At 62.7% G+C, this 55,719-nt stretch carries 52 protein-coding genes and 1 pseudogene (2 of these 53 cut by a window edge); 25 read left to right on the top strand and 28 right to left on the bottom strand.

The genetic code is table 11. The annotated features are described in order from the left end of the window. The 5 genes from PSH73_RS26125 to tssA form a co-directional block, all read right to left on the bottom strand. Positions 1-354, bottom strand: partial view of a type VI secretion system amidase effector protein Tae4 gene (locus PSH73_RS26125; protein ID WP_120734345.1) — the 5' portion only. 87 nt of this gene lie to the left of the window's left edge; 354 of the gene's 441 nt are visible here — the first part of the coding sequence; the start codon lies at positions 352-354; its stop codon lies off the left edge, out of view. Positions 355-435: 81 nt separating this feature from the next. Beyond that, positions 436-924 carry a type VI secretion system tube protein Hcp gene (locus PSH73_RS26120; RefSeq protein WP_029289879.1) on the bottom strand — a complete coding sequence of 163 codons (489 nt, stop codon included), beginning with the start codon at positions 922-924 and terminating at the stop codon, positions 436-438. Positions 925-1,071: 147 nt separating this feature from the next. Then, a complete protein-coding gene (tssC, locus tag PSH73_RS26115; RefSeq protein WP_057440528.1) occupies positions 1,072-2,568 on the bottom strand; it encodes a type VI secretion system contractile sheath large subunit in 1,497 nt (498 codons plus the stop codon). Positions 2,569-2,570: 2 nt separating this feature from the next. Further along, positions 2,571-3,077, bottom strand: a complete 507-nt coding sequence (tssB, locus tag PSH73_RS26110; protein WP_010168268.1) for a type VI secretion system contractile sheath small subunit — start codon at positions 3,075-3,077, stop codon at positions 2,571-2,573. A 54-nt stretch (positions 3,078-3,131) separates the two neighbouring features. Next, positions 3,132-4,151: a type VI secretion system protein TssA gene (gene tssA / locus PSH73_RS26105; protein WP_057961042.1), complete on the bottom strand. Its 1,020-nt coding sequence runs from the start codon at positions 4,149-4,151 to the stop codon at positions 3,132-3,134. Positions 4,152-4,553: 402 nt separating this feature from the next. Here tssA and tagH point away from each other — a divergent pair, with 402 nt between their 5' ends. The 13 genes from tagH (at position 4,554) to PSH73_RS26040 (ending at position 22,053) form a co-directional block, all read left to right on the top strand. Then, a complete protein-coding gene (gene tagH, locus PSH73_RS26100) occupies positions 4,554-5,894 on the top strand; it encodes a type VI secretion system-associated FHA domain protein TagH (RefSeq protein ID WP_128593296.1) in 1,341 nt (446 codons plus the stop codon). Positions 5,895-5,937: 43 nt separating this feature from the next. Next, positions 5,938-6,444 carry a type VI secretion system lipoprotein TssJ gene (tssJ, locus tag PSH73_RS26095; RefSeq protein ID WP_057961020.1) on the top strand — a complete coding sequence of 169 codons (507 nt, stop codon included), beginning with the start codon at positions 5,938-5,940 and terminating at the stop codon, positions 6,442-6,444. 18 nt (positions 6,445-6,462) lie between these two features. Then, complete coding sequence (tssK, locus tag PSH73_RS26090) at positions 6,463-7,797, top strand: type VI secretion system baseplate subunit TssK (protein WP_057961019.1); 1,335 nt, start codon at positions 6,463-6,465, stop codon at positions 7,795-7,797. Between the two features lie 6 nt (positions 7,798-7,803). Beyond that, complete coding sequence (locus PSH73_RS26085) at positions 7,804-9,093, top strand: DotU family type VI secretion system protein (RefSeq protein WP_032856783.1); 1,290 nt, start codon at positions 7,804-7,806, stop codon at positions 9,091-9,093. Further along, positions 9,090-12,590: a type VI secretion system membrane subunit TssM gene (gene tssM, locus PSH73_RS26080; protein ID WP_305461618.1), complete on the top strand. Its 3,501-nt coding sequence runs from the start codon at positions 9,090-9,092 to the stop codon at positions 12,588-12,590. Before PSH73_RS26085 ends, tssM begins: the two co-directional genes overlap by 4 nt. After that, positions 12,587-13,240, top strand: coding sequence for a type VI secretion system-associated protein TagF (gene tagF / locus PSH73_RS26075; protein WP_057961017.1), 654 nt, complete (start codon positions 12,587-12,589; stop codon positions 13,238-13,240). Before tssM ends, tagF begins: the two co-directional genes overlap by 4 nt. After that, the gene (locus PSH73_RS26070) at positions 13,241-13,960 is read left to right on the top strand and encodes a PP2C family serine/threonine-protein phosphatase (protein ID WP_057440523.1); all 720 of its coding nucleotides are present in this window, start codon (positions 13,241-13,243) and stop codon (positions 13,958-13,960) included. It begins immediately after the preceding gene. After that, positions 13,957-16,944 (top strand): serine/threonine-protein kinase, encoded by a 2,988-nt coding sequence (locus PSH73_RS26065; RefSeq protein WP_057961016.1) that lies wholly within the window; start codon positions 13,957-13,959, stop codon positions 16,942-16,944. Before PSH73_RS26070 ends, PSH73_RS26065 begins: the two co-directional genes overlap by 4 nt. After that, positions 16,944-17,648, top strand: coding sequence for an ABC transporter ATP-binding protein (locus PSH73_RS26060; protein WP_057961015.1), 705 nt, complete (start codon positions 16,944-16,946; stop codon positions 17,646-17,648). The genes PSH73_RS26065 and PSH73_RS26060 overlap by 1 nt, the downstream gene beginning before the upstream one ends. Then, positions 17,648-18,832, top strand: coding sequence for an ABC transporter permease (locus PSH73_RS26055; protein WP_305461617.1), 1,185 nt, complete (start codon positions 17,648-17,650; stop codon positions 18,830-18,832). Before PSH73_RS26060 ends, PSH73_RS26055 begins: the two co-directional genes overlap by 1 nt. Continuing rightward, complete coding sequence (locus PSH73_RS26050) at positions 18,825-20,537, top strand: SUMF1/EgtB/PvdO family nonheme iron enzyme (protein ID WP_128593298.1); 1,713 nt, start codon at positions 18,825-18,827, stop codon at positions 20,535-20,537. Before PSH73_RS26055 ends, PSH73_RS26050 begins: the two co-directional genes overlap by 8 nt. Before the next feature lie 83 nt (positions 20,538-20,620). Beyond that, entirely contained in the window at positions 20,621-21,550 is a 930-nt protein-coding gene (gene tagQ, locus PSH73_RS26045; RefSeq protein WP_169960060.1) for a type VI secretion system-associated lipoprotein TagQ, read from the top strand. A gap of 125 nt (positions 21,551-21,675) precedes the next feature. Continuing rightward, positions 21,676-22,053, top strand: coding sequence for a helicase (locus PSH73_RS26040; RefSeq protein ID WP_305461616.1), 378 nt, complete (start codon positions 21,676-21,678; stop codon positions 22,051-22,053). A gap of 122 nt (positions 22,054-22,175) precedes the next feature. Here the strand turns inward: PSH73_RS26040 and PSH73_RS26035 are convergent, their stop codons facing one another. The 6 genes from PSH73_RS26035 to exbB form a co-directional block, all read right to left on the bottom strand. Next, positions 22,176-23,576, bottom strand: coding sequence for an aminoacyl-tRNA deacylase and HDOD domain-containing protein (locus PSH73_RS26035; RefSeq protein ID WP_057440518.1), 1,401 nt, complete (start codon positions 23,574-23,576; stop codon positions 22,176-22,178). 101 nt (positions 23,577-23,677) lie between these two features. Beyond that, complete coding sequence (gene recG / locus PSH73_RS26030) at positions 23,678-25,753, bottom strand: ATP-dependent DNA helicase RecG (RefSeq protein WP_057961010.1); 2,076 nt, start codon at positions 25,751-25,753, stop codon at positions 23,678-23,680. Between the two features lie 8 nt (positions 25,754-25,761). Continuing rightward, positions 25,762-26,682 (bottom strand): hydrogen peroxide-inducible genes activator, encoded by a 921-nt coding sequence (locus PSH73_RS26025; protein ID WP_057961009.1) that lies wholly within the window; start codon positions 26,680-26,682, stop codon positions 25,762-25,764. 236 nt (positions 26,683-26,918) lie between these two features. Next, positions 26,919-27,665 (bottom strand): energy transducer TonB, encoded by a 747-nt coding sequence (locus PSH73_RS26020; protein WP_057440517.1) that lies wholly within the window; start codon positions 27,663-27,665, stop codon positions 26,919-26,921. Further along, positions 27,662-28,087, bottom strand: coding sequence for a TonB system transport protein ExbD (gene exbD, locus PSH73_RS26015; protein WP_057961008.1), 426 nt, complete (start codon positions 28,085-28,087; stop codon positions 27,662-27,664). Before exbD ends, PSH73_RS26020 begins: the two co-directional genes overlap by 4 nt. A gap of 6 nt (positions 28,088-28,093) precedes the next feature. Beyond that, on the bottom strand, positions 28,094-29,107 hold the full coding sequence (exbB, locus tag PSH73_RS26010) for a tonB-system energizer ExbB (protein WP_198817200.1): 1,014 nt from the start codon (positions 29,105-29,107) through the stop codon (positions 28,094-28,096). Positions 29,108-29,297: 190 nt separating this feature from the next. On the opposite strand from exbB, the gene PSH73_RS26005 reads away from it, so the two are divergent. Beyond that, on the top strand, positions 29,298-30,149 hold the full coding sequence (locus PSH73_RS26005; RefSeq protein WP_169989476.1) for an SDR family oxidoreductase: 852 nt from the start codon (positions 29,298-29,300) through the stop codon (positions 30,147-30,149). Between the two features lie 141 nt (positions 30,150-30,290). Here PSH73_RS26005 and PSH73_RS26000 read toward each other — a convergent pair whose 3' ends face one another. From PSH73_RS26000 to PSH73_RS25975, 6 genes are all read right to left on the bottom strand, one after another. Further along, positions 30,291-31,034: a hypothetical protein gene (locus tag PSH73_RS26000; protein WP_057961005.1), complete on the bottom strand. Its 744-nt coding sequence runs from the start codon at positions 31,032-31,034 to the stop codon at positions 30,291-30,293. Positions 31,035-31,089: 55 nt separating this feature from the next. After that, entirely contained in the window at positions 31,090-31,470 is a 381-nt protein-coding gene (locus PSH73_RS25995; protein WP_025130815.1) for a RidA family protein, read from the bottom strand. Between the two features lie 39 nt (positions 31,471-31,509). Further along, complete coding sequence (spoT, locus tag PSH73_RS25990; RefSeq protein WP_057961004.1) at positions 31,510-33,615, bottom strand: bifunctional GTP diphosphokinase/guanosine-3',5'-bis pyrophosphate 3'-pyrophosphohydrolase; 2,106 nt, start codon at positions 33,613-33,615, stop codon at positions 31,510-31,512. Between the two features lie 60 nt (positions 33,616-33,675). Next, entirely contained in the window at positions 33,676-33,939 is a 264-nt protein-coding gene (gene rpoZ / locus PSH73_RS25985) for a DNA-directed RNA polymerase subunit omega (protein ID WP_057440512.1), read from the bottom strand. 167 nt (positions 33,940-34,106) lie between these two features. Next, positions 34,107-34,727, bottom strand: coding sequence for a guanylate kinase (gene gmk / locus PSH73_RS25980; RefSeq protein WP_128593301.1), 621 nt, complete (start codon positions 34,725-34,727; stop codon positions 34,107-34,109). Between the two features lie 10 nt (positions 34,728-34,737). Further along, a complete protein-coding gene (locus PSH73_RS25975; RefSeq protein ID WP_057440510.1) occupies positions 34,738-35,601 on the bottom strand; it encodes a YicC/YloC family endoribonuclease in 864 nt (287 codons plus the stop codon). A 233-nt stretch (positions 35,602-35,834) separates the two neighbouring features. Here PSH73_RS25975 and rph point away from each other — a divergent pair, with 233 nt between their 5' ends. Together rph and PSH73_RS25965 are read left to right on the top strand one after the other, a co-directional pair. Further along, positions 35,835-36,557, top strand: coding sequence for a ribonuclease PH (gene rph / locus PSH73_RS25970; RefSeq protein ID WP_057961002.1), 723 nt, complete (start codon positions 35,835-35,837; stop codon positions 36,555-36,557). Between the two features lie 23 nt (positions 36,558-36,580). Beyond that, positions 36,581-36,949, top strand: a complete 369-nt coding sequence (locus tag PSH73_RS25965) for a DUF4870 domain-containing protein (protein ID WP_120734336.1) — start codon at positions 36,581-36,583, stop codon at positions 36,947-36,949. A 58-nt stretch (positions 36,950-37,007) separates the two neighbouring features. Here PSH73_RS25965 and PSH73_RS25960 read toward each other — a convergent pair whose 3' ends face one another. Beyond that, entirely contained in the window at positions 37,008-37,787 is a 780-nt protein-coding gene (locus tag PSH73_RS25960) for an exodeoxyribonuclease III (RefSeq protein ID WP_029289816.1), read from the bottom strand. Between the two features lie 82 nt (positions 37,788-37,869). On the opposite strand from PSH73_RS25960, the gene pyrE reads away from it, so the two are divergent. Further along, complete coding sequence (gene pyrE, locus PSH73_RS25955; protein ID WP_057444213.1) at positions 37,870-38,514, top strand: orotate phosphoribosyltransferase; 645 nt, start codon at positions 37,870-37,872, stop codon at positions 38,512-38,514. Positions 38,515-38,599: 85 nt separating this feature from the next. On the opposite strand, the gene argB is transcribed toward pyrE, so the two are convergent. The 4 genes and pseudogenes from argB to coaBC all read right to left on the bottom strand — a co-directional run bounded on the left by argB (position 38,600) and on the right by coaBC (position 42,751). Then, a complete protein-coding gene (argB, locus tag PSH73_RS25950; protein ID WP_029289812.1) occupies positions 38,600-39,505 on the bottom strand; it encodes an acetylglutamate kinase in 906 nt (301 codons plus the stop codon). A gap of 21 nt (positions 39,506-39,526) precedes the next feature. Beyond that, positions 39,527-40,933, bottom strand: a pseudogene (locus PSH73_RS25945) (phosphomannomutase/phosphoglucomutase); the annotation flags it as partial. A gap of 148 nt (positions 40,934-41,081) precedes the next feature. After that, complete coding sequence (gene dut / locus PSH73_RS25940) at positions 41,082-41,537, bottom strand: dUTP diphosphatase (RefSeq protein WP_057961001.1); 456 nt, start codon at positions 41,535-41,537, stop codon at positions 41,082-41,084. A gap of 5 nt (positions 41,538-41,542) precedes the next feature. Then, positions 41,543-42,751 (bottom strand): bifunctional phosphopantothenoylcysteine decarboxylase/phosphopantothenate--cysteine ligase CoaBC, encoded by a 1,209-nt coding sequence (coaBC, locus tag PSH73_RS25935; RefSeq protein ID WP_029289805.1) that lies wholly within the window; start codon positions 42,749-42,751, stop codon positions 41,543-41,545. 130 nt (positions 42,752-42,881) lie between these two features. On the opposite strand from coaBC, the gene radC reads away from it, so the two are divergent. After that, the gene (gene radC, locus PSH73_RS25930) at positions 42,882-43,556 is read left to right on the top strand and encodes a DNA repair protein RadC (protein ID WP_057960999.1); all 675 of its coding nucleotides are present in this window, start codon (positions 42,882-42,884) and stop codon (positions 43,554-43,556) included. 47 nt (positions 43,557-43,603) lie between these two features. Here the strand turns inward: radC and PSH73_RS25925 are convergent, their stop codons facing one another. Beyond that, positions 43,604-45,196, bottom strand: coding sequence for an ABC transporter substrate-binding protein (locus PSH73_RS25925; RefSeq protein ID WP_305461615.1), 1,593 nt, complete (start codon positions 45,194-45,196; stop codon positions 43,604-43,606). A 458-nt stretch (positions 45,197-45,654) separates the two neighbouring features. Between PSH73_RS25925 and rpmB the strand changes: the two genes are divergently transcribed. After that, entirely contained in the window at positions 45,655-45,888 is a 234-nt protein-coding gene (rpmB, locus tag PSH73_RS25920; RefSeq protein ID WP_007920377.1) for a 50S ribosomal protein L28, read from the top strand. An 11-nt stretch (positions 45,889-45,899) separates the two neighbouring features. Then, positions 45,900-46,055, top strand: a complete 156-nt coding sequence (gene rpmG / locus PSH73_RS25915; protein WP_003176906.1) for a 50S ribosomal protein L33 — start codon at positions 45,900-45,902, stop codon at positions 46,053-46,055. Between the two features lie 80 nt (positions 46,056-46,135). Here the strand turns inward: rpmG and PSH73_RS25910 are convergent, their stop codons facing one another. Further along, the gene (locus PSH73_RS25910) at positions 46,136-46,498 is read right to left on the bottom strand and encodes a cupin domain-containing protein (RefSeq protein ID WP_057440505.1); all 363 of its coding nucleotides are present in this window, start codon (positions 46,496-46,498) and stop codon (positions 46,136-46,138) included. Between the two features lie 227 nt (positions 46,499-46,725). On the opposite strand from PSH73_RS25910, the gene PSH73_RS25905 reads away from it, so the two are divergent. Together PSH73_RS25905 and PSH73_RS25900 are read left to right on the top strand one after the other, a co-directional pair. After that, positions 46,726-48,219: an aldehyde dehydrogenase gene (locus PSH73_RS25905; RefSeq protein WP_057440504.1), complete on the top strand. Its 1,494-nt coding sequence runs from the start codon at positions 46,726-46,728 to the stop codon at positions 48,217-48,219. Between the two features lie 166 nt (positions 48,220-48,385). After that, positions 48,386-49,528: an MFS transporter gene (locus PSH73_RS25900; protein ID WP_169989474.1), complete on the top strand. Its 1,143-nt coding sequence runs from the start codon at positions 48,386-48,388 to the stop codon at positions 49,526-49,528. A 35-nt stretch (positions 49,529-49,563) separates the two neighbouring features. Here the strand turns inward: PSH73_RS25900 and PSH73_RS25895 are convergent, their stop codons facing one another. Both PSH73_RS25895 and PSH73_RS25890 read right to left on the bottom strand, forming a co-directional pair. Further along, a complete protein-coding gene (locus PSH73_RS25895) occupies positions 49,564-51,129 on the bottom strand; it encodes a phospholipase D family protein (RefSeq protein WP_169960063.1) in 1,566 nt (521 codons plus the stop codon). 62 nt (positions 51,130-51,191) lie between these two features. Continuing rightward, positions 51,192-52,625, bottom strand: coding sequence for a PLP-dependent aminotransferase family protein (locus PSH73_RS25890; RefSeq protein ID WP_216312021.1), 1,434 nt, complete (start codon positions 52,623-52,625; stop codon positions 51,192-51,194). Between the two features lie 166 nt (positions 52,626-52,791). Here PSH73_RS25890 and PSH73_RS25885 point away from each other — a divergent pair, with 166 nt between their 5' ends. Beyond that, positions 52,792-53,025: a DUF1127 domain-containing protein gene (locus PSH73_RS25885; protein ID WP_115129276.1), complete on the top strand. Its 234-nt coding sequence runs from the start codon at positions 52,792-52,794 to the stop codon at positions 53,023-53,025. A 1-nt stretch (position 53,026) separates the two neighbouring features. Here the strand turns inward: PSH73_RS25885 and PSH73_RS25880 are convergent, their stop codons facing one another. Beyond that, a complete protein-coding gene (locus PSH73_RS25880) occupies positions 53,027-54,319 on the bottom strand; it encodes an FAD-binding oxidoreductase (protein ID WP_200659876.1) in 1,293 nt (430 codons plus the stop codon). 115 nt (positions 54,320-54,434) lie between these two features. On the opposite strand from PSH73_RS25880, the gene PSH73_RS25875 reads away from it, so the two are divergent. Then, the gene (locus PSH73_RS25875; RefSeq protein WP_029289779.1) at positions 54,435-54,788 is read left to right on the top strand and encodes a YkgJ family cysteine cluster protein; all 354 of its coding nucleotides are present in this window, start codon (positions 54,435-54,437) and stop codon (positions 54,786-54,788) included. A 64-nt stretch (positions 54,789-54,852) separates the two neighbouring features. Here PSH73_RS25875 and PSH73_RS25870 read toward each other — a convergent pair whose 3' ends face one another. Then, positions 54,853-55,341 (bottom strand): Lrp/AsnC ligand binding domain-containing protein, encoded by a 489-nt coding sequence (locus tag PSH73_RS25870; RefSeq protein WP_003206849.1) that lies wholly within the window; start codon positions 55,339-55,341, stop codon positions 54,853-54,855. 156 nt (positions 55,342-55,497) lie between these two features. Between PSH73_RS25870 and dadA the strand changes: the two genes are divergently transcribed. Beyond that, positions 55,498-55,719, top strand: partial view of a D-amino acid dehydrogenase gene (gene dadA / locus PSH73_RS25865; protein WP_029289774.1) — the beginning only. 1,080 nt of this gene lie beyond the right edge of the window; only the first 222 of its 1,302 coding nucleotides appear in the window; it begins with the start codon at positions 55,498-55,500; its stop codon lies off the right edge, out of view.

Genomic DNA, 55,719 nt, shown 5'->3' with positions numbered 1-55,719 from the left:
AATATGGTCGCCGGTACGTGCTTCCAGAGATTGTCCCATCCGGGCAAAACAATCTTTGAAGAAAATAATCCCGGTTTTTTGGTAAAGCGTACGACGGTCCTCGGCGCTGCCCGTAAGAATGGTTGGGCGACCGAGATGATGACGCCACAGCCAGTTAGCCAATGACTCCGCGCCTCGGGCGTGGTCATGCGCGCACTTGGGTTCGCTATAGGTCGATTTGTTTACCTTGATGGTTTTTTCGGCGTTAAGCGTGATGCTCATACGGATGGCGCATTGATTGTCCCAAGGGCCGTCGCAGGGTGTTGGCGTTGTGGGGTAGTTTGCCCACAAATTAATAAACGAAGGTTTGGCCATGACTCAGACACCGAAAAGAGGAAGGTCGAAATTCGAGCAAGCACCAAAATCCCCCGGCGTGTGGCGCCGGGGGGCTTCGTATCAACGCTTGGTGTTGGAACGGATATTCCAGCCGAACTTGATCGGGCCGCCGTCCTTGGTGCCGTCGGCTTTCTGCGGCTGGTAGTCGACCATCACCTGGGCAAAGTTCAGGGTGACGTTTTCGGTCAGGCGATCATCGCTGCCCGAACCGCCGGTGCTCAGGGAGGTGATCAGTACTTCTTCGAGGTTGATGATCATGTACTCGACCTGGCTTTCGCCGCCGGCCTTGCGCACGGTCAGCTTGACCTTGTCGATGTGCTTGCCGCTGGCGCAATGCATCATCAGGTTAGGCGAAGCCTTGTCCACGTACTTGGTCAGCGACAGGTCCTGGATATTCACCTTACCCGCACCGCCGCCACTGCCAACGTGCATGTTGCCGGACTGGGCCATGCCCCAGCTCCAGTTCAGCACGTCGATTTCGTCCTTGTGGGCCTTGTCCATGGACTCGCCCTTGATGTCGCCGATCTTGATGAAAATATCAACAGCCATGTTTTCTCCCTGTGTGGCACGGGCCACTTGATTTGGTGATCGTTCCCACGCTCTGCGTGGTAACGCATCCTGTGACGCTCTGCGTCACCGGGACGCCGAGCATCCCGGGCGGCATTCCCACGCGGAGCGTGGGAACGAGCGAATGACTTACGCGCTTTTTGCCGAAGGCAGTTTCGATACCAGGCGCAGCGACACGGTCAGCCCTTCGAGCTGGTAGTGCGGACGCAGGTAGAACTTGGAGTTGTAGTACCCCGGGTTGCCTTCGACGTCTTCCACGATCACTTCCGCCGCAGCCAATGGGTGCTGGGCCTTGGTGGTTTCGGTGGAGTGCGCCGGATCGCCGTCGACGTAGTTGAGGATCCAGTCCTGCAACCAGCGCTGCATCTCGTCCTTCTCTTTGAAGGAACCGATCTTGTCGCGCACGATGCACTTCAGGTAGTGGGCGAAACGGCAGGTGGCGAACAGGTACGGCAGGCGCGCGGCCAGGTTGGCGTTGGCGGTGGCGTCTGGGTCGTCGTATTCGGCCGGTTTCTGCAACGACTGGGCGCCGATGAACGCGGCGAAGTCGGTGTTTTTCTTGTGCAGCAGTGGCATGAAACCGTTCTTCGCCAGCTCTGCTTCACGGCGGTCGCTGATGGCGATTTCGGTCGGGCACTTCATGTCCACACCACCGTCATCGGTGGGGAAGGTGTGGGCCGGCAGGTTTTCCACTTCGCCGCCAGATTCCACGCCACGGATGCGCGAGCACCAGCCGTAGTGCTTGAACGAACGGTTGATGTTCACCGCCATCGCGTACGCGGCGTTGGCCCAGGTGTACTTCGAGCTGTCGGCGCCGTCGGTGTTTTCTTCGAAGGCGAAGGCTTCCACCGGGTCAGTCTTGGCGCCATACGGCAGGCGTGCCAGGAAACGCGGCATGGTCAGGCCGATGTAGCGCGAGTCTTCCGATTCGCGCAGCGAGCGCCAGCCGGCGTATTCCGGGGTGGTGAAGATCTTGGTCAGGTCACGCGGGTTCGACAGTTCCTGCCACGAGCCCATGCCCATCACGGTCGGCGATGCAGCTGCGATGAACGGTGAGTGCATTGCGGCGCAGACTTTCGACAGCTCGCCCAGCAGTTCCACGTCAGGTGGCGACTGGTCGAAGTAGTAATCGCCCACCAGGCAACCGTAAGGTTCGCCGCCGAACTGGCCGTATTCTTCTTCGTACATCTTCTTGAAGATCGGGCTCTGGTCCCACGCGGTGCCCTTGAATTTCTTCAGGGTCTTGTGCAGGTCAGTCTTGGAGATATTGAGCACGCGAATCTTCAGCTGCTCGTCGCTCTCGGTGTTGTTGACCAGGTAGTGCAGGCCACGCCAGGCGCTTTCCAGCTGCTGGAAATCCGGGTGATGAATCACCTGGTTGACCTGGGCGGTGAGCTTGGCGTCGATGGCGGCGATGATCGACTCGATCGACTTGATCGCGTCGTTGGAGACCAGGTCGGTTTGCGCCAGGGCCTGCTCGGCCAGGGTGCGCACGGCCGTCTCGACGGCTTCGCGGGCACGCTCGGTCTTGGGCTTGAATTCTTGCAGCAACAGCGAGGCGAACTCACTGGTTTCTTCGGTGGCGCCCAGGTTCTGTGCGCCTTCGCGGGCGGTATTCTCGCTCATGATTACTGGTCCCCAGCAGGTTTTGGCGCGCTCGCAAGGGCCTGCAGCAGTGCCGGGTCCTTGATCGCCTTCATGATGATTTCTTCAGCGCCAGTCTTGCCGTCCATGTAGGTCAGCAGGTTGGCCAGCTGGGTACGCGCTTCGAGCAGCTTGTTCAGCGAGTCGACCTTGCGCGCCACGGCAGCCGGGCTGAAGTCGTCCATGCTTTCAAAGGTGATGTCCAGGCTCAGGTTGCCTTCGCCGGTCAGCTCGTTGGGTACGTGGAAGGCTACGCGCGGCTGCATGGCCTTGAGGCGTGAGTCGAAGTTGTCGACGTCCACTTCAAGGAACTTGCGATCAGCGACCGGCGCCAGAGGCTCGGCGGGCTTGCCGGCGAGGTCGGCCATCACACCCATCACGAAGGGCAGTTGGACCTTTTTCTCGGCGCCGTAAAGCTCGACGTCGTACTCGATCTGCACTCGAGGCGCGCGGTTGCGCGCGATGAATTTCTGAGAACTTTGCTTCGCCACGTTGCTGCTCCTGGTCGCTTGAGCGACGGTGTTGTTACTGCTCAGTCGGGCGGCTTACTCGCCGTCCGGGCCGCGCAGGTTTTCAAATTGGGACATGCCGTCGGGAATCAGATTGCGCACGATGGTCGCGAAATCGGCGTGCACCAGATTTTTCGCCCGGTTCAACAGCACCGGCAACGGGCTGGAAGGCTCGTGCCGGGTGTAGTACGCAAGGATTCGGTCCAGGTCGCGCAGCACCTCATCGCGGCTGGCGATGTCGCCAGTATTGCGGGGTGCGGCAGGGGCGGCGGCGTGTTCGACCGAGGCGTGGCTGTCGTCACTGACAACTTCGGGTTCACGGCTGTCGCCGCTCTGCGCAGCGAACTGGCTGAAAATCTGCAGGGCCTGCTTGAGCAGGTGTTTCAGCGCGCCGAGGTCTACGCCCTGGGCGGAACCGACTTGCTCGCTGACGTGTTTTTCAATGGTTTCACAGGCCGCACGGGCCTCGACGAGGGCTGCGTGGGTGGCTTGCAGCTGCTCTGGATCACTGTCGAGGAAGGCTCCGGCCAGTTGCTCGGTACCAAGGGTTTCGCCGGGGAAACTTTGCAGGCCGCTGGCGTTCAGGGCGCCACGCAGGCTCACGGGGCCAAACGCCCGCGAGCGCGTGAGGACACTTTCGCGCAGCAGGCGGATGTTCGTGTCGCAGGTCATTCCCGCGAGGGCGTTGATGCGTACGGTGGGGTCGTTGTGGTCATCGGCATCCAGGCGTGGATGCAGATCGGCCCAGTACTGCTGGAGCAGTTCACTGATCAGGGTCAGGACGCTGGCCAGCCCGCCAACACCTTGCAGGGCGAGGGAGCTTTGCAGCAAAAAATGAGTGATGCGCAGGTCTTTGCTGCGCTGCAGCAAGTCCAGGCACTGTTGCTGGATGCTGCGCCAGTCTGGCGGCTCGGCGGGCAAAATGGCGTCGCCCATGCTGCGCTCAGGTTGACCCTGGGCAGCACGTTCCAAGTGCAGGAAATCCGCGTCATATTCCAAGTCTTCGCCACACGGCGAAGTCGCGGAAACAGCGGTGAGCAGCAGCGGCACATCCACCAAATTCGATCTCCATATCGGCCCTTTAGTCTTGGGCAATTCATGCGTTAGTTGCGCGGCTAGTTGCGCAATTTATCGGCATGTTTTCCTGGTCAGGTCAGCGCACTGATTTCAGTGTGCCACTACTCATCTTCAAGAAGTTGTGCATTTTTGGTGTAGTAGTTATGCGTTGTCAAGGTAAGCTATTCGTCCTGTGTGACAGATGTGCGGTGTTTAACAACCTGTGCGACCGATGAGTCAAAATAGGAATTCCCTGACGCTTTTTGTCACATTGACTGGTTAAAATCGGCGATCATGCTGATAAGCCAGCCTTTTTGGCGTGGTTTAAAGGATTTGCCAGGGCGCGCTTGGGAAGGTATTTCCCTTAGGCCGCCCGCGCGTGAGGTACAGCAAGGAGGCAAGATGTCACTGTGTTTGACTATTACTAGTTATCACAAGATCACCCCAGGTCAATGTCCGGAAAAGTCCATGGATAATGGAGTGATGGCAATTGGCCGCTCCAGTGAAAACGACTGGATATTGCCTGATCCAGAACGTTTGGTCTCCGCGCAACATTGCGTTATTCAATACAAAGATGGTCGTTACTATCTAACCGATAACAGTACTAATGGTGTGGAATTGGTTAACGCCGGCATTCGTTTGCGCCGGGGAAACAGTGAGCCATTACAAGACGGTGAATTGATCCGCATCGGCGACTACGAGATCCAGGCACGGATTGATTCCGGGGTGAAGGTGACCGACAGCCAGCCTTTCGGCACTGACGGCTCCAACAGTTTCGAAGCCCTCATGGGGCGCCAGGGTGCCGGTGTGGTCACGCCGCTGCCGACCCCGGTGATCGCCCCACAGTTCCAGGGTGCGTCGTCAATGGACACGCTACCGGACCTGTTTGATTTCCTCACGCCGACGGCCGTACCGCCGCCCACCCAGCCTGACCATGTACCGGCTGAGCAGCATGATTTCCGCCCGCCCGTGGCGGTTACCGTGCCCGCCCCCGAGCAGCCGTTGCACTCAGGGTCGGTGATTCCAGAAGACTGGGATCTGTTTGGCGAAACACCTACGCCGTCGATCAGCCCGCCACCACCTGTCATCGCGCCGCCTGAGCCGCCCCTCGCGCCCCCTGTGCTCGAGCCTGCGCGCCCTGTGGCAGACGCCAACCAGCCCGATTTGCTGCAAGCCTTCCTGCGTGGTGCCGGTCTCGATCAACTGCGCCTGGACAAGGCCCAGGCCGAGGCGCAGATGGAAAGCATCGGCCGCAGCTACCGGCTGATGGTCGAAGGCTTGATCGACGTACTGCGCGCACGCAGCAGCCTCAAGGGCGAGTTCCGCATGCAGCAGACGACGATCCAGCCGGTGGAAAACAATCCGTTGAAATTCGCCCCGAATGCCGACGAAGCGTTACTGCTGCTGCTACGCCACGGCAACCAAGCGTTTATGGCGCCGGACCTGGCCGTGCGCGACAGTTTCGACGACCTGCGCGCGCACCAACTGGCGGTGATGGCCGGTGTCGAAGCGGCCATCAAGCATCTGTTGACGCGCTTCGAGCCGGCCCAATTGGAAGAGCGCATGGGCAAGCCCGGCGGGCTGTCGAGCCTGTTCAACGGTTCGCGCCAGGCCCAGTACTGGCAACAGTTCACTGAGCTCTACAACAGTATTTCCCGTGAGGCCCAGGAGGATTTCCAGGACCTGTTCGGCCGTGAATTCAGCCGGGCCTATGAAGCACACAGCGCACGACAGCGGCGCTGAAACCGGAACAACGGACAGCCACATACGTCATTGAGGACGCAGGATGATTTTCAGGTTTTTACTCGCAGCCGCCAGCGTGTTGCTGCTGACGGCCTGTGCCAAGGATGCCGCGCCGCCCCAGGCGCCAGAGGCACAAATCGACACCACCCGTGTCGAGTTGCACTTCCATGCCATCGCTGGGCTCAACCCCGGCACCACGGGCCAGCCAGCCCCGGTACGGGTGCGGATTTTCGAGCTGAAAAACGCCGCTGCCTTCAGCCGTGCCGACTATTTCGCCCTGGCAGATCGCGCCCAGCCGACCCTCGGTTTGGACCTGCTGGACCAGGATGAAGTGGTGGTCCAGCCCGGCCAGCAATTGAGCATCCAGCGCGACCTCGATCCGGCCACCCGGCAGATCGGCCTGCTGGTGGGCTATCGCGAGCTGGACCGCGCGCAATGGCGCACGGTGCTCAGCGTGCCACCCCGCCAGGCCAGCGAATACCAGATCAGCCTTGATGTGCGCGCCGTACGTGCGCACCTCAGCGTTTCCCCATCCAGCCCTGCCCAATAAGAAGCAATCGGAGCCCCCATGTCCTGGAACAATCGCGTGGTCTGGTCGGAAGGCATGTTCATCGGAACGCAGCACTTCCAGCAGCATGACCGTTACCTGGAAAACCTGATTGATGCCCGCAGCCGCCCGCTGTCGGCCGGCGCCTGGGGGTTTTCCGAACTGCTGATCGACCAGGGCCTGCTGGCCCAGGGCAAGCTGGCCATTGTCTCGGCCCGTGGCCTGTTGCCCGATGGCACGCCGTTCAATATCCCCCAGGATGACCTGGCGCCGAGCCCGCTGAACATCGACGACAACCTGCGTGACGGCCTGGTGTACCTGGCCTTGCCCCTCAAGCGTGCCGGTGCCCGCGATACGGTCGACGAAGGCGAGCCCCTGGGCGCTGCGCGTTACCTGAGCCAGGTGCGCGAGGTGCGGGATGACAACGCACCCTTCGAGAACCGCGCACCGGTGGCCGTCGGCTCCCGTGCCTTGCGCTTGCTGACCGCCGCCGATGGCATCAGCGACTACGCCGCCATCGGCCTGGTGCGCATCAAGGAAAAACGCGCCGACCGCGCCCTGGTGCTGGATGACAGCTACATCCCGCCGGTGCTCGATGTGGCCGCGAGCAAGCCGCTGACGGCGTTTCGCAGCGAACTGCTGGGCCTGTTGCACCAGCGCGGCGAAGCCCTGGCCGGGCGGGTGGTGGCCTCGGGTGCCGGTGGCGCCTCGGAGATTGCCGACTTCATGCTGCTGCAACTGGTCAATCGCGCCCAGCCGCTGATCCAGCACCTGAGCCAGTCGAGCCCGCTGCACCCAGAGCGTTTGTTCAGTGAACTGGTAAGCCTGGCCGGCGAGTTCTCGACCTTCTCCACCTCGGGGCGGCGCCCCGAGGAATACCCGCGCTACCAGCATGACGACCTGGCCCTCAGCTTCGCCCCGGTGATGCAGGCCCTGCGCGAGGCGCTGTCGATGCTGATCGACAGCAAGGCCACGCCTATCCCGATTGTCGAAAAAGCCTATGGCGTGCATGTGGCGATGCTGGCGGACAAAACCCTGATTGACAGCGCCAGCTTCATCCTTGTGGTGCGTGCCGATGTCCCGGGCGAAACCCTGCGTGCGCGCTTCGGCCAGCAGAGCAAGGTCGGCTCGGTGGAGCACATCCGCGACCTGGTCAACCTGCAACTGCCGGGCATCGGCCTGCTGCCGTTGCCGGTGGCGCCACGGCAGATCCCTTACCACGCGGGCTCCACCTACTACGAGCTGGATCGCGGCAGTGAGCATTGGCAGCAACTGATTCACTCCGGCGGCTTCGCCTTCCATATCGCCGGGCAGTTCCCGGGCTTGAACCTGGCCTTCTGGGCGATCCGAGGATAATCCGCGATGCATCCCAATGATGACGACCGCACCCAGTTCATGCCGCGTCCGGGTGGCCGAGCGCCGGAGCCTGCCCGCGCAGAACCAGCGCCTTTGTCGATGCCGGCGGCGCCGATCCTCACCGGCAAAAGCCAGGGCCTCAACCCGCTGGAAAGCGCCGCCGGCCCCTTGCTGGCACTGCTGACGCGCCTGCGCAATACCATCGCTCATCCCGCACCCTCAAGCCTGCGCGCGCAGTTGCTGGCCTACCTGCGCCAGTTCGAAGAACGCGCCGAGGCGGCCGGTGTGGCCCGCAACGAAGTGCTGTTGGCTCGCTACGCGCTGTGCACCGCCCTCGATGAAGCGGTGCTGAGCACGCCCTGGGGCAGCGCCAGTGACTGGGGCAAGCAGAGCCTGCTGATCACCGTGCACAACGAAGCCTGGGGCGGCGAAAAGGTCTTCCAACTGCTGGACCACTGCCTGCAAAGCCCGCGCGAACGCCTGTATCTGCTGGAGCTGTTGTACCTGTGCATGTGCCTGGGTTTCGAAGGCCGCTACCGGGTAATGAACGACGGCCGCAGCCAGCTCGAAGCCCTGCGCGAACGCACGGCGGCGGCGATTCGCAGTGCCCGTGGCGAGCATGAGCGCGAGCTGTCGCCCCATTGGCGCGGCGTGACCGTGGCCCGCGATCGACTGGCGCAATTCATGCCGCCGTGGATCGCCGTGGCCATCGGCCTGGCTTTGCTGCTGGCGCTACTGTTTGGCTTGCGCCTGAAACTGGCGTCGGATGCAGAGCCGGTGTTCAAGAACATCCATGCATTGGGGGAAATCCCGGTGCAGGCCATCGACCGCCCGGTGGCGCAGCCGAAAATCATCGAGCGCCCACGCCTGGCGGGCTTTCTGGTGGAGGACATCAAGGCGGGCCGGGTCGCGGTGGAAGATGCCGTCGACCGCTCCGTGGTGACGATCCGTGGCGATGAACTGTTCGCCTCGGCCAGCTCCAGCATTGTCGATGACTACCAACCCCTGATGCTGCGCATCGCCGATGCCATCCGCAAGGTCAAGGGCCAGGTGCGGGTGACCGGGCACAGCGACAATCGGCCGATTGCCACCCTGCGCTTCCCGTCCAACTGGGCCTTGTCCGAGGCGCGGGCCAAGTCGGTGCTGGAAATCCTCGCGGCCAAGACCGGCCAGGGCGAGCGCTTCAGCGCCGAGGGTCGCAGCGACACCGAGCCGGTGGCGACCAACGCCACAGCCGAAGGCCGTGCCCGCAATCGTCGGGTTGAAATCACCGTATTGGCGGAGGGCGTCGAGTGAAGGCGTTTTTCAGTTTCATGATTCGCTGGGTGATCCCCGTGCTGGGCCTGATTGCCCTGGGCCTGATCATCTGGTTTGTCGGGCCGTTGCTCGACGTGCTGGTGCCGGAAGGCCGGCGCTGGGCCTTGATCATCCTGGTCTTCGCGGTGTGGATTGCCTACCGCGTGTTTCGCATCATCCAGGCGCGCCGTCAGGCCGCCGAAGTGATGCGCAGCCTGGCCGCCGAAACCCCGGCCGACCCCAACAGTGTCGCCACTGCCGAAGAGTTGGCCACCCTGCGCCAACGCATGGACGAAGCCCTCGCGCTGTTGAAAAAGGCCAAGTTGGGCGGTGACGAACGGCGCAACCTCTATGAGTTGCCGTGGTACGTGATCATCGGCCCGCCGGGCTCAGGCAAGACCACCGCGCTGGTCAACTCCGGGTTGCACTTCCCCCTGGCTGCCCAGTTGGGTGCCGGTGCGGTGCGCGGCGTGGGCGGTACACGTAACTGCGATTGGTGGTTTACCGATCAAGCGGTGCTGCTGGACACCGCCGGGCGCTACACCACCCAGGACAGCAACTCCACGGTGGATAAAGCCGCCTGGCTGGGCTTCCTCGACCTGCTGAAAAAGCAGCGCGCCCGCCGCCCGATTGATGGCGCTTTTATCGCCATCAGCCTGTCGGACCTGCTGCTGGGCACTGACGCCGAGCGTGCCGCCCACGCTGCCGCAATCCGCCTGCGCATCCAGGAGTTGTACACCCAGTTGGGCGTGCGTTTCCCGATTTACCTGATGCTCACCAAGCTCGATCTGGTGCCGGGTTTCATGGAGTTTTTCGACAACCTGAGCAAGGAAGATCGCGCCCAGGTGTGGGGCATGACCTTTGCCCTGGACGACGGCAAGCACAGCGACAGCCCCCTGGCCCATCTGCAAAGCGAATTCGCCGGCCTGGAGCAGCGCCTCAACGAGCGCCTGGTGGAACGCCTGCAACAGGAGCGCGACCCGGCGCGGCGCGACCTGATCTATGGCTTCCCGCAGCAATTCGGTGCGCTGAAGGATTGCCTGCAAAGCTTCCTCGAGGGCGTGTTCAAGCCCAATGCCTTTGAAGAGCGCGTGCTGCTGCGCGGCGTCTATTTCACCAGCGGCACCCAGGAAGGCAGCCCGATTGACCGACTGATCGGCGCCATGGCCCAGAGCATGAACCTCGACCGTCAGCACCTGGCGCGCCAGAGCGGTACTGGGCGCAGCTACTTCATCGAGAAACTGTTCAGCGCCGTGGCCTTTGCCGAGCGTGGCCTGGTGGGGGTCAACCCGAAGGTCGAGCGCCGCCGCAAATGGGTCGCCCGTGGCGTGCTCGCCGCGACGGTTGCGCTGGTGCTGGTGGTCAGCAGCCTGTGGTGGCTGAGTTATCGCGCCAACCAGGCGTATATCGCCCAGGTTGACCACAAGGTCGCGCCACTGGGCCAGGCCGTGCAGAGCCTGAGCCCGGCACAGCGTGATGTGCTGGCGGTGTTGCCGCTGCTCAACGCGGTTAAGAACCTGGCGGGCGATTCGCCAAGCTGGTCCGAGGGCCTGGGCCTGTATCAGGGCGACATGCTCGAAGCCGAATCTGCCAGTGTCTACCGCAAGCTGCTGATCGCGGTGTTCGCCCCGCGCCTGGTGACGCGCATCGAAGAGCAACTGCACGGTGGTGGCAGTTCCGATTTCCTCTACGAAGGCTTGAAGGCCTACCTGATGCTGGCGGACAGCGAGCATTACGACCCGGACTTTATCAAGGCCTGGATCGCCCTGGACTGGGACCGCAACCTGCCGCGCGACCTGCCCGCCGATCAGCGCCAGGCCCTCAGCGCTCACCTGCAGGCGCTGTTCGACCGCCATCCGCCGAATGCGCGCCTCGACCCACGGCTGATCGACGACTTGCGCCGGCAACTGCAACAACTGCCGGTGGCCCAGCGTGTGTACGACCGCGTCAAGCGCCAGAAACTGCCCGACGGCGTGACCGACTTCCGCATCAACGAAGCCGCTGGGCGGGATGCTGCGCTGGTGTTCAGCCGCAAAAGTGGCAAGCCGCTGGGCGAGCCGTTGAGTGGCTTGTTTACCGCCAAGGGCTATCGCCAGGGCTTTTTGCTGACCAGCCTGAATCAGGCCGGGACCCTGGCCGAAGAGCAATGGGTGTTGGGCCAGGCGCCGGCAGATCAACAGAATGTGGCGAGCCTTGCCGCCGACGTGCGACGCCTGTACTTCCAGGATTATCAGCGCCAATGGGACGCCTTGCTGGCGGATATCGACTTTGTGCCCATCACCAGCGTGGCCCAGGCGGCGGACGTGTTGCGGGTGATCTCCGGCCCGACCTCGCCGCTGAAAAAGCTGCTGGTGGCGGTGGCCAAGGAAACCGACCTGCAAGCTGAAGAGCGCCAATTGGCGGCCAAGGGCGTGCCGGTGGAAGGTGGCGTCGACAAGCTCAAGGAGCGCCTCGGCAGCCTGCTCGGCGAGGCCCAACCGACGGCCAGTGCACCGGCCCTCACGGAAGACCCGGTGACCGCGCACTTTGCCGAACTCAACAGCATCGTCGCCAAGAACGAAGGCGAGCCGGCGGCCATCGACGGCCTGCTGGCGGATATGAATGCGCTGTATGTGCAGGTCAGCGCCATGGTCGGAGCCAGTGGCGATGCCTTGCTCGGCGAAGCCAAGAACCAGGCCGCAGCGGCCGCCACCCGGGTCAGCCTGAATGCCGAACGCCAGCCGCCGCTGGTACAGGGCATGGTCAAGTCGGTGGTCAACTCCACCACCAACAGCATGATGGGCGGGGTGCGCAATCAACTGAACGCGGCCTGGGTCAGTGAAGTGGTGAATGTGTATCGCCAGTCCCTGGCCGGGCGCTACCCAATGTCCCCCGGCAGTGCTCGGGACGCCACCCTGGACGACTTCGGCCAGTTCTTCGGGGTGGGCGGGGTGATGGACAACTACTTCCGCAAATACCTGCAACCCTACGTCGATACCTCCGCGCAGACCTGGCGCTGGCAGCCGGGGGCGGCGCAGAAGCTCGGCATCGCGCCGGGCGTGCTGCAAACCTTCCAGCGCGCGGCGACTATTCGGGATGCGTTCTTTCGCACGGGGGGCACGCAGCCTATCGTGCGTTTCGAGCTCAAGCCGGTGGCGATGGACGCGACCATCACCCAGTTCCTGCTTGACCTGGACGGCCAGCAACTGAGCTACGACCACGGCCCGAGCCGGCCGGTGGCGATGCAATGGCCGAATCCCGGCAGCAGTGGCGGGGTGCGTATCTCGATCATGCCGCCATCGGCCAGCGGTCGCTCCGGCGTCACCCTGGATGGCCCATGGGCGTGGTTCCGCCTGTTAGAGCAATCGGAGCTTTCTGCCGGCAATTCGCCGGACCGCTTCAACCTGCGTCTGCGGGTCGACGGCGCGAGCATCGCCTATGAATTGCGTGCCAACAGCGCCTTCAATCCGTTCAAGAGCCGGGTGCTCAGTGGCTTCAGCCTGCCGGAGCGGTTATGACCACCCTGGGGTTCTACGGCAAGTTGGCCAGTCGCGGGGACTTTGTCAGCCGTGCCTTGCCCCAGAGCTTTATCGGCCCCTGGGACAGTTGGCTGGCTGCCGGTTTGCTCGCCAGCCAGCACAGCCTGGGCGACAACTGGCTCAACGCGTACCTGGTCAGCCCGCTGTGGCGTTTCGTGCTGGCGCCGGGGGTGTGCGGGCCGGATGCGGCGGCGGGTGTCGTGATGCCGAGCATTGATCGGGTCGGGCGGTATTTCCCGCTGGCGGTGGTCGCCTTGTTGGATCACGACACCAATCCGGCGTCCCTGGTGGGTGGCCCGGATGCCTGGTTCGAACAGATCGAGGAGCTGCTGCTCAGCACCTTGCAGCCCGGCGCCACGTTCGAAGGGTTTAACCACGGCGTTGACCGCCTGGGCTTGCCGGCCAGTGAACCGCGTGCCCTGGACAGTCGCTTCGCCAGCCTGCAACGGGTCGCCGCCACCGTGCCCCATGGGCGCATGACCGCCCTTGCCGAACAGGCCTGCGAAGGCGCCAGCCTGTGGTGGGGGCGTGGTTCGCAACGTATTTCCCCCGGTTTATTACGGTGCCAGGGTTTGCCTGCTGCCGGCGATTTTGCGCAATTTCTGCTCGGACAAGAAGGTGTGGTGTAGATGGGGTCGACGTACAAATCCGCGAGCAAAAGCCATGTGGGCATGGTGCGCCAGGTCAATGAAGACGCGTGCCTGGACCTCCCGGAAAACCGCCTGTGGGTGGTGGCCGACGGCATGGGCGGGCACGCGGCCGGCGACTATGTCAGCAGCCTGATCGTCGACAGCCTGCGCGGCCTGCCCGTGGGGCGGTCCCTGGACGAATATACGGCGGCGCTGCGCACCGAGCTGACCCGGGTCAACGCGGCCGTACGTGAAGAAACCGCCAACCGTGGCGTGACCATGATGGGCAGCACCGTGGTGGTGTTGGCCGCACGCGGCCTGCGCGGTGTGTGCCTGTGGGCCGGCGACAGCCGCTTGTATCGCCTGCGCGATGGCGAGTTGGAACGCATCTCCCGCGACCACAGCTACGTGCAGGACCTGCAGGACAGCGGCCTGCTCAGCGAAGCCGATGCGCGGGTGCATCCGCGGGCCAATATCGTCACCCGCGCCATTGGTGTGGAGGCGCAATTGGAGCTGTCGGTGGTCGACCTGTTGATCGCCCCCGGTGACAGCTACCTGCTGTGCAGCGATGGCCTGAACAAGACCGTCGAAGACCACGAAATCCGTGACGTGCTGAGCCATGCCGAGCCTGACGAAATCGCCCGCAGCCTGGTGCACCTGGGCCTCAATCGCGGTGCGCCCGACAACATCACCACCCTCGTCGTGAAGGTGTCGCCATGACCCTGATCATCCCCGGCTACGACATCGACGGCGAAATCGGCGAAGGCGCCATGGCCAGCGTGTACCTGGCGACCCAGCGGTCGCTGGAGCGCAAGGTGGCGTTGAAAGTCATGGCCGCCGCGCTGGCTGCCGACCCGAGTTTCTGCGAGCGTTTCCTGCGCGAGGGCAAGACCCTGGCGCGGCTGTCGCACCCGCACACCGTGACCATTCACGACATCGGCAATGTCGGCGAGCTGTATTACATGGCCATGGAATACCTGCCCAATGGCACGCTCAAGGAGCGCATCGCCGCCGGCCTGACGCCGGAGCAGGGGCTGGTGTATATCCGCCAGATCGCCTCGGCCCTGGGTTACGCCCACGCCCAGGGTTTGGTGCACCGCGACGTCAAGCCGGCGAACATCCTGTTTCGTGCCGATGGCACGGCGGTGCTGTCGGACTTCGGGATCGCCAAGTCCCTGGATGACCGCACCCAGTTCACCCAGGCCGGGTTTGCCGTGGGCACCCCCAGCTACATGAGCCCGGAGCAGGCGCGGGGCCAGGAAATCGACGGCCGCGCCGACCTGTATGCCCTCGGGGTGGTGCTCTACGAAATCCTCGTCGGCAAGCTGCCTTACAACGGCACCGATGCACTCTCCACCGCCCTGGCGCACCTGACCGAGCCCTTGCCGGAACTGCCGCTGCACCATGGCCGTTATCAAGAAGTGCTGAAAAAACTCCTGGCCAAGGATCCGGCGCAGCGTTTCCCGGATGCCGCCGCGCTGCTGCTGGCTCTGGATCGGTTGCCCCTGGAGGCGCCGAAAGAAGCCTTGGAGGCGACCTTGATTCGCCCCGCCGTGATGTCGGCCGGTCAGGATCTGGCCGGGTTGACCCCGGTGTCCATCGAAATTCCCAATGCCGCGCCGCAACCGCAACCGGTGCGCCAGCCGGTGGTGAGCCCCACGCAGCATCGCGCGGAGTCCGCGCAGCGGCGTGGCCCGGTCCTGGCATTGGCCGCCGTGGCCGTGGCGGTCGCGCTGGCCATCGGTGGAGCCAGTTACTGGTGGCTGAGTGACGACGCCCCTGCGCCGCCGCCTGCTGCGGTCGTGCCCGCTACGGCGGCTGCGGTTAAACCGCTGGCCGCTGATAGCGACGGCGGCCAGCGCCCCTTGCTGATGGCCGGCAAGAAAACCCTGTTCCAGCGCGTCCTGAGCAAGCCCGGCGCCAAGCTCTCCAGCGAGGCGGGCGGCGCACCGGGTAAGGCCTTGCCCGCGTTCTCGGTGCTTTATGTGTACCAGCGCAAAGATGTCGACGGCAGCCCATGGCTGCGCATTGGCGCCGCCACCGACGGGCGCAGTGACGGTTGGTTGCCGGCCGCGCAAGTCAGCGACTGGAAGCAGAGCCTGGTGCTCAAGTTCACTGAGCGTTCGGGGCGGGCACCGGTGATGTTCCTGCGCCAGCCTGGCGAGGTGGAAAAACTCCTGGCTGACCCGGCCGCCGCGAAAAACCTGCTGCTCAAGGCGCAGAAAAACCCTGAGGACAATCAACAGGTCCTGGCCCTGGAGCCCACAGCCAGTGCCGTGCCGCAGAACCAGTTCTACCTGTTGCCGATCTTCGACGCCAAAGAGAGCTTCGATGAGAATGGCCAGCCGGTGCAGTTGCTCAATGTGGCGTCCATCGACCCCGGCACTGCGGCCGCCAAGCCGGCCACCCCGCTGATCAATGCGAATGCCGATGCATTCCGCACCGCCGTGGTACTGGTGGTGGATACCACGGTGTCGATGCAGCCGTATATCGACCAGGTGCGCGACGTGGTCCATGAACTGCAAACCCGCATTGCCGAGCGCGGCGAGTTGGACAGCGTCAGCTTTGGCATGGTCGGCTTTCGCAGCAGCGTGAAGAAAACCCCTGGCCTGGAGTACGTGGCCAAGACCCTGATCACCCTCGACCAGGGCCGCGACCCCCAGCGGTTTCTGGATATGGCGCGGCAGGTCAAAGCCTCCACCGTCTCCAGCCACTCGTTCAATGAAGATGCGTTTGCCGGGGTGATGCAGGCGGTGGAAGGCATGGATTGGTCCGGCTATGGCGGGCGCCTGATCCTGCTGGTGACCGATGCCGGGGCCCTGCGCAAGAACGACCCGTTTGCCGCGACCCAGATGAACGAAGCCGAAGTGCGCCAGGCGGCGCTGGGCAAGCAGATCAAGATCTATGCCCTGCACCTGCGCACCGACGCCGGCAAGAAAACCCATGGCGGCGCCGAATCCCAGTACCGCATCCTGACCGCCGACGCCAACCCACGGATCGGCGATCTGTACACGGCAGTGCCGGGCGGTGATGTGCGCAAGCTGGGCGAGCGGGTCGATGAGATCGGCACGGTGTTCGCCAACCTGGTGCATCAGGTACGCAGCAATACCCCGCAGCCGGTGCCGTTGCTCAGCAGCGCGCCGAGCCTGGCGGATAAATCCGCCGCCGTCGGCTATGCCATGCACATGGACTTCCTCGGCCACAAAGGCGCGAGCCAGGCGCCGCAACTGGTCAGCGCCTGGACTGCCGACCGCGACCTGACCAACCCGGCACTGCCGGCGTTCCAGGTCTGCGTGATGCTGACCAAACTGCAGCTCAACGATTTGCAGCAATCGCTGAAATTGATCGTCGATGCGGCACGCAAGACCCAGACTTCGCCCAGGGATTTCTTCCAGGAAATCGCCAGCGCCTCGGCCTACATGAGCCGCGACCCGCAGGCCCTGCGCAAGGGTGGCAACCTCGCCGACGGCGGCATTCTGGGTGAATACCTGGAAGGCCTGCCGTACCGCAGCAAGTCCCTGAACATGACCCAGGACCTGTGGCTGTCATTGAGCGTGGCCGAACAGGAAGACTTTATCGACGAGCTGGATTCGAAGATCCGCCTCTATGAAACCTTCCATAACGACGTGGCCAACTGGGTCCGTTTCGGTGACGCCGAACCGGGCGATGCGTTGTACCGCGTGCCACTGTCGACGCTGCCTTGATGCTGAACCTGAGCGCGGTGCACAAGAACCGGGGCCTCGGTAGCCAGCGCTATAGCCTGGTGATCCCGGCACTGCACCTGGGTGCAGGTGAACAGCTGGCGATTGTCGGGCCGAGCGGTTGCGGCAAAAGCACCTTGCTCGATCTGCTGGCGTTGGTCCTGGCACCTGATCAGGTGGGCCGTTTTGAATTCAACCAGTTGGATATCGGCGGGCTGTGGCGGGCCAATCAGCAATCCACGTTGGCCGGGTTGCGCAGCCGGCATCTTGGTTACGTGCTGCAGACCGGTGGCCTGCTGGGCTTTCTCGATGTGCGCAGCAATATCGCCCTGTCCCGGCAGCTGTTGGGCCTGAAGGACGATGGCAGCGTGGCGCGGCTGGCTGCGCAGTTGCAAATCAGCGACCAGTTGGCCAAGAAGCCTGGCGCGTTGTCGGTGGGTCAGCGCCAGCGCGTCAGTTGCGCCCGTGCCCTGGCCCATGCCCCGCAATTGGTACTGGCCGATGAGCCGACTGCGTCCCTGGATCCCCTCAATGCCGAGCGCGTGATGCAGGCGCTGCTGACCCAGGCCCGTGAGCACCGCGCCGCGTGCGTGATCGCCACCCATGACGAGCCCCTGGCCCGCGCCAGTGGCTTGCAGGTGCGGCGCATCAGTTGCCAGCGCGACAGCGACGGTGGCGTCACGGCGACTCTCGGGGAGGCGTGTTGATGCGTATCCCTCTGTTGGCTTCCCTCGCTTGGCAGGATTACCGCAACGATGGCTGGCTGTCGGCCTGTTCGGTGTTGGCGCTGGTGGCGGTGATCGCGCCGTTGCTGGTGTTGTTCGGCCTGAAATTCGGACTGGTCAGCAGCTTGACCGAGCGCTTGGAGAATGACCCGGCGACCCGCGAAATCATCCCGTTGGGCGGGGGGCGGTTCAGTCGCGCCTTTGTCGAGCAACTTGGTCAGCGCAGCGATGTGGCGTTTGCCATCCCGCGTACGCGGCAGATTGCGGCCACGGCCCAGGTGGGCACGTTGACCCTGGAGATGCTGCCCACCGCGCCGGGTGATCCATTGCTGGGCGGTTTGCCTATCCCGGCGGGCCTGGAGCAGATCGTGCTGAGCCACACCGCCGCCGAGAAGCTGGCGGCGCGGCCGGGAGATTGGCTGCAAACCCGCTTTGCGCGGCAAGTGGCAGGGCGCGTCGAGGCCCGGGATGCGCGGTTGCAGGTGGTGGCCGTGCTGCCCCTGGAAGCGTTTGCGCGGGACGGTTTGTTTGCCGGCTTGAGCCTGCTGGAAGCGGCGGAAGATTATCGCGATGGCCGTGCGGTGCCGGCGTTGGGCTGGGAGGGTGACGCGGTGGGCGTGAGCGAGCAGCGGGTGTACCCGGCGTTTCGTTTATATGCACGCAGCCTTACCGATGTTGAGCCGCTACGGCTGTATTTCGCCGCGCAGAACCTGTTGGTCTCGACCCAGGCGCTGAGCATCGCCCAGGTGCAGTCGCTGAGTCGCAACTTGGCGATCGTGTTCTGGATCATCGCCGGCCTGGCCTTGACGGGGGCATTTGCGGCGATTTTCGCCGGGGCGTTGGCCGCTGTCGTGCGCAAGCGCCGGGAGTTATCGGTGTTGCGCCTGTTGGGGGGTTCCACGGGCGCGCTGTTGTTGTTCGTGACGCTGCAGGCGCTCTACAGCGCGGGGTTGGCCGCTGTGCTCAGCGCCGGGCTGTATGGCCTGGCCGAGGCGGGTTTGAATCAATTATTCGTGCAGGTGCCGGGCGAATACGCCAGCCACCTGTTGGCGCGGCATTACGCCCTGGCCCTGGTCGCGGTGCTCGGCGTCAGCGCCGTGGCGGCCGTGTGTGGGGGGTGGCGGGTCGCGCGTATCCAGGCTTCTGAGGGCATCAGAGATGTATAAGTTATTGGGCGCCGCCATGGCGCTGAGCCTGGCCACTGTGGCCTGGGCCGACGAGGCAAGCGATAAGCTCGACAACCCCAAGCCGTTGGCCGATGACGTCAGCCTGCCGCTGCCGTGTGAGGGCAACATGGTGTTCCGCTACGCCTATGTCCTGGCCCAGGGCACCCTGGACGACCGAGAGGTCAGCCTCGGCTACCCGTTCAGCGAAGGCGAGGCGGGCTACAAGCAGTCGTTTATCTCGGGTTATCGCCGCGACTTTATCAACGGTCAATTCACCCTCAAGGATTTGCCCAAGGGCTGGAACAAGGTCATCGCGCCACTGATGCCCAAGACCGACGCCAAGACCCCGCTCAAGCCGATGCTCTACTTTATCGGCAAGTACGAAGTCACCGCGCGCCAGTACGCGCAGGTCATGTCCCAGGCCCAGTCCCTGGCCAGTGGTGAGCCGGCGCCAGCGTGCGAGGTGCCTGAGGGCATGGCCGGGCGCTTGCCCAAGGTCAAGCTGTCGCGCTTTGAAGCCGAGCGTTTCTCGGCGGTCTACAGCGCCTGGCTGATGAAATATCACCGCGACTTGCTGCCGGTCAGTGGCCGCGGTGCTTCGGCGCAAGATGGCGGCCTGGGGTTTGTGCGGCTGCCCACCGAGGTGGAATGGGAGTTCGCCGCGCGCGGCGGCCAGGCAGTGAGCCGCCAGGATCTGGAAGGCCGCTTGTTCCCCCGGCGTATCGAGGGCAGCGACAGCGACGGCCCGCTGGGCGATTGGGCGGTGTTCAACCAGGTCGCCGGCGGCACCGGCCAGGCGGCGCGGCTGATGCCTATCGGTACCAAGTTACCGAACCCCATCGGCATGTTCGATGTGATCGGCAACGCCGCGGAGATGGTCCAGGAGTCGTTCCAGCTGGTTCACGCCGGGCGCCGCCAGGGCACCTACGGCGGCTTTATCGTCAAGGGCGGCAACTACCTTGAAGGCGAGGGCACGCTGTTCAGCGGCATGCGCCGCGAATACCCGCTGTTCGGCGCCGATGGCACGGAGCAAAGCAACGAGACCACGGGCTTCAGGGTGGCGATTGGCGCGCTGTCGGCACCGCGCTCACGCTACAACGAACTGTTCGCGCAGTGGCAGAAAGAGGGGCGCCTGGCCGCGCTGACCGACGCTATCGACGACGCCCAGGACCCGACCAAGCGCCTGGACAGCATCATCGCCGCCAGCGTCGACCCACGGCTGCAGGCCGAGCTGGGGCTGGTCAACGAAGAGCTCAAGCGCAACGTGTCGCTGATCGCCCAGCAGCGCGAGGAGGCGGCTGGCAACCTGATCCAGTCTGCCGCCCTGGTGGCCGAGACCATCAATAACTACAACATCCGCCTGATCAATCTGCAGAAGAGTCGCCAGCAGTCCCTGGACGCCAAGGACGAGGCCAGCGCGCAGTTGTTCGCCACGGCCATCGCCAATGGCCGCAGCGCGCTCGACGGCGCAGTGGCGATTTATATCGACAACCTGGCCACCGGCACGCGCTACACCGATGCGGTGATCCAGGCGCAGTTTCAACGGATCCAGCAAGAGTTGGAGCGCAAGCCGGTACTGGGCAAGAGCCTGGTGACACGCGCGACGTTATTCGTTCGCCATGTCGGCAACTATCGCAAACAACAGCGAGCCGACCCGGCAACGATTTTGAAGGAATTGCTCGCAGCGAGCGGTCAGCGGTCTTGACCGTTGGTTGTATAGCGAGCTTGGAAGGGACTCAGGCGGCATGGGCCGTGCTGGGCAAGACAAACTTAAAAGAGAACACACCTATGCTTTTTTCCCGTAAGGCGGTTTCCAAGCGTTACTTGCTGCTGATCGCGGCTGGCTTCAGCACCGTGCTGACCGGTTGCGCCACGTCGCCGGCCTCCAAGGTCGCGTCGAGCACCAAGGTCGAGTACTACCCCAACTGCTACGAGCCGGTGCAGCACCTGCGCGCTACTGATTCGGACATGACCAAGTCGGTCGTCACCGGCGCCGCCCTCGGCGCGGCCGGTGGTGCGCTGTTGGGTGCCCTGACCGGCGATTCGGACAAGCGTGGCCGCAATGCCGCCATTGGCGCGGCGGGCGGAGCCCTGGCGGGCGGCGCGGCGGGTTACTACACCGAGCGCCAGAAGCAGATCAGCGATGACAACCAGCGCATCGCGTCCTACGCCACCGACTTCAACAAAAGCGCCTCCGATATCGACCGCAGCACCGCGTACGCCAAGGCGTCCCAGCAGTGCTACCAGAGCGCGTTCACCAAGCTGGTGGCTGACCGCAAGGCCAAGACCGTCAATGACACCGAAGGCCGCAAGCGCCTGGCAGAAATCGTCGCCGGCCTGAAGGAATCCAACGACCTGATCGTCGCGGTCAACGGCAAGGCCAGCGAAGACCTGAACAACTACACCCAGGCCTACGAGAAAGACCTGCAACAGGTGGGTGTGCAGCGCAATGACGTGGTGACCGTGGCCACGGCCGATACCGCCCCGGCGGCGGTGCCGGCGAAAAAAGGCAAGTCGACTGGCAAGGTCGTGACCAAGCGTCCGCCACTGCCCAAGGTGCCGACCGAAGCGGTGAGCACCGAGCGAAGCATCCAGACCGCCAAGGTCAAGCAGACTGAAAGCAAGCAAGTGGCCAGCGCCGGTAAAGCACAGATCGAAGGCACCTGCCGCGATCCGAACCTGGCCGACTGGGCACCGGTGCCTTGCCCTAACGTCTAAGCCAAGTTGTTGCTATAAGCGGTAAACGCCAGCCGATCTCCTGCTAACGCGGGAGATCGGTAGCGTTCCGCGCACAAATCGTTAAACTGCTGCGGCCACCCAATAATTACACTGAGGCCGTGTGCATGAAATTTCGTTTTCTTCTGTGGGTGCTGGGCCTGATGATGGCCAAAGCCAGCCGCAACAACCCTGCGTTCCAGCAGCAGTTGGGTGACAAGGATCTGGCATTCCAGCTGCAGACCCTTGACGGCAAGGTTGCCCGTCACTTCATCGTCAAAGACCAGCGCATCACCAGCCGCTCGGGTGTCTACCCGGAGCCGGCATTTGCTATCGCTTTTAAAGACGCCGCCTACGGCTTCGCCACGATGCAGGCGAAGAACAAGCAACTGGCGTTCATGACGGGGATTCAGGACAAGTCGATCCAGATCAAGGGCAACCCGGCCCTGGTGATGTGGTTCCAGGGCTTGACCAAGTATCTGAAGCCGAAGAAAAAGAAGGCCTGAGAGACCGGGTTGGATTCATCGCAGGCAAGCCAGCTCCCACCGGTTGAGTGCATTCCAACGTTGGAACCCGGTCAACTGTGGGAGCTGGCTTGCCTGCGATAGCGGTACAGCAGGCGCCGGCTTCAGCCCTGGCTGAACTGCGACGCCAGTTCGCGCAACAACACCTCGGCATCCAACACCTTGCTCACCACCTCCTCGGCCTTGTCGCGGCTCAGGCCCAGGCGCTCCAGCAGTTCGTCCGGAATCTCGGCCTCAGGCCCGGAGCCAATCCCACGCCCGCGCAGCAAGCGCACGGCCAGGCATACCAGGTTCGGGTATTCGGCGTATTGGCCGTCGTAGCTCGGGTCATGCTGGAAGCGCAGGGCCGTGGACAGCTCTTGCGGCATATCCCAGTAACGCATCAGCCAGGCGCCGATCTGCTCGCGGCTGATGCCCAGCAAGTGCTGCTCGACATAGCTGTGGCACAGGTGCGGGTTGACCTCCAGGTGCCGGCAGATCAGCGAGAAGTGCGGCGGGAAGACGTGGGCCAGCAACAGGTAGCCAAAGTTGTGCAGCAGGCCCGCCAGGTAGGTCAGGCCGGCTTCCGGGCGCTGGGCGCGGGGCATGGCGCGGGTCAGGCCCTCGATCACTGCGGCGGTATAGATCGACTGGTGCCAGTAGGGCGTGGCCTGTTGCGGATGGTCCTTGGGCAGGCTCAAGGTCTTGCCCAGCGCCAGGCCCAGGGCCAGGTTGATCACCAGGTCGAAGCCCAGCACACGCACAATTGCGTCTTCTACCGAACGGATCTTGCCCGGTGAGGCGTAGTACGGCGAGGCCGCCCAGCTCACTACTTGCGCGGCCAGGGCCGGGTCGGTCTCGACCACGCCGGTGATGTCGTCGATGGTTGCGTTGGGATCGACCCGCAGCTTGATGATCTTCTGCGCGGTATCGGCCAACGGTGGAATTTCAATGGTGGCTTCCAGGCGTTGCTGGATGCGGCGCGCGGTAAACGCCTGCATCGCCTGGGTAATTTCGTCGCGGTCGTCGTTGGGACGGTCGAAGTTGGGCAGGATGCGGCTCAGGGGTTCGCCGAAGTTGGCGGCACTGGCTTTGTTCAGCAGGCGCTTGAAGTCGTCGCTGGCGATTTCCAGCAGCACGGTGGCTTCGCCCGAGTGCACCAGCAGGGTCGGCTCGCGCAGGAGGCTTTCTTCGTACAGGCAAGGCGAGCTGGTCAGCGGCGGCAGGCCGGGCAGTAAGCTCAGGCTGTGTTTGCCGAGCATGCGATCCAGGCGCTCCGGCGCGACAGCGGTCAGGTTGCGGCCGGTCAGTTCGGTGAGGCGATTGAGATCCAGCAACTGGCTCTGGGGAAACAGCACCATCAGGGCGCCCACCGCGTCATCGAGCAGTACCGCTTGAACCTTTCGGGCCGGGTTCAGGCCGGGGTGGTCGGTGACTTCCGTGTAGTTGACGGCGAGTTTTGCGAGCAAGTCCCGAATGACCGGGGGTGCGGTCGGCGGGGCTGTGGCGTGGGCAACTTCTGACATGGCCGGATCCAATTTCCTACATTTGCTTGGAGTATAACCAGCTTGGTCCGGCGGGGGGTGTCTAACTGCGGTTTGTGATGGTGTCGGCTATTGGCGGGCTGTCAGACCTGGCCGTATTGCTGGCCGTGGCGCAGCCAGCGATCCAGCAGCGGGCTGACGTGGTGCGGCCAGCGCTCCAGCAGGGCCTGGGCTGCATCGCGCACGGCAGGTAGCAGGTCGGCATCGCGCATCAGGTCGGCCACCTTGAATTGCAGCAGGCCGGTCTGGCGGGTGCCGAGCATTTCGCCGGGGCCGCGCAGTTCCAGGTCTTTTTCGGCGATCACGAAGCCATCGTTGGTCTCGCGCATGATCCCCAGGCGCTGGCGACCAATCTGCGACAGCGGCGGATGGTAGAGCAGCACGCAGTGGCTGGCGGCGCTGCCCCGGCCGACTCGGCCGCGCAGCTGGTGTAACTGTGCCAGGCCCAGGCGTTCGGGGTTTTCGATGATCATCAGGCTGGCGTTGGGCACGTCCACGCCGACTTCGATCACCGTGGTGGCCACCAGCAATTGCAGGTTGCCGGCCTTGAACTCGGCCATCACCGCGGCTTTTTCCGCAGGCTTCATGCGCCCGTGAATCAGCCCGACCTTGAGCTCGCCCAAGGCGCTGGTGAGGTCTTCATAGGTGGTTTCAGCGGCCTGGCAGGTCAGCTCTTCGGACTCTTCGATCAGCGTGCATACCCAATACGCCTGGCGCCCTTCGGCACAGGCGCCGCGCACCCGTTCGATCACTTCGACCCGTCGGGTGTCGGTGACCAGGACCGTGTTGACCGGCGTTCGGCCCGGCGGCAGCTCGTCGAGGATCGAGGTGTCGAGGTCGGCGTAGGCGCTCATGGCCAGCGTGCGCGGGATCGGCGTGGCGGTCATGATCAACTGGTGCGGGTTCATCCGCCCGCCCACGCCCTTTTCGCGCAGGGCCAGGCGTTGTTGCACGCCGAAACGGTGCTGTTCGTCGATGATCACCAGGGCCAGGTTCTTGAATTTAACTTCGTCCTGGAACAGCGCGTGGGTACCCACCACCATCGGTGCGCCGGCGGCGATCTGTTCCAGGGCGGCCGTGCGGTTCTTGCCCTTGAGCTTGCCCGCCAGCCACGCCACTTCCAGGCCCAGGGGTTCGAGCCAGCGCTTGAAGGTGATGAAGTGCTGCTCGGCGAGGATCTCGGTCGGTGCCATCAGGGCCACCTGATAACCGGCCTCCAGGGCCTGCAGCGCGGCCAGGGCGGCGACCACGGTCTTGCCGGCGCCAACATCGCCCTGGATCAGGCGCAGCATTGGTTCTTTCTGGCTCAGGTCGTAGGCGATTTCATTGCCTACGCGTTGCTGCGCGCCAGTCGGTGCAAAGCCCAGGTTGGCCAGGTACTGCGCGGGCAGGCGCGTGGCCTTGGGCATCGCCGGCGCCCGCAGGGAGCGCATGCTTTCGCGCAGGCGCTGCTGGGACAGTTGGTGGGTCAGCAACTCTTCAAAGGCCAGGCGATGCTGGGCCCAGTGATGACCCAGGGCCAACTCATCGACATCGGCATCGGCCGGCGGGTGATGCAGGTAGCGAATCGCGTCGGCCAGGGGCGCCAACTGGTAGTCGCGGGCCAGCTCTTGCGGCAGCCAGTCGGGCAGGCTTTGGGGGCCGAGCAGGGTCAGGGTCTGCATGCACAGCTGGCGCAGGCGCTGTTGCGTCAGGCCTTCGGTGAGCGGGTAGATGGGGGTGAGAGTGGTGTCTACCGGCGGGGGTTCGTCGCCGGTAATGGCGCGGTATTCCGGGTGGTAGATTTCCAGGCCCGACGCGCCCGGCCGCGCTTCACCGTAGCAGCGCACACGGGTGCCGCGCTTGAGGCCTTCTTTTTGCGCGTTGCTGAAATGGTAGAAGCGCAGGCTCAGGCCGCCGGTACCGTCCTGCAGGCGCACCACCAGGCTGCGGCGCTTGCCCATCACCACATCGGCACCGCTGACGGTGCCTTCGACCACGGCATCCTGCCCAGGGCGCAGATGGCCGATGGGCACTACGCGGGTGCGGTCCTGGTAACGCAGGGGCAGGTGAAACAACACGTCCTGGAGGTTCTCCAGGCCGACCTTGGCCAGTTTCTCGGCCATGGCTTCACCGACACCCTTGAGTGCCGTCACCGACACCTGCGACAGCTCAGTCATACACGTACTTAGTTCGCGGCAGGCGGCTTGGCCACCGAGCACAGGCGGATCGAGTCGGCGAGGATATCAATCGCTTTCGGGCGCGGGAAACTGGCGCGCCAGGCAATCGCCACGGTACGGAACGGCACGGGCGGGGTGAGCGGACGCACTTCAATCACGCCGGCCGCGTAGTGGTGGCTGTCGACGGCCGACAGCGGCAGGATCGAGATGCCCAGGCCGGACGCCACCATATGGCGAATGGTCTCCAGGGAGCTGGACTCCACGGTGGTGTGCTTGGCGCCGTCGTTGCCCTTGGTCAGGGTCGGGCAGGCTTCCAGCACCTGGTCGCGGAAGCAATGGCCTTCACCGAGCAGCAGCAGGCTCTTGTCGTTGAGCAGGCTGGCGTCAATCGTGTCTTTTTGCGTCCACGGGTGCGAGGCCGGCATCAATACATAGAACGGCTCGTCGTAGAGCGGCAATGTCAGCACGTCGGCTTCGTTGAAAGGCAGGGCGATGATGATCGCGTCCAACTCACCGTTGCGCAGTTTGTCGCGCAGTACGTGGGTGAAGTTTTCTTCGATATACAGCGGCATCTGCGGCGCGACGCGGTGCAGTTGCGGGATCAGGTGCGGGAACAGGTACGGGCCGACGGTATAGATCGCGCCGACTTTCAGCGGGGCGGTCAGCTGGTTCTTGCCGGCCTGGGCCAGCTCACGAATGCTCTGGGCCTGCTCCAGCACCTTCTGCGCCTGGGCAACAATGCCTTCGCCAACCGGGGTGAGGCGCACGGCGCTTTTGCTGCGCTCGAAAATCAGCACACCGAGTTCGTCTTCAAGCTTTTTCACGCCCACCGACAGCGTCGGTTGGCTGACATGGCAACGTTCGGCTGCATGGCCGAAGTGTTGCTCTTGGGCGAGGGTCACGATGTAGCGTAATTCTGTAAGAGTCATAGCGGGCGTCCATGAGGTTGCGGGCCAAGCATACCGGCTGCAAACGATAGACGCACGTTATCAGAGCTTGATTGGGGATTGAGCGGTTTGTGCGGGGGATTTTGCTTAATGGCGTTGGCCGTTTTGTGTGGGGGCGGGCTTGTTCGCGATGGCGGTGTGTCAGTCACTGTGGATGTTGACTGTTACACCGTCATCGCGGGCAAGCCCGCTCCCACACAAGCCCGCTCCCCCAGGGGTTAGCGGCGGCGCTTCTCGATGTTGTAGACAAACGGCGCAACGATTTCGATGCTGCCATTGGTCAACATCTCGGCCGGAGGCTTGGGCAGCGGTTGGGCTCGACGGATCATCTCCAGGGTGGCGCGGTCCAGGTCGGCGTTGCCGGAGCGGCCCACCAGCTCATAGGACAGCACCTTGCCTTCGGCATCCACCACGAACCGCAAGCGGTTCAAGCCTTCCTTGCCACGGGCCTGGGCGCCAGGCGGGTACTTCTTGTACTTCGCCAGGTGACCGAGCAGCGTGCTTTGCCAGGTGGCCTTGGCCGCGATCTGTGCCGGCGAAGGGCCGGGTTGCGGCTGCGCGGATTTCTCCGAAGGCGCGTTGTTCTGAGGGGTTTCGCTCGGCGGATCCTCGGAGGGTTTCTCCTTGGGCTGCTCGACCTTTTTCTCAGGCTTGGGCGGCTGCGGCTTAGGCTTTGGCTTGACCGGCTTGGGCACGGAAATCGTGGGCTTGGGTGCCTCGGCCAGTTTCGGCAAGGGCAACTCTTCCACCGGTGCCGGCGGTTGCGGTGGCGTCACCACCTTCGGCGGGGCCGGAGGGGGTGGGGCTGGCATCGGCGCCAGGTCGATGACCATGGCAGCCGGTGGCAACTGCACCATCTGTGGCGCCGACCACTGGAGCGCGAGGATGATCGCGACGGCGTGGACGCCCAGCACGACGGCGAGGCTGGTGCCATAACGCGTCAGTTTGTGGCGCGTCGTGATCATTTCTTGGCTGCCGTCTCAAGTCCGACCAGACCGACCTTGAGGTAGCCGGCTGCCCGCAGGGCATCCATCACGCTCATCAGGTCGCCGTAGTCCACGCCCTTGTCGGCCTGGAAGAAGATCGTCGTGTCTTTCTTGCCCTGGGTCCGGGCGTCGAGCACCGCACCGAGGGTTTCGGGTTTGACTTCGTCTTCGCCCAGGAACAGACGCTGGTCAGCCTTGACGCTGAGGAACACCGGTTTCTCCGGCCGGGGCGCGGGTTTCGCGCTGGAGGCGGGGAGGTCGACCTTGATATCCACCGTGGCCAAGGGGGCTGCCACCATGAAGATGATCAGCAGCACCAGCATCACGTCGATAAACGGCGTGACGTTGATTTCGTGGTTCTCGACGAGCTCGTCGTCGCCTTGATTCAAATGCAGGCCCATGGCCGATTACCCCACTTTCACCATGTGCGGTTGCGAGCTGCGCTCGGTAGGCAGGTGATCGAGGTCGCGGCTGACCAGCAACAGGACTTCTGCCGAAGCGTCCGACACCTGGGCCTTGTAGCCGGCGATCGAACGGGCGAATACGTTGTAGATCACCACCGCCGGAATTGCGGCGACCAGGCCCAGGGCAGTTGCCAGCAGGGCTTCGGCGATGCCGGGGGCAACGACGGCGAGGTTGGTGGTCTGGGTCTTGGCGATGCCGATGAAGCTGTTCATGATGCCCCACACGGTACCGAACAGACCGACGAACGGCGCGGTGGAACCGATGGTCGCCAGCACGCCGGTGCCGTTGCTCATGTTGCGACCGCAGGCTGCCACCAGGCGCTCCAGGCGGAAGCTCACGCGTTCCTTGATGCCTTCCTTTTCGCGGGTGTTGGCCGACAGACGCATTTCTTCCAGTGCGTCGTGTACCAGCAGGTGCGCCAGGGTGCCCTTGATGGCCGCGCTTTCGCTGGCTTCTTTAAGGGTGGTGGCTTTTTTCAGGTTGGCGATTTCCGTGCGCAGGCGGCGTTTGGCGCCCAGCAGCTCGAAGCCTTTGGCAATCCAGATGGTCCAGGTGATGATCGAGGCGATGGCCAGGCCGATCATCACGATCTTCACGATGATGTCAGCGTTCTGATACATGCCCCAAGGCGACAGGTCGTGGGCCATGCCCAGGGTGTTGTCTTCTTCCAGAACCACGCCGGTTTCATCTTGCGGGGCTACGCCTTCGGCAGCAGCCGGGTCGGTGGCCGCAGGAGCGACAGCTGGAGCACCGGGTGCTGCGGCATTTTGCTCTGGTGCGGGGGCCGCGACCGGGGCTGGCGCATTAGCGGCAGGCGGAGTGGCCGGTGCCGTGGCATCGGCGAGCGCGGCGGTCGGTGCCAGCAGGACGCTGAACAGCAACGCAGTTATCGCGCGCCAGACGCGGGACGGGCTGTGAGGCTTGGTTGGCGAAGCGGGGAGGTTATTGCGTGTCATGCTGGCCGGACCTGATAGAAAAAATAAGGGCTTGCCCTGCCAGACCGCATAAAGGGTCGAGGACAAATGGGCGGTTATTATTGCAAGTAATTCTTGTTAACAGAAGTAATACAGTATCTTTATTTGTGCTTTTTCTGGCCGCTGGTCACCTGCGAGGGCTAATCTAGACCTTTGAGAACGGAGTTTTGTGATGTCTGCGCCTTCTGTGGTGATCGCCGGTTGTGGTGATGTAGGTAGTCGGCTGGCTAGTCAATTGCTGGCTGCCGGATGGGAGGTGCATGGCCTGCGGCGTAATGTCTCGCGCCTGCCCGAAGGGGTGATCGGGATTGCCGGCGACCTGTTCAAAAAGGATTGTCCCGACACCTGGCCGATCGGCGGTGTGGACTACCTGGTGTACTGCGCAGCCGCCACCGACCATGACGAAGCGGGCTATCGCAAGGCCTATGTCGAAGGCTTGCAGCATGTGCTGGAATGGCTTGACGACTATGGCCAGCAGCCCAAGCAGCTTGTGTTTGTGTCCAGCAGCAGTGTCTATGGGCAGCAAAATGGCGAATGGGTCGATGAGGCGTCGCCTACCCAGGCCCTTGGCTATTCCGGGCAGGTGATGCTGGAAGCCGAGCAAGTGGCATTCGACAGCGGCATCCCGGCCACGACTGTGCGCTTGACCGGTATCTACGGGCCGGGGCGTGAATGGTTGTTGAGCCAGGTGCGCCAGGGCTATCGCGTGGCGGTGGAGCCGCCTTTGTACGGCAACCGGATACATGTTGATGATGCGGCAGGGTTGTTGGCGTTTCTGCTGCAACATGTAGAGCAGGGCGGTTCGTTGGACAAGGTCTATATCGGCGTCGACGACGCGCCGGCGCCGCTGGCTGAGGTTGTGGGCTGGCTGCGTGAGTACCTTGGGGTGACCGAGTGGGCCGAAGACGCCAGCGTGCGGCGCGCGGGCAGCAAGCAGTGCAGCAATGCGCGGGCCAAGGCGCTGGGCTGGACGCCAACCTATCCGAGTTATCGCGAAGGCTACGCCGCTATCCTCAAAGGCTGACTTTTCTTGCTAGGCACCGGCTTGTGTGGGAGCTGGCTTGTCGGATCGCTATGACAGCATCACCTCGGTGTCACTGACACACCGAGGTGCCTGCATCGCGGGCAAGCCCGGCTCCCACGCAAGCCCGCTCCCACATTGAGGTTACTGTTTTTCCAGCAACCACTGGCGTGGCCCGGGGGTAAACGAAGGGACTTCGTCGGCCTGGGAGGTATTGATCGCCTGGAAAATCTCCAACTGCTTGTCATTGCGACTGAAGATCCACGGGTTGCCCTGGCCACCTTGTTGCAGCCAGATGCTGTCGTAGCCACCGCTCATGGAGGCGCAGTCGCCCGCCAGGCACAGTGAGTACTGCTCGGCGCCCGGCAGCCCGCTTACTTGGCCGTTGGCCTGGAACTGCACGGTGGCGCCCAGGCCGCTGCCGCTGGTGATTTTCCAGCTGCCGCCCATATAGGCCGAGTACAGCGCCCGTTCGAAGTTGGCACCCAGGGGCGCGCCTTCGGGGGCAGGGTCCTTGGGGCGGTCAAACAGCTGTTCGGGCTCGTTGTCGTTGGCCACTTGCAGCAGCTGTTTGCCCTTGCGCTTGAGTTCGGTGGTCGAGCTACCGTAGAAATCAACGTTCCAGGTGCCGGACTTTTCCCCGGCCAGGGTGCCTTCGGGGCGTTCAAAGCCATTGAAGTAGCGTGCCTGGTTGGCCTTGGTGTTGACCTCCCATTCGAGGTTCGGACCGTAGGCTTGCAGGGCTTCGCGCAAAGGGCCGCCCTTGGACGCCGCATCAATGGCGACCTGGTTGATCCAGGTGCCGCTCACATCCCGGGTGGCAGGATTGCTGGCACAGCCGCCAAGGAACAGGGCGAGCAGCGTGGAGGCAACGAGCGCTTTGCGCATTATGAAATCCTTTTAAAACGAAGTCGGCGCAACCCTGTGGGTTGCGCCGAATGTATTACTCGATGACCAGAATCGCGTCCATCTCAACCTGGGAGCCCTTGGGAAGGGCGGCAACGCCAATGGCGGCGCGGGCTGGGTAGGGTTGTTCGAAGTACTTGCCCATGATCTCGTTGACCTTGGCGAAGTGGCTCAGGTCGGTGAGGAAGATGTTCAGCTTGACGATGTCCTTGAACGAACCGCCTGCGGCTTCGGCTACCGACTTGAGGTTTTCGAAGACTTGTACGGTCTGGGCTTCGAAGCCTTCAACCAGTTCCATGGTCTTTGGGTCCAGAGGGATCTGGCCGGACATGTAGACGGTGTTGCCCGCCTTGATCGCCTGGGAATAAGTACCGATGGCAGCAGGTGCCTTGTCGCTGGTGATAACAGTCTTGGTCATAAATGACTCCTTGTAATGTCCGGGCTATAGGGGGAGGCGTTATGCGCGCATGCGAGTGATGCGGATAACCCCAGTCAGGGCACGCAGTTTCTTGATCACGCGGGCCAGGTGTACACGGTCGTGCACGCTGACCACCAGTTGGACCACGCTGATGCGACCATCACGTTCGTCCATGCTGATTTTTTCGATATTGCCGTCGGCGGCGTTGACGCTGCTGGCCAGCAAGGCGATCAGGCCGCGCTGATGCTCCAGCTCGACCCGCAGCTCGACGTTGAATTCGCCGGTCACATCCTTGGCCCAGGACAGCTGGATGCATTTTTCCGGGTTGTGGCGTATTTCGCTGATATTGCGGCAGTTGTCCAGGTGCACGACCATGCCTTTGCCGGCGGACAGGTGGCCGACAATCGGGTCGCCCGGGATCGGTGTGCAGCATTTGGCGTAGCTCAGCACCAGGCCTTCGGTGCCGCGAATGGCCAGCGGGCCTTCGGGGCTCGGCAGTTGCTCGCCCTCGCCGAGCAGGCGGCGGGCGACCACGTAGGCCATGCGATTGCCCAGGCCGATGTCTTCGAGCAAGTCCTCGATGGCTTCCTGACGGTACTCGTGGAGGATCGCCTGCACGCGCTCGGCGGGGATCTTCTCCAAGGAACTGTCGAAACCGTTGAGCACCTTGTTCAGCAGGCGTTCGCCCAGGCTGATGGACTCGGAGCGACGTTGCAGCTTCAGGGCGTGGCGGATATGGGTGCGGGCCTTGCCGGTGACTACGAAGTTGAGCCAGGCCGGGTTCGGCCGGGCCCCCGGCGCGCTGACGATCTCCACGGTGGAGCCGCTTTGCAGCGGTTCCGACAGCGGGGCCAGGCGGCGGTTGATCCGGCAGGCGATGCAACTGTTGCCGACGTCGGTGTGCACTGCGTAGGCAAAGTCGACCGCCGTGGAGCCCTTGGGCAGCTCCATGATCCGGCCTTTTGGCGTGAACACGTAGACCTCGTCCGGGAACAGGTCGATCTTCACGCTTTCGATGAACTCCAGGGAGTTGCCGGCACGTTGCTGCATTTCCAGCACGCCCTTGACCCACTGACGGGCGCGGGCATGGGTGCCTTTGGGCTGCTCGTCGCCGCTGGATTTGTACAGCCAATGGGCGGCGATGCCGTTGTTGGCCATCTCTTCCATTTCCCGGGTGCGGATCTGGATCTCGATCGGCACCCCATGCATACCGAACAGCGTGGTATGCAGCGACTGATAGCCGTTGGCTTTGGGGATGGCGATGTAGTCCTTGAAGCGGCCTGGCAGGGGTTTGTACAAATTATGTACAGCGCCCAGCACGCGGTAGCAGGTATCGACCTTGTCGACGATGATCCGGAACGCATACACGTCCATGATCTCGTTGAAGGCCCGGCGCTTGCCGCGCATCTTCTTGTAGATGCCGTAGATATGCTTCTGCCGCCCGCTGACTTCGCCTTCAATCTCGTCGATTGCCAGGCAGTGGCTCAGGGACTCTTCGATCTTGTTGACGATTTCCTTGCGATTGCCCCGGGCGCGCTTGACCGCCTGGTAGATGCGCGCCGAGCGCATCGGGTGCATCGCCTTGAAACCCAGGTCTTCGAATTCGATACGAATGGCATGCATGCCCAGCCGGTTGGCGATGGGCGCGTAGATTTCCAGGGTTTCCTTGGCAATGCGCCGGCGTTTCTCACCGGACAGCACTTCCAGCGTGCGCATGTTGTGCAGCCGGTCGGCCAGCTTGACCAGGATCACCCGGATGTCCCGGGCCATGGCCATGGCCATCTTCTGGAAGTTTTCCGCCTGGGCCTCGGCCTTGGTCTCGAAGTTCATCTGGGTCAGCTTGCTGACTCCGTCGACCAGGTCGGCCACGGTTTCGCCAAATTGCGCACTGAGCGCTTCCTTGGCAATGCCGGTGTCTTCGATCACGTCATGCAGCATCGCAGCCATCAGGCTCTGATGGTCCATGTGCATGTCGGCAAGAATATTGGCCACCGCAAGAGGATGGGTGACGTACGCCTCGCCGCTGCGGCGGCGTTGGCCGTCGTGGGCTTGTTCGGCGTAGAAATACGCTCGGCGGACCAGGTTGACCTGGTCGGTGCCGAGGTAGGTCGATAAGCGATCGGCGAGGGCGTCTATGCTCGGCAAAGTGTTAACTCCTGCCGAAGGCTGTGACCCCGCGCCGTGCTACGTCGACCAGGCATAGGCTTAGACGGCCTCGTTGGACTCGTCCTCGAACGCTGCAAACAGCGGTTCGTCTTCAACGATTTCAGCGCTGGCAATGTATTCATAGCTCATCACGCCGGCAGCGATTTCGCGCAGGGCCATCACGGTAGGCTTGTCATTTTCCCAATTGAGCAGTGGCTCTTTGCCGCCAGTGGCCAATTGACGGGCACGCTTGGTAGAGAGCATGACCAGCTCAAAGCGGTTATCCACGTGTTCTAGGCAGTCTTCAACGGTTACGCGGGCCATGGTATTCCTCGGAGCGAATGCAAGATGCGCGCTGCCCGGTTGGGCGAGCGGACTCAACAGTTTAAAAAATCACCAGCGTTTAGGGAAGCGCTGATTTTCTGCAGGCCCCGGCAAACACGCTACAAGTGCCAATGTAAGGCCCTTGCAGCGGTTTTGGGAAGAGCCATTCAACCGAGCAGTTCGGCCAACAATTTGCCAAAACGCTGCTGTTGGCGTTTTTGCTGGAGCTGATTGGCGCGGAAAATCGCCTTCAAGTCGTCCAGGGCGTGGGAAAAATCGTCGTTGATGATCAGGTAGTCGTAGTCCACATAGTGGCTCATTTCACTGACGGCTTCGCGCATACGGCCGTCGATGACCTGATCGCTGTCCTGGCCGCGATTGGTCAGGCGCTGTTGCAAGGCCTCCAGGGACGGCGGGAGGATAAAGATCGAGCGCGCCTTGGGCATCAATTGGCGCACCTGTTCGGCGCCCTGCCAGTCGATTTCCAGGATCAGGTCGTGGCCTTCGTCCAGGGTCTGCTGCAAGTGGCTCTGGGACGTGCCATAGAGGTTGCCGAACACCTCGGCGCGCTCCAGGAAGTCACCGTGTTCGATCATCTTCACGAATTCGCTGCGTTCGACGAAGTGATAGTTCACGCCGTTCACTTCACCCGGGCGCATGGCGCGAGTGGTGTGGGAGACCGATACGCGGATCTCCGGGTTGGTGTCGGTCAGGGCCTTGACCAGGCTGCTTTTGCCCGCGCCCGAGGGGGCGGAAATGATGTACAGGGTGCCGGTGCTGTGGGTCATGGGAGTTGCCTTACTCAATATTCTGTACTTGTTCGCGCATTTGCTCGATCAACACTTTGAGGTTGACCGCAGCCGTGGTGCTGCGCGGATCGAAGGCTTTGGAGCCCAGTGTATTGGCTTCGCGGTTGAGTTCCTGCATCAGGAAGTCCAGGCGCCGACCGGCGGCACCGGCCGACTTGAGCACGCGGCGCACTTCCAGGATATGGGTGCTCAGGCGGTCGAGTTCTTCGGCGACGTCGCTTTTTTGTGCGAGCAGGACCATTTCCTGTTCCAGGCGCACCGGGTCGAGGTCGGCCTTCATGTCGGTGAAGCGGTCGAGGACTTTCTGACGCTGGGTGGCCAGCATCTGCGGCACCAGTTCGCGCAGGGTCACGACGTCGGCCTCGATGGCCGTCAGGCGTTCGTTGATCAGGCGGGCCAGCTCGGCGCCTTCACGCTCGCGGCCGGCTTTAAGCTCCTTGAGGCCCTGGTTGAACAGGGCCAGGGCTTCGGCGTTCAGCGCTTGCGGGTCAGTGGCGTCGGCCACCAGCACCCCAGGCCAGGCCAACACTTCCAGGGGGTTCAGGGCCGCTGGCTGTTTGATCAGGCTGGCGATGGTCTCGGCGGCGGCGACCAGTTGCGCGGCGCGCTCGCGGTCAACCTGCAGCGGCTTGCCGGTGGTTTCCTCGGTAAAGCGCAGGGTGCATTCCAGTTTGCCGCGGGAGATGCCGGCACGCAGGGCTTCGCGCACTGCGCCTTCAAGGTCGCGGAAGGATTCGGGCAGGCGCAGGTGCGGCTCCAGGTAGCGGCTGTTGACCGAGCGCAATTCCCAGCTCAGGGTGCCCTGGACGCCGGCTTTTTCGACGCGGGCAAAGGCAGTCATGCTGTGCACCATGGAGGTACCTCGCGATGCAGTCCCGCAAACGGGCGGGCTGGTGGGTAGATTGAAGCCGACTGGCTGCGAAGGCGCAGGATTGTAGCGCAACGGGGCGGGCGCCCCCAAATGCGGGCTGTGACAAAGGGTGCCAGGGGTTGTCCATTCGTTACCGAATTTATTAGCAGTGCCGAGAAGCGGCCTGCGGCTCTATAATGCTCGGCAGTTTTTCGTCCTCTGTACAGGTATCCCCTATGAAACGTCCAAGTGGTCGCGCTGCCGATCAGCTCCGCTCGATCCGCATCACCCGCAACTACACCAAACACGCCGAGGGATCTGTACTGGTCGAGTTTGGCGATACCAAGGTCATCTGCACCGTCAGCGTCGAGAATGGCGTGCCGCGTTTCCTCAAGGGGCAGGGCCAGGGTTGGTTGACCGCAGAGTACGGCATGTTGCCGCGCGCCACCGGCGAGCGTAACCAGCGTGAAGCCAGCCGTGGCAAGCAGGGCGGTCGTACCCTGGAAATCCAGCGTCTGATCGGCCGTTCCCTGCGCGCTGCGCTGGACATGTCTAAACTGGGCGATGTAACCCTGTACGTCGACTGCGACGTGATCCAGGCCGACGGCGGCACCCGCACCGCCTCCATCACTGGCGCCATGGTGGCCCTGGTCGACGCGCTGAAAGTGATCAAGAAGCGCGGCGGCCTGAAAGGCGGCGACCCGCTCAAGCAGATGATTGCCGCCGTATCGGTGGGCATGTACCAGGGCGAGCCGGTGCTGGACCTGGACTACCTGGAAGACTCGGCTGCCGAGACCGACCTGAACGTGGTCATGACCAGCACCGGTGGGTTCATCGAAGTGCAGGGCACCGCCGAAGGCGCGCCATTCCAGCCGGCAGACCTGAACGCCATGCTGGCCCTGGCCCAGAAAGGCATGAGCGAAATCTTCGAACTGCAGAACGCCGCACTGGCTGACTGAAACCGGCCTCAAGGAGCAACGCGATGAGTGACAACCAGCTTCCCGTGTCAGCCCAGAACAAGGAAGTGCGCCAATGGGCGATGCTCTGTCACTTCGCGGCGTTCCTGGGCCTGGTGTTCCCCTTTGGTAGCGTGTTGGGGCCATTGATCCTGTGGCAGGTGAAGAAGGACATGGACCCGCTGATCGACGACCAGGGCAAGGAAGCGCTGAACTTCCAGCTGACCGTGGCCATCGCCTGGCTGGTCTGCTTTGTCCTGGGGTTCGTGGTGATCGGCTTCCTGTTGATGGTGGTGCTGGTAATTGCCGCACTGATCTTGACCATCATTGGCGGGATCAAGGCCAACAAAGGCATTGCCTACCGTTACCCGCTCACCTGGCGATTGATCAAATAATGATCGCCCACAAAAAAACCGACAGCGATGTCGGTTTTTTTGTACCTGGATATTGACCTCAGATGGTCAAGGTCCAGTCGTAGTCCACGATCAACGGCGCATGTTGCGAGAAGCGCGGTTGACGCGGCAGACGTGCGCTGCGGACAAACCGGCGCAGGCCGGGGGTCAGCAACTGGTAGTCAAAGCGCCAGCCCAGATTAAGCATCTCGGCCTGTTCGTTGTCCGGCCACCAGCTGTACTGGTCGCCTTCGCGGCTGACTTCACGCAGGGCATCTACATACCCCATGTTGCCGACAATCTCGTCCATCCAGGCCCGTTCCGGCGCCAGGAAGCCCGGGGATTGCTGGCTGTCGCGCCAGTTCTTGATATCCAGCTTCTGTTGCGCCACGTACAACGAGCCACAATAAATGTACTCGCGGCGTTTGCGTCGCTGTTTATCCAGATAACGGGCGAAATCGTCCATTAGCTTGAACTTCTGGTTCAAGTCTTCATCGCCGTTCATCCCCGAAGGGAGCAGCAAGGTAGCAATACTGACTTTGTCGAAATCGGCTTGCAGGTAGCGCCCGTAGCGATCGGCTGTCTCGAAGCCGAGGCCGCTGATGACCGCCTTGGGTTGCAACCGTGAGTACAGAGCCACGCCACCTTGGGCAGGGACTTCGGCATCACAGGCATAAAGGAAGTAGCCATCCAGTTGGAAGGCTGGGTCGTCCAGTTCAAAGGCGGAGGCGCGGGTGTCCTGCAGGCAGATGACGTCGGCATTCTGGGCTTGCAGCCAACTGAGCAAACCACGCTCGACTGCAGCCTGAATACCATTAACGTTCACACTGATGATCCGCATAAATGGCCCCAAAAATCGCGTGCGTGTATGATACACGCCGTCTACCTATTTAGCTAAATCCGTGGTATCTGAGGCTTTTTTCATGCAGGCGTATCAACGCGATTTCATTCGTTTTGCCATCGATCGCGGGGTTTTGCGCTTCGGTGAGTTCACCCTCAAGTCCGGGCGCACCAGCCCATACTTCTTCAATGCCGGCCTGTTCAACTCGGGTTCTGCCCTGGCGCAACTGGGGCGTTTCTACGCCGCCGCCATCGTTGAAAGCGGTATTGCCTTCGACGTGCTGTTTGGCCCGGCCTACAAAGGTATTCCGTTGGCCGCCGCAACCGCAGTGGCCCTGGCTGAACACCACGACCGCGATCTGCCGTGGTGCTTCAACCGCAAGGAAGCCAAGGCCCACGGTGAGGGCGGCAGCCTGGTCGGCGCGCCGCTGACCGGCGATGTGCTGATCATCGACGACGTGATCACTGCCGGTACCGCGATTCGTGAAGTGATGCAGATCATTGCGTCCCAGGACGGCGCCAAGGCTGCGGGCGTGCTGATCGCGTTGAACCGCCAGGAACGCGGCAACGGTGAGTTGTCGGCGATCCAGGAAGTGGAACGTGACTTCGGGATTCCCGTGGTGAGCATCGTGTCGCTGAACCAGGTATTGCAGTTCCTGGAAGACGACCCGCAGCTCAAGCAGCATCTGCCGGCAGTGCGTGCGTACCGCGAGCAGTTTGGCGTCTGACACAGGGGATACCCACCCTGTTGCAGATTGGCCACAAAAAAGCCCCCGTTCAATCCAGTTGAACGGGGGCTTTTTGTTTCAGCGCTTACGGACGCTTGCGATTGCTGATCAGCGTACCCATGCCCGTATCAGTGAAGATCTCCAGCAGCACCGCATTGGGCACCCGGCCGTCGATGATCAGCGAGCTGCCTACGCCACCCTGCACCGCTTCCAGTGCGCAGCGGATCTTCGGCAGCATGCCGCCGTAGATGGTGCCGTCGGCGATCAGATCGTCGACTTGCTGGGTAGTCAGGCCGGTCAGAACCTTGCCTTCCTTGTCCATCAGGCCGGCGATATTGGTCAGCAGCATCAGCTTCTCGGCCTTGAGTGCCTCGGCCACCTTGCCCGCCACCAGATCGGCGTTGATGTTGTAGGACTCGCCATTGGCCCCCACGCCAATCGGCGCGATGACCGGGATGAAGTCGCCCTTGACCAGCAGGTTGAGCAAATCGGTGTTGATGCCGATCACTTCGCCCACCTGGCCGATGTCGATGATTTCCGGCTGGGTCATCTCCGGAGTCTTGCGGGTCACGGTAAGTTTCTTCGCACGGATCAGCTCGGCGTCCTTGCCGGTCAGGCCGATGGCGCTGCCGCCGTGACGGTTGATCAGGTTGACGATGTCTTTGTTCACCTGGCCGCCCAGGACCATCTCCACCACGTCCATGGTCTGCGCATCGGTAACGCGCATGCCGTCGATGAAATGACTCTCGATGGACAGGCGCTTGAGCAGGTCACCGATTTGCGGGCCGCCGCCGTGCACCACCACCGGGTTGATCCCGACAGCTTTCATCAGCACGATGTCACGGGCAAAGCCGGTTTTCAGCTCGTCGCTTTCCATGGCATTGCCGCCGTACTTGATCACCAGCGTCTTGCCGACGTAGCGTCGAATGTAAGGCAACGCTTCGGAAAGGACCTTGGCGGTGTTGGCGGCGGCTTCGCGTTCGAGGGTCATTCAGGGCTCCGGGGCAAATAATCAGAACGGTAGTTGGAGATCAGGGGCAACACGTTTCAACTGGGCGTGGAACACGTCCTTGATGCGCTGCAACTCGGCCTCGGTATCCGCCTCGAAACGCAGGACCAGCACCGGAGTGGTGTTGGACGCGCGAACCAGGCCCCAGCCTTCGGCATAATCGACTCGCACACCATCAATGGTGGTCAGGTTGGCGCCTGCACCCCATTGCGCATCGTGCAATGCGTCAATGATGCTGAATTTGCTCTCTTCGGTCACATGGATATTGATTTCCGGCGTAGAAATATCGTTCGGGAAGGTCTCGAACAAGTCTTCAGCGCTGGATTTTTCCTTGCTGAGGATCTCCAGCAGGCGGGCGGCGCTGTAGATGCCGTCGTCAAAACCGAACCAGCGCTCCTTGAAGAACACATGGCCGCTCATTTCGCCGGCCAGCAGGGCGCCGGTTTCTTTCATTTTCTTTTTGATCAACGAGTGACCGGTCTTCCACATCAGTGGGCGGCCGCCGTATTCCTTGATCAACGGCGTCAGGCGCCGGGTGCATTTGACGTCGAAGATGATCTCGGCACCGGGGTTGCGCGCCACTACGTCGCGGGCGAACAGCATCAGCAGGCGGTCGGGGAACACGATGCTGCCGGTGTTGGTCACCACGCCTACGCGGTCGCCGTCGCCATCGAAGGCCAGGCCGACATCGGCGCCCACTTCTGCGACCTTGGCGATCAGGTCCACCAGATTTTCAGGCTTGCCCGGGTCCGGGTGATGGTTGGGGAAATTGCCGTCGACTTCGCAGAACAGCGGGATCACTTCGCAGTTCAAGGCTTCGAGCAGTTGCGGGGCGATCACGCCGGCCGCGCCGTTGCCGCAGTCCACCACGACTTTCAGGCGCCGCTCGAGCTTGACGTCACGGGTGATTTCGTCCGAGTAGCGCTGGAGGATATCGACCTTGGTGATGCTGCCCTTACCGCTGGTCAGGTCATTGGTCTTGAGGCGAGTGTGCAGGGCCTGGATCTGTTCGTTGGCAAGGGTATCGCCGGCAATCACGATCTTGAAGCCGTTGTAGTCCGATGGGTTGTGGCTGCCAGTGAGCATCACGCCGGATTTGCCGGCCAGCACGTTGGCGGCGTAGTACAGCGCCGGGGTCGGCACCAGGCCAACGTCGCTGACATGACAGCCGCTGTCGGCCAGGCCCTGGATCAGGCGCTCCACCAGCTCGGGGCCGGACAGGCGACCGTCACGTCCCACAGAGACGTTGGGCTCGCCCTGGGCCAGGCTTTGCGAGCCGATGGCGCGGCCGATCCAGTAGGCGGTTTCGGCGGTCAGGGTTTTCGGGACGACACCACGGATGTCGTAGGCGCGGAAAATGCTGTCGGGAAACGTCGGTGCGACTGGGGCTGCGTTGCTCATCACTGGGGAAACTCCATCGATACGGGGCGGACAGGCCTGAATGTGGCGACCGGCAGGCTCAAACTGAAGGGTAAGACGGCGTTTTTGCCCTAGAGTTCGTGGTGCGAAAATGCCACTGGGGCATGTCGGACGCAGAGTCCGGCATGCCTGAGCGTAGTCAGTGGCTGCCGGAATGCCCGAAACCGCCCGCGCCACGCTGGGTTTCGTCGAACTCGGTGACCAGTTCGAAATGTGCCTGCACCACCGGCACCAGGACCAGTTGAGCAATGCGCTCGCCGACGGCGATGTTGAAGGCAGTCTGGCCACGGTTCCAGCACGAGACCATCAATTCGCCCTGGTAGTCCGAGTCGATCAAGCCCACCAGGTTGCCCAGCACGATCCCGTGTTTGTGACCCAGGCCGGAGCGCGGCAGGATCAAGGCGGCCAGGCCGGGGTCGCCGACGTAGATCGACAGGCCGGTGGGGATCAGCAGGGTCTGGCCCGGCTCAAGGACGGTGTCTTGCTTGAGCATGGCGCGCAGGTCCAGGCCGGCGGAGCCCGGTGTGGCGTAGGCCGGCAGTGGGAAGTCGGTGCCGAGGCGGGGGTCGAGGATCTTGGCTTGCAAAGCGTGCATGGACATTAAACCTGGTTCAGCCGTTGGGCGATAAAAGAGATCAGTTGGCGGGCAATCTTGCCCTTGCTGGTCTGGGCGAAAAGGGTGGCGTGCAGCTCGCGATCAATCACGCTGCAGGCGTTTTCCTCGCTGTTGAAGCCGATGCTCGGGTTGGCGACGTCATTGGCAACGATCAGGTCGAGGTTTTTGTCTTTCAGTTTGCGTGCGGCGTAGTCCAGCAGGTTTTCGGTTTCGGCAGCGAAACCGACGCTGAACGGACGATCCGCGCGGGTGGCGATGGTGGCCAAAATGTCCGGGTTGCGCACCATTTGCAGGAGCAGGCCGTCGCCGCTTGTAGGGTCTTTCTTGAGTTTTTGTGGGGCAACCACTTCCGGGCGGTAGTCTGCGACCGCTGCCGACGCGATAAACACATCGCAGGGAATCGCCGCCTCACAGGCAGCGAGCATGTCGCGGGCGCTGACTACGTCGATGCGGGTGACCCGGTCCGGGGTCGGCAGATGCACCGGGCCGGTGATCAGAGTCACGCGTGCGCCTGCCTCAACCGCCGCTTCTGCCAGGGCAAAGCCCATTTTCCCTGAGCTATGGTTGGTGATGTAGCGCACCGGGTCGATGTTTTCCTGGGTCGGGCCGGCGGTAATCAGTACGTGCTTACCGGTCAGGGCCAGATGCTGGAAGCACTCGGCGGCACACAGCGCCAGGTCCGTGGCTTCGAGCATGCGCCCCAGGCCGACGTCGCCACAGGCCTGGCTGCCGGAGGCCGGGCCGAAGACCTTGAGGCCACGGCTTTGCAGGAGTTGGGTGTTGGCCTGGGTGGCGGGGTCGCGCCACATGGCCTGGTTCATTGCCGGGGCGATGGCGACGGTGGCGTCGGTGGCCAGCACCAGCGTGGTCAGCAGGTCGTCGGCAATGCCTTGGGCGAGGCGCGCGATGAGGTCAGCAGTGGCGGGTGCGATCAGCACCAGGTCGGCCCATTTGGCCAGTTCGATATGGCCCATGGCGGCTTCGGCTGCCGGGTCCAGCAGGTCCAGGTGCACCGGGTGGCCGGACAGGGCCTGCATGGTCAGCGGGGTAATGAACTCACTGCCGCCACGGGTCATGACCACGCGCACTTCGGCGCCCTGGTCCAGGAGCCTGCGAACCAACTCTGCGCTCTTGTAGGCGGCAATACCGCCGCCGACGCCGAGAACGATGCGTTTCCGATACAGACGCTGCATTGGTTTGCCTTTCCAGTTCAGTGATGGCGTTGCGATCCCCCTCCCCAGGTGAAATCGCGCGCAAAAAAGAGCGGCTAAGATAACACAGCGTCCGCCATGCAACAGCGGCGCACATGCACACGGAGGTGCCATGAGTATTCGCAATTGGCCTGCGGCGGAGCGCCCGCGGGAGAAGCTTTTGGAGTTGGGGGCGGCAAGTCTCTCGGATGCCGAGTTGCTGGCGATTTTCCTGCGTACCGGCGTCTCGGGTAAAAGCGCGGTGGACTTGGCGCGCCATCTGCTGGGGCAATTTGGCAGCCTGCGTTCGTTGCTGGAGGCCCGCCAAACCGTCTTCATCCAGCATCTGGGCCTGGGGCCGGCTAAGTTCGCCCAGTTGCAGGCGGTGCTGGAAATGGGCCGGCGCCATCTGGCCGAGCATGTGCGCAATGAGTCGGTACTGGAAAGCCCGGTTGCCGTGCGTGACTACCTCAAGGCGCTGCTGCGCCATGAGCCCCACGAAATATTCGGCTGCCTGTTTCTTGATTCAAGGCACCGGGTGCTGGGCTTCGAAGCGCTGTTCCAGGGCACCATAGACAATGCCATGGTGTACCCGCGACAGGTGGTCAAGCGCGCCCTGGACTACAACGCAGCGGCGTTGATCCTGTGCCACAACCACCCCTCCGGGAATGCCGAGCCCAGCATTGCTGATCGAAAACTGACCAAGCATCTGCAAAAGGCCCTCGATCTGGTGGACGTGCGGGTACTGGATCACATCATTATCGGCGACGGTGACCCGCTGTCGATGGCCGAATACGGTTGGCTGTAACGCAGTTGCTTGTAGGGGCCGGCTTGCCGGCTCCTACAACGGCCGGGTCAGGGCTTTACGCTGACCTTGGAGAAATCCTGGCGCCCAAACGGGCTGACCTGATACCCCTCGACATTTTTACGGGTCAGGGCAAAGGCCGTCGGATGAGCCAGTGGCAACCACAGCGCCTGCTGCTGGATCTGCGCCTGTGCCTGTTGATACAGCTTGCTGCGCACGCCTTGCTCATTGGTGGTCTTGCCGGCACTGATCAGCTTGTCCAGTGCCGGGTCGCAGTAACGGGCAAAGTTGGTGCCGGATTTTACCGCCGCGCAGGAAAATTGCGGGGTCAGGAAGTTATCCGGGTCGCCGTTGTCCCCGGCCCAGCCCATAAACAGCAGGTCGTGCTCGCCAGCCTTGGCGCGGCGGATCAGCTCGCCCCATTCGATCACGCGGATCTCGGCCTGGATGCCGACCTTGGCCAGGTCCGCCTGCAGCAGTTGTGCGCCCAGGCTTGGGTTGGGGTTGAGCAGGCTGCCCGAGGGCCGGGTCCAAAGGGTGGTCTTGAAGCCGTCACTCAGCCCGGCGCGGGCCAGCAGGGCCTTGGCCTTGGCGATGTCCTGTGGATAACCCGGCAATTCCTTGGCAAAACCCCAGGTATTGGGCGGGTAGGGGCCGGTGGCGGCTTCGGCGGTACCTTCAAACACGGCCTTGAGGTAGCTGGCCTTGTCGAAGGCCAGGTTGATCGCCTGGCGCACTTCTGGCTTGTCCAGCGGTGGGTGCTGGCTGTTGATGGCCACAAACGCGGTCATGAAGGCTGCGGTCTTTTCCACCTTGAGCGCCGCATCCTTTTGCGCTTCGCCGATATCCATGGGCTTGGGTGACAAGGCGATCTGGCATTCATCCCGGCGCAGTTTCTGCAGGCGCACGTTGGCGTCCGGGGTGATGGCGAAGATCAAGTTATCCACAGCAGGCTTGCCGGCGAAGTAATCCGGGTTGGCTTTGTAGCGAATCGCTGCATCTTTCTGAAAACGCCCGAAAACAAAGGGGCCGGTGCCGATGGGCTGGCTATTGAGCTTTTCCGGGGTGCCGGCCTTGAGCAGCTTGTCGGCGTATTCGGCCGGGTAGATCGAGGCAAAGCCCATGCTCAGCGCGGCGAGGAACGTGGAGTCGGCGTGATCCAGGGTAAAGCGCACGGTCAGCGGATCCAGGGCGTCGATCTTTTTGATCAGCGCCGGCAGTTGCAAGGACTGGGCGTGGGGGAAGCCGCTCTGGGCGATCTGGTGCCAGGGATTGGCCGGGTCGAGCATGCGTTCGAAGCTGAAACGTACATCTTCGGCGGTAAGGCTGCGGCTTGGGCTGAAATACGCGGTGCGGTGGAATTTGACGCCCGGGTGCAATTTAAAGGTGTAGGTCAGGCCGTCCGGCGAGACTTCCCAGCTGTCGGCCAGGCTCGGCACCAGCTTGCCGCTCGTGGCGTCGTAGTCCACCAGGCGGTTCATCAGCACATCCGCCGAGGCGTTGGTGGTGGTCAGCGAGTTGTACTGCACCACATCGAACCCTTCGGGGCTGGCCTCGGTGCAGACGCTCAACGTGGAGGCCGCCTGGGCCAGCGGGGCGAGGAAGAGCGGGGCGAGTAGAAGTGGCAGGGCAGCGAGGCGCATGGTCGGTTTCCTTTGCAGATCGGAGGCCCATCTGCGAGTGCAGTCTGGAAAAGGCCTACCGTAGTGGCCTGATTCACAAATGACTAGCCCATTTTTGCCTGTGCATTTAGGACAAATACTGTTTTGATGGCGCTTCAGGTCATTTTGCCCGGGGCCTTGGCCTACAAGCAGCGGCGATAAATCATTCGGTGCGACGAGCGGTCCGGCGGCACGGCGGCCCACCCTGGCAGCGCTTGAGAGCTGCTCGGGCGAGATTTACAGCGGGAAAAACACACCGGCTGTTGTTGCGCTTGGGTCTTTCTGGTATAAAGCAGCGCTCTTTTCTAGGGGCCCGGTTCCTTCACTGTAGGTGTAGCCGGTAAGACCCTTAAAGAAACGCGGCGCCTGGCGCCAAATGACTGAGAGATTAAGCGGCCAACCCATGCCGGGTTGGGCATGTGGTTTTAGAGGGCTGAGGCATGTCGAGAGTCTGTCAAGTTACCGGTAAGGGTCCGGTGACTGGGAATAACATTTCCCACGCAAACAACAAAACCCGTCGTCGTTTCCTGCCAAACCTGCAGCATCACCGCTTCTGGGTTGAAGAAGAGAAACGTTTTGTCCGTCTGCGCGTATCTGCCAAAGGCATGCGCATCATCGACAAGCGTGGCATCACTGTCGTGCTCGCTGAACTGCGCCGCGACGGCAAAATCTAAGGAGCTAAATCATGCGTGAATTGATTCGAATGATCTCTAGCGCCGGTACTGGTCACTTCTACACTACCGACAAGAACAAGCGTACTACCCCGGACAAGCTCGAAAAGAAAATGTTCGACCCGCGCGTTCGCAAGCACGTGATCTACAAAGAAGGCAAAATCAAGTAATTGGTTTTCTTTCTTGTGAAAAAAACCCGCATCTCACGATGCGGGTTTTTTTTGCCTTTTGAAAAGTCGCGGTCGACCGATCAGGCTTTTTCTTCGAACACCACGTAGATCTTGCGGCACGGCTCCAGCACTTCCCAGGTGCCACTGAAACCGGCCGGGATCACGAAGCGGTCACCGGCGCGCAAGGTCTTGGCGTTGCCTTCGGCATCGCGTAGCACCGAAACCCCCTGCACGATCTCGCAGTACTCGTGCTCGGTGTAGTTCACCGTCCATTGCCCGACTTCACCCTCCCAGACCCCGGCGTTCATCTGGCCGCACGGGCTGTTGTAGTGGTTGAAGAGCGTCTGCTCGGGGTCGCCCTTGAGGATTTTTTCTGTGGCGGGGCGGTAGCGTTCGGCGGCGGTGTTCGCCTGGCTGAAATCGACGACATCCTGAATGTTCATGCACGTATCCCGTCTAGGCCTGGGGTTGGAGAGCCAAAGTCTATGTTTATTAAAATGAACATCGCAAGGGCGTTTGCGGCCGTTATGTCAAATATATTGAAACATCCCTTGCGGCTGGTTTAGGGTGGCGGGTGCCTCGGACCGAATAGCTGGCTGGCCGGGCAAGCATTTGGAAGGGAGCGGTTATAACGCCGGGCCCTTATATTTAATAAGAGGAGGACACTCGCATGACCACCCTGACCCGTGCCGACTGGGAACAACGCGCCAAGGATCTGAAGATCGAAGGCCGCGCCTATATCAATGGCGAGTACACCGCCGCAGTTTCCGGCGACACGTTCGAATGCCTCAGCCCAGTCGATGGCCGCCTGCTGACCACGGTTGCCAGTTGTGACGTCGCCGACGCCCAGCGCGCCGTGGAAAACGCCCGCGCCACTTTCAACTCCGGTGCATGGTCTCGCCTGGCCCCGGCCAAGCGCAAAGCCACCATGATCCGTTTCGCCGCGCTGCTCAAGGCCAACGCCGAAGAGCTGGCCCTGCTCGAAACCCTGGACATGGGCAAGCCCATCGGCGATTCCCTGGGCATCGACATCCCTGGCGCGGCGCAAGCCCTGAGCTGGAGTGGCGAGGCCATCGACAAGATTTACGACGAAGTCGCCGCCACCCCCCATGACCAACTGGGCCTGGTGACCCGCGAGCCCGTCGGCGTAGTGGCGGCCATCGTGCCGTGGAACTTCCCGCTGATGATGGCCTGCTGGAAGCTGGGGCCGGCGCTGTCCACCGGCAACTCGGTCGTGCTCAAGCCTTCGGAAAAATCGCCGCTGACCGCCATCCGCATCGCTGCCCTGGCCGTTGAAGCGGGTATCCCCAAGGGTGTGCTCAACGTGCTGCCGGGTTATGGCCACACTGTCGGCAAGGCCCTGGCGCTGCATATGGACGTCGATACCCTGGTGTTCACCGGTTCGACCAAGATCGCCAAGCAACTGATGATCTACTCCGGCGAATCGAACATGAAACGCGTCTGGCTGGAAGCTGGCGGCAAGAGCCCGAACATCGTGTTTGCCGATGCCCCGGACCTGCAAGCCGCTGCCGAATCCGCGGCTGGCGCCATTGCTTTCAACCAGGGCGAAGTCTGCACTGCCGGCTCGCGCCTGCTGGTGGAGCGTTCGATCAAGGACAAATTCCTGCCAATGGTGATCGAGGCCCTCAAGGGCTGGAAGCCGGGCAACCCGCTGGACCCGGCTACCAACGTCGGCGCGCTGGTGGATACCCAGCAGATGAACACCGTGCTGTCGTACATCGAAGCCGGGCACGCCGATGGCGCCAAGCTGGTGGCCGGTGGCAAGCGCACCCTGCAGGAAACTGGCGGTACCTACGTCGAACCGACGATTTTCGACGGTGTGACCAACGCCATGAAGATTGCCCAGGAAGAGATCTTTGGCCCTGTGCTGTCGGTGCTGACGTTCGACAGCGCGGAAGAAGCCGTGGCGATTGCCAACGACACGCCTTATGGCCTGGCCGCTGCGGTCTGGACTTCGGATATCTCCAAGGCGCACCTGACCGCCAAGGCCCTGCGCGCCGGTAGCGTGTGGGTCAACCAGTACGATGGCGGCGACATGACTGCGCCATTTGGCGGGTTCAAGCAGTCGGGCAACGGTCGCGACAAGTCGCTGCACGCGTTCGACAAGTACACCGAGCTGAAGGCGACCTGGATCAAGCTGTAAACCCGGACTCCGGGCCCCAGCTGCAGTAGATCCACATGTGGGAGCGGGCTTGCCCGCGATAGCGGTATATCAGTCACTCATGAGTTGGCTGGTACTCCCTCATCGCGGGCAAGCCCGCTCCCACAGTATTTTGCGTGATCTGGAAATAACCCACAGGAGCGTGGCAATGCGTTGGGCGACTTACTTCGCCGTCCTGGCCTCGGTACTCAGCGTCGGCCTCGCCCTGGGCGTGAGCATGCCGCTGGTGTCCCTGCGCCTGGAAAGCTGGGGCTATGGCAACTTTGCCATCGGCATCATGGCGGCGATGCCGGCGTTCGGTGTGCTGTTGGGCGCCAAGGTCTCCAGCCGCCTGGCTTCCTGGTTGGGCACGGCGAACCTGATGCGTCTGTGCCTGTGGGCTGGGGCGATTTCCATCGGTTTGCTGGCGGTACTGCCCAGCTATCCGGTGTGGCTGGTGCTGCGGTTGATGATCGGGGTGATCCTGACCATCGTGTTTATCCTCGGCGAAAGCTGGATCAATCAACTGGTGGTGGAGCAGTGGCGTGGCCGGCTGGTGGCGCTGTATGGCTGTACCTACGCCTTGAGCCAGCTGTCGGGGCCGTTGTTGCTCGGCGTACTGGGGACCGATCATGACTATGGCTTCTGGGTCGGCGTCGGCCTGCTGATCATTGCGCCGTTCCTGCTGTTGGGGCGCAGCGGGGCGCCGACGGCGGAGGCCTTCAGCGTGACCTTTGGCGATTTGTGGGGTTTTTGCCGGGGCCTGCCGGCGATTGCCTGGGCGGTGGCGTTGTTTGCCGCGTTCGAGGCGATGATTCTGACGCTGCTGCCGGTGTATTGCCTGCAGCAGGGTTTTACCGCTGAGGTGGCGCTGGCGATGGTCAGCACCGTGGTGGTCGGCGATGCCTTGCTGCAATTGCCGATTGGCGCGCTGGCTGATTACCTGCCCAGGCGTACCCTGTTTCTGGGGTGCGCGGTGTTGTTGCTGCTGTCGAGCCTGGCCATTGCGCCGCTGCTCGATACCTGGCTGATCTGGCCGATCTGGGTGCTGTTCGGTGCCAGCGCCGGGGGCTTGTTCACCTTGTCGTTGATCCTGATCGGCGAGCGCTACCGTGACGATGCGTTGGTGCGGGCCAATGCCCATATTGCGCAGTTGTGGGGGATTGGTTGCCTGATCGGCCCACTGGTGGCGGGCGCGGGCAGCCAGTGGATCAGCGGGCATGCGTTGCCATTGTTAATGGCGGCGGGGGCCTTGGGGCTGGTGATTCTGTTGTTGCGCCAAGGGGCGTTTGGCGCCGAGCAGCCGGCCTGACCTGGAAGTGCTCCCAGATTGGATTTTGGTGGTGCTTAGAGCATGCGCTCCAGGCCCACAGTGGTGGCAAACCAGGCATTGAAGCGGCGCCACCAACTGCCCGGCTCGCGGGTCAGGGTGTGCAACTGGCCGTTGTCTTCTGTCACCCATACTACCTGGCCATCCTGCAGCTTCGCCTCATAACTCAAGGCCGGCGCCATCCCTTGCAGGGCCAGGTTGCGTACGTGCTCGGCCAGCTCGGGGCTGTCCACCAGCACGCCAACCTCGGTGTTCCACAGCACCGAACGCGGGTCGAAATTGAATGAGCCGATAAACGACTTCTGCCGATCAAAGATCATCGCCTTGCTGTGCAGGCTGGAGTCCGAGCCATGCAGCGCGCGGCTGCCCAGCAGGTGCGGGCCACTGCCGCCGCCGTCGCCCGGTTGGCGGCGCAGTTCGTACAGTTTCACCCCGTGCTCCAACAGCGCCTTGCGATAGGGCGCATAGCCGCCATGCACTGCCGGTACGTCGGTGGCCTCCAGAGCGTTGGTCAGCAGACGCACGTCGACACCGGCGTCCGCGCGGCCGGTCAGGTACACCAGGCCCGGCTGACCGGGGACGAAGTAGGCCGAAATCATCATCAGTTCACTGTGCACGCCTTCCAGCTCCGGCCCCAGTTGGGTGGTGAGCAACAGTTGCGGGTCAGGATCGGCCTTGGCCAGCACCTTGCTCGGCGCATCCCACAGCGCCTGGTTCCACGCCCAGATCAGCTCCCGGCGCCAGATGTCCATGCGGGGCTGGGTCTGGTAGGTGCGCAGGCGGTTGTACAGGGCATGGTTTTGCTGGCGCGACTCGGCCAGGGAGTTCTCCAGAAGCCCGCGCGCTGTGGCCAGGTCGCGGGAGGACGGGGCGCTGGAGATGAAGTCGGCAATGGGTTTGCTCAGCGCACTGTTCCAGTACTGGTCAAAGCTGTGGCCCAGTTGCTCGGCCACAGGCCCGACGCTGAGCATGTCGATATCGGTGAAGTTCAGGTTGGGCTCGGCATCGAAATACTCATCCCCCAGGTTGCGCCCGCCGACAATCGCCACGCTGTTGTCCGCCAGCCACAGCTTGTTGTGCATGCGCCGGTGCTGCAGCGACAGGTTGAACAGCCGGCCCATGGCCCGTGTCACGCCGGTGCTGCGCCCCAGGTGCAAGGGGTTGAACAGGCGAATCTGGATCTGCGGGTGCGCGGCCAGGGTGGCGATGATCTGGTCCAGGCCGTCGCTGGTGGTGTCATCCAGGAGGATGCGCACCCGCACGCCACGGTCGGCCGCCGTGAGTAACTCGGCCACCAGCATGCGCGTGCTGATGCCGTCATGGACGATGTAGTACTGCAAGTCGAGGCTGGTCTGGGCATTGCGGATCAATTCGGCGCGAGCCATGAACGCTTCGCTGCTGTTGGGCAGCAGGCGGAACCCGGAGCGGCCCTGGTAGGGCGCGGCCTGGGCCTGGATCGAGCGGCCAAAGGCGGACTGCGTCGCCGGCAGCGCCTCGCTGGCCACCCTGGGCACATCCAGGGTGGCGCAACCGCCCAGGCCCAGGAACCCCAGCAAAAAAAACGCTAACAGCCGTTGGCTCATCAAGGCGACAGGTTCCGAATCAGGGCGTTGGTGGGCATATGACGGTGATTGCTGGCAAAAGGTCAGTCCACCCGCTGTTCGGTTTCGGCGAGCATTTTGATCGCCGTTGCCCCGACCTTGCGCACCGCCTCTTCAATCTGGGGGGTTGGTTTGGCAGCGTAGTTCATCCGCAGGCAGTTACGGTATTTGCCCGAGGCCGAGAAGATGCTGCCCACGGCAATCTGTACGCCTTGCTCGACCAAGGCCCGGTTGAGCTTGAGGGTGTCGAAACCTTCTGGCAGTTCCACCCACAACATAAAGCTGCCCTGGGGCCGGCTGGCGCGGGTCCTGGCGGGGAAATAGCGGCTGACCCAATCGAGCATCAGGTCGCGATTGCGCTGGTATTGGCTGCGCATCCGCCGCAAATGCGGCTCGAAGTGCCCGTTCTTGAGGAACTCGGCAATGGCGATCTGCGGCTGGGTGGCGGTGGAGCCGGTGCTGATGTATTTCATGTGCAGCACCCGCTCCAGGTAACGGCCCGGCGCTACCCAGCCGATCCGCAGGCCGGGGGCCAGGGTTTTGGAGAAGGAACTGCAGAGTAGGACGCGGCCATCTTCGTCGAAGGATTTGATGGTGCGTGGTCGCGGGTAGCTGTAGGCCAGCTCGCCATACACATCGTCTTCGATAATCGCCACGTCAAAGCGCTGGGCCAGGGTCAGCAGCGCCCGTTTGCGTGCCTCGGGCATGATGTAGCCCAGGGGGTTGTTGCAGTTGGGGGTCAACTGGATGACTTTGATCGGCCATTGCTCCAGGGCCAGTTCCAGGGCTTCCAGGCTGATGCCGGTGAGCGGGTCGGTGGGGATTTCCAGGGCTTTCATGCCCAGGCCCTTGAGGGTCTGCATGGCGCCGTGGAAGCTTGGCGAGTCGACGGCGACGATATCGCCGGGCTCGCAAATGGCACGGATGCTGGAGGACAGTGCCTCATGGCAGCCGGTGGTGATCACGATGTCCTGGGCGTCGAGTTGGCAGCCGGAATCCAATGACAGACGGGCTATTTGTTCACGCAGCTCCATACAGCCGTAGATATTGTCGTAGTACAGGCCTGGCAGATCCTGGCGGCGGCTGACCCGGGCCAGGCTGCGCAGCAGGGGTTTGAGGGTCGGTGACAGGACATCCGGCATGCCACGGCCCATCTGTATGACATCTTTGCGCGGCACCGCGCGGATCAGTTCCAGCACCTGGTCCCACTGGGAAATCTCCACCGGGCGCTGGGCCGGCCGACCCACGGCAGGCAGCGCGGGCAGTTCGCGACCGACGGGCACGAAGTAGCCGGATTTCGGCTTGGGCGTCGCCAGGCCGTTGTCTTCGAGCATTCGGTAAGCCTGTTGCACGGTGCTCAGGCTGACCCCGTGTTCCACACTCAAGGCACGCACGGAGGGTAAGCGATCGCCGGGGCGATAGAAGCCCTGTTCGATACGGGTGCCCAGCAGTTCGGCGAGGTTGACGTAGAGGGTCATGGCGGTCGCTCCCAGGGGACCAGTACAGATGCAAGGAAAATACAGGATTCAGCCCGTGGTTGGGAGTGTCTGTATGGATTTAATAAAAGTGGGTTGAATCTGTAATGGTTTTGCCGTGCCGTCCATTCTAGTCACTCATGGCAACAGGCAAATGAGGGGCAGGACAATGAGTGGCTTGAGCGATGTGCGGCTGGCATTACACAGTCAGGAACTGGAAGCAGGGCAGGAGCGCGGGCTGACCGGGCTGGCGCCGGGTAATCCGAGCCGTTGGGAACTGTTCTGGCGCCGTCGCCACACGCGCCAGGCCTTGCTGGACCTGACCCCGGAGCAACTGCGCGATATCGGCTTGAGTACTGAACAAGCGCGCCGGGAAGGCTTGAAGCCGTTCTGGCGCGGTTGAGTCAGAGCAGTTCTTTCAGGCGGTGCCAGAGCATGCCCAGGGCCAGCAGCGGTGAGCGCAAGTGCTTGCCACCAGGGAAGGTGATGTGTGGCACCTGGGCAAACAGATCGAAGCGCCCACTCTGCTGGCCGCTGATGGCTTCGGCCAACAGTTTGCCGGCCAGGTGGGTGGCGTTCAGGCCATGGCCGGCGTAGGCCTGGGCAAAGTACACATTGGGCTGGTCGGCCAGCCGGCCAATCTGCGGCAGGCGGTTGGCGCCGATGCCGATCATGCCGCCCCATTGATAGTCGATCTTCGCTTCGGCCAATTGCGGGAAGACCTTGAGCATCTTCGGCCGCATATAGGCGCCAATGTCCTGGGGATCGCGTCCGGAATAGTGGCAAGCACCGCCAAACAGCAGGCGCCGGTCGGCCGATAAACGGAAGTAGTCCACCGTGACCCGCTGATCACACACCGCCATGTTTTGCGGCAGTAACTCGGCGGCCTGGGTTGGGCTCAAGGGTTCGGTGGCAATGATGTAGCTGCCGGCGGGCAGCACCTTGCCGCTCAGGTGAGGGTTGAGGCCATTGAGGTAGGCATTGCAGCCCAGCACCAGGGTCTTGGCGCGCACACTGCCGTGGGCGGTGTGGACTTTGACTTCAGGGCCGTAGTCGATGCGCAGGGCTTCGGACTGCTCGAACAGCCTCACGCCCAGTTGCTGCGCGGCGCTCGCTTCGCCAAGGGCCAGGTTCAGCGGGTGCAGGTGGCCGGAGCCCATGTCGATCATGCCTCCCACGTAACGGTCGGAGCCGATCACGCTGCGCATTTCCCCGGCTTGCAGCAGGCGCAGTTCATGGCGATAGCCCAGGTCGTGCAGCTCTTCGGCGTCGGCGGCCAGGCCCTGCAAGTCGCGGGGCTTGTTGGCCAGGTCGCAGTAGCCCCAGGTCAGGTCACAATCAATCCGGAAGCGCTCGACCCGCTGGCGCACGATTTCCACGGCTTCCAGGCCCATCAGCTTCATCTGCCGCACGCCTTCGCTGCCGACCACATTGGCAAACTGATCGAGGCCATGGCCGACGCCGCGAATCAACTGCCCGCCGTTGCGCCCGCTGGCGCCCCAGGCGATCTTGCGTGCCTCCAGCAGCACCACGCTAAAGCCCCGTTCAGCCAGCTCCAGCGCGGTGTTCAGCCCGGAAAACCCGCCGCCGACCACGCACACATCGGCGACCACTTCGCCCGCCAGTGCCGGGTAATCGGGTTGCGCCAGGCTGCTGGCGGCGTAGTAGGAAGCGGTGTGCCGGGCGCTGGCGGTCATGGGGAGCATCCGTGTTTGGAAAATTTGACGCAGGATACAGCGGTCGGGTGAAGCTGTCTCACTCGGGGCTTTTAGGGCAAAATCCACGCCTATTCGCCGTTCGGTATGGGTTTCGATGAGTTGCAACAGCCAGAAAGTCAACGCGCTGCGCCGGCAGATCCCCTCGTTCGAGTGTGTGCCGGGTTGCCATGATTGCTGTGGGCCGGTGACTACATCCACCGAGGAAATGTCGCGCCTGCCGCGCAAGACTGCGGCCGAGCAGGAAGCGGCCATGGATGAGCTGAACTGTGTGCACCTGGGGCCCAACGGTTGCACGGTGTACGACGAGCGCCCGTTGATCTGTAGGTTGTTTGGTACCACGCCCAGCCTGCCATGCCCCAACAATCGAGGCCCGGTGGAGCTGATTCACCCGCGGGTGGAGAAGCAGATTCACGAGTACATGGCGACGACGCGGCAGGTGCTGGTCTGACAGATGTACCCGGTCAAAAGGTGGGAGCTGGCTTGCCTGCGATGACGGTGTAGCGCCCACAGGGTCAATCCGGGATCGGCAGGTTCAGGCTCTCCTTCACCTCTTCCATCACGATATAGCTCTTGGACTCGCGCACATGGGGCAGCTTGAGCAGGATATCGCCCAGCAGTTTGCGGTACGACGCCATCTCGGAAATCCGCGCCTTCACCAGATAGTCGAAATCCCCCGAGACCAGGTGGCACTCCAGCACATGGGGCAGTTTCAGCACGGCACGTCGGAATTCTTCGAAGGTATCGCCGGATTTGTAGTCGAGGCTGATCTCGACAAACACCAGCAGGCTACCCTTCAAGTGCTGCGGATTGAGGCGGGCGTTGTAGCCCATGATGATCCCCTCGCGCTCCAGGCGCCGGACCCGTTCGGTGCACGGCGTGGTCGACAGTCCTACCTTCTCCCCTAGCTCGGTAAACGAAATCCGCCCGTCGGCCTGCAGGATGCGCAGGATGTTGCGGTCGATCTTGTCCAGCTCCCGCTTGGTCTGGGTATTGGTCCGCATAGGGGATGCTCCTCCGTGAAAAGGGTTTTTGCCGAGAATTGTCGCCAAATATAGGCACTTATATAGTGAAATGCACTGGTCATTGCTTTTTATACTGCTCACATCTTTGTGCCGAACAACAAACGTCAGCGGTCAAGCCGTGATGAGGATATAAAAATGCGGGTTTTGGTCTTGGGTAGCGGTGTCATTGGTGTGGCCAGTGCCTACTATTTGGCGCGTGCCGGTTTTGAGGTGGTCGTGGTCGACCGCCAGCCGGCCGTTGCAATGGAGACCAGCTTCGCCAACGCCGGCCAGGTCTCGCCCGGCTATGCATCGCCGTGGGCCGCGCCGGGTGTGCCGCTCAAGGCCATCAAGTGGTTGCTGCAGCGCCATGCGCCG

Origin of the sequence: Pseudomonas sp. FP2294 (assembly GCF_030687625.1) — a bacterium.
GTDB lineage: Bacteria > Pseudomonadota > Gammaproteobacteria > Pseudomonadales > Pseudomonadaceae > Aquipseudomonas > Aquipseudomonas shahriarae.
The sequence above is the reverse complement of the archived record's forward strand: the minus strand, read 5'-3'. Positions and strand labels throughout refer to the sequence as shown.

Excerpts from the sequence above, each read along its gene's own strand:
- PSH73_RS26120 (WP_029289879.1), bottom strand. The coding sequence starts at position 924 with ATGGCTGTTGATATTTTCATCAAGATCGGCGACATCAAGGGCGAGTCC.
- tssC (WP_057440528.1), bottom strand. The coding sequence starts at position 2,568 with ATGAGCGAGAATACCGCCCGCGAAGGCGCACAGAACCTGGGCGCCACC.
- tagH (WP_128593296.1), top strand. The coding sequence starts at position 4,554 with ATGTCACTGTGTTTGACTATTACTAGTTATCACAAGATCACCCCAGGT.
- tssJ (WP_057961020.1), top strand. The coding sequence starts at position 5,938 with ATGATTTTCAGGTTTTTACTCGCAGCCGCCAGCGTGTTGCTGCTGACG.
- tssK (WP_057961019.1), top strand. The coding sequence starts at position 6,463 with ATGTCCTGGAACAATCGCGTGGTCTGGTCGGAAGGCATGTTCATCGGA.
- PSH73_RS26085 (WP_032856783.1), top strand. The coding sequence starts at position 7,804 with ATGCATCCCAATGATGACGACCGCACCCAGTTCATGCCGCGTCCGGGT.
- tagF (WP_057961017.1), top strand. The coding sequence starts at position 12,587 with ATGACCACCCTGGGGTTCTACGGCAAGTTGGCCAGTCGCGGGGACTTT.
- PSH73_RS26070 (WP_057440523.1), top strand. The coding sequence starts at position 13,241 with ATGGGGTCGACGTACAAATCCGCGAGCAAAAGCCATGTGGGCATGGTG.
- PSH73_RS26065 (WP_057961016.1), top strand. The coding sequence starts at position 13,957 with ATGACCCTGATCATCCCCGGCTACGACATCGACGGCGAAATCGGCGAA.
- PSH73_RS26060 (WP_057961015.1), top strand. The coding sequence starts at position 16,944 with ATGCTGAACCTGAGCGCGGTGCACAAGAACCGGGGCCTCGGTAGCCAG.
- PSH73_RS26055 (WP_305461617.1), top strand. The coding sequence starts at position 17,648 with ATGCGTATCCCTCTGTTGGCTTCCCTCGCTTGGCAGGATTACCGCAAC.
- PSH73_RS26050 (WP_128593298.1), top strand. The coding sequence starts at position 18,825 with ATGTATAAGTTATTGGGCGCCGCCATGGCGCTGAGCCTGGCCACTGTG.
- tagQ (WP_169960060.1), top strand. The coding sequence starts at position 20,621 with ATGCTTTTTTCCCGTAAGGCGGTTTCCAAGCGTTACTTGCTGCTGATC.
- PSH73_RS26040 (WP_305461616.1), top strand. The coding sequence starts at position 21,676 with ATGAAATTTCGTTTTCTTCTGTGGGTGCTGGGCCTGATGATGGCCAAA.
- PSH73_RS26035 (WP_057440518.1), bottom strand. The coding sequence starts at position 23,576 with ATGTCAGAAGTTGCCCACGCCACAGCCCCGCCGACCGCACCCCCGGTC.
- recG (WP_057961010.1), bottom strand. The coding sequence starts at position 25,753 with ATGACTGAGCTGTCGCAGGTGTCGGTGACGGCACTCAAGGGTGTCGGT.
- PSH73_RS26025 (WP_057961009.1), bottom strand. The coding sequence starts at position 26,682 with ATGACTCTTACAGAATTACGCTACATCGTGACCCTCGCCCAAGAGCAA.
- PSH73_RS26020 (WP_057440517.1), bottom strand. The coding sequence starts at position 27,665 with ATGATCACGACGCGCCACAAACTGACGCGTTATGGCACCAGCCTCGCC.
- exbD (WP_057961008.1), bottom strand. The coding sequence starts at position 28,087 with ATGGGCCTGCATTTGAATCAAGGCGACGACGAGCTCGTCGAGAACCAC.
- exbB (WP_198817200.1), bottom strand. The coding sequence starts at position 29,107 with ATGACACGCAATAACCTCCCCGCTTCGCCAACCAAGCCTCACAGCCCG.
- PSH73_RS26005 (WP_169989476.1), top strand. The coding sequence starts at position 29,298 with ATGTCTGCGCCTTCTGTGGTGATCGCCGGTTGTGGTGATGTAGGTAGT.
- PSH73_RS26000 (WP_057961005.1), bottom strand. The coding sequence starts at position 31,034 with ATGCGCAAAGCGCTCGTTGCCTCCACGCTGCTCGCCCTGTTCCTTGGC.
- PSH73_RS25995 (WP_025130815.1), bottom strand. The coding sequence starts at position 31,470 with ATGACCAAGACTGTTATCACCAGCGACAAGGCACCTGCTGCCATCGGT.
- rpoZ (WP_057440512.1), bottom strand. The coding sequence starts at position 33,939 with ATGGCCCGCGTAACCGTTGAAGACTGCCTAGAACACGTGGATAACCGC.
- gmk (WP_128593301.1), bottom strand. The coding sequence starts at position 34,727 with ATGACCCACAGCACCGGCACCCTGTACATCATTTCCGCCCCCTCGGGC.
- PSH73_RS25975 (WP_057440510.1), bottom strand. The coding sequence starts at position 35,601 with ATGGTGCACAGCATGACTGCCTTTGCCCGCGTCGAAAAAGCCGGCGTC.
- rph (WP_057961002.1), top strand. The coding sequence starts at position 35,835 with ATGAAACGTCCAAGTGGTCGCGCTGCCGATCAGCTCCGCTCGATCCGC.
- PSH73_RS25965 (WP_120734336.1), top strand. The coding sequence starts at position 36,581 with ATGAGTGACAACCAGCTTCCCGTGTCAGCCCAGAACAAGGAAGTGCGC.
- PSH73_RS25960 (WP_029289816.1), bottom strand. The coding sequence starts at position 37,787 with ATGCGGATCATCAGTGTGAACGTTAATGGTATTCAGGCTGCAGTCGAG.
- pyrE (WP_057444213.1), top strand. The coding sequence starts at position 37,870 with ATGCAGGCGTATCAACGCGATTTCATTCGTTTTGCCATCGATCGCGGG.
- argB (WP_029289812.1), bottom strand. The coding sequence starts at position 39,505 with ATGACCCTCGAACGCGAAGCCGCCGCCAACACCGCCAAGGTCCTTTCC.
- dut (WP_057961001.1), bottom strand. The coding sequence starts at position 41,537 with ATGCACGCTTTGCAAGCCAAGATCCTCGACCCCCGCCTCGGCACCGAC.
- coaBC (WP_029289805.1), bottom strand. The coding sequence starts at position 42,751 with ATGCAGCGTCTGTATCGGAAACGCATCGTTCTCGGCGTCGGCGGCGGT.
- radC (WP_057960999.1), top strand. The coding sequence starts at position 42,882 with ATGAGTATTCGCAATTGGCCTGCGGCGGAGCGCCCGCGGGAGAAGCTT.
- PSH73_RS25925 (WP_305461615.1), bottom strand. The coding sequence starts at position 45,196 with ATGCGCCTCGCTGCCCTGCCACTTCTACTCGCCCCGCTCTTCCTCGCC.
- rpmB (WP_007920377.1), top strand. The coding sequence starts at position 45,655 with ATGTCGAGAGTCTGTCAAGTTACCGGTAAGGGTCCGGTGACTGGGAAT.
- rpmG (WP_003176906.1), top strand. The coding sequence starts at position 45,900 with ATGCGTGAATTGATTCGAATGATCTCTAGCGCCGGTACTGGTCACTTC.
- PSH73_RS25910 (WP_057440505.1), bottom strand. The coding sequence starts at position 46,498 with ATGAACATTCAGGATGTCGTCGATTTCAGCCAGGCGAACACCGCCGCC.
- PSH73_RS25905 (WP_057440504.1), top strand. The coding sequence starts at position 46,726 with ATGACCACCCTGACCCGTGCCGACTGGGAACAACGCGCCAAGGATCTG.
- PSH73_RS25900 (WP_169989474.1), top strand. The coding sequence starts at position 48,386 with ATGCGTTGGGCGACTTACTTCGCCGTCCTGGCCTCGGTACTCAGCGTC.
- PSH73_RS25895 (WP_169960063.1), bottom strand. The coding sequence starts at position 51,129 with ATGAGCCAACGGCTGTTAGCGTTTTTTTTGCTGGGGTTCCTGGGCCTG.
- PSH73_RS25890 (WP_216312021.1), bottom strand. The coding sequence starts at position 52,625 with ATGACCCTCTACGTCAACCTCGCCGAACTGCTGGGCACCCGTATCGAA.
- PSH73_RS25885 (WP_115129276.1), top strand. The coding sequence starts at position 52,792 with ATGAGTGGCTTGAGCGATGTGCGGCTGGCATTACACAGTCAGGAACTG.
- PSH73_RS25880 (WP_200659876.1), bottom strand. The coding sequence starts at position 54,319 with ATGACCGCCAGCGCCCGGCACACCGCTTCCTACTACGCCGCCAGCAGC.
- PSH73_RS25875 (WP_029289779.1), top strand. The coding sequence starts at position 54,435 with ATGAGTTGCAACAGCCAGAAAGTCAACGCGCTGCGCCGGCAGATCCCC.
- PSH73_RS25870 (WP_003206849.1), bottom strand. The coding sequence starts at position 55,341 with ATGCGGACCAATACCCAGACCAAGCGGGAGCTGGACAAGATCGACCGC.